The sequence below is a fragment of the Caenimonas sedimenti genome, assembly GCF_007833165.1.
Lineage (GTDB): Bacteria > Pseudomonadota > Gammaproteobacteria > Burkholderiales > Burkholderiaceae_C > Ramlibacter > Ramlibacter sedimenti.
In genome coordinates this window covers 281,830-339,500 of the sequence record NZ_VOBQ01000008.1, presented here as the reverse complement: position 1 = coordinate 339,500, position 57,671 = coordinate 281,830, and the positions used below count along the sequence as shown (strand labels likewise).

The following is a 57,671-nucleotide window of genomic DNA, read 5'->3' as shown; positions in this document are numbered from 1 at the left end:
TTGTGCGACGGATCGACGTCCGGGAGCAGGGCTGCCCACAACACCGGGGACCTCGACTCTGTTGAAAAATCGGCTGGGCTTGCGCAGCCTCGGCGTAAGTACCGCTGCCAAGCCACCGGGAATGGACGGCAATTGCAGCTGCGCCGCCGCCGGACCGCGGCGCTTGAAGATCTCCACCTGCAGCTCCCAGTCCAGGCCGTAGGTGGCATGCATGCGTAGCGGTGCCGCGGACGCCTCATGGCGCGCTGCTTCGGGTCGGCACAGGAACACGGGTGCCCGGCAAGCCTGTGCGCAGACCTGCAGGCGACGGATCTGTTCCGACCGGACCTGTGGCAGCCAAGCGACTACCAGGCCGGCGGCGTCGGACTTCACTAACTGCTCGGTCACCCACAGCCGCTCCGCCGGCGTTTCGGCCTGGATCCATATCAGCTGGCTGGCTTTGCCACCCTCATGGAGCAGGCCGGGCAGGTGCGGCTGCTTGGGCGGGCCCACCAGGACAACCTGGCCGCCGACAGAGGCGACGTGGCGCAGGACGCCGCCGAGAAGGCGCCATTCCACGATGGCCGGCTGCGGCGTCAAGATTTCGCTGATCGAGTGGCAGGGCCAACCACCTCCGGGGAGTTCGGCATCAAGCTGATCCCAGCCAGTGGGCAAGGTGGCCACGACCTGCGAGCCCAGCTCGTCGGCGCGCCAGACGCCCGCCGGCACCTCGCCAGGGGACACCGGCGCGCGCAGCCGCCGCGCTGGCGCTGCGAGCGCCTCTTCGGCGTCGTTTTCCCATTCCTGAACTGATGATGCGGCGGCCATTTGAAAGACTGTATGTATCTACAGTATCATTCGGCGTAGGAATAGGGAAGCTTTCGGCGGCAGGTTTTACCTTTAAGCCTGCCTCACTGGACCTTTACGCAACTGCTCGTCCGTGACATGCCCGGAAGGCGTTGCCGCGTCTGGTGCTCCCGCCGACCCAGGATCCGTCGGCTAAAGTCTGCCGTCAGGAGCCTGTTCAATCTGCTGGTGTCATCCGAGCCTTCCTGAACAAGAGTCCGCGAGGTGCCAATTTGAGCCAGCACGACAACGCCAAAGGCGAAGAGCTGCCAGACGAGTCCAGCCCCTTCATGGCGGCCGCGCGCGAACTGGCGCGCAACCCCGATAGCCCCGCGTCGCTTCGGATCATGTCCGAGATGAAGCGCGTGCTCGCTCCTAGCCAGCGCGTCGTTGAGGAACTGGTGCAGGCCCTCTGCGAGAGCATCGAAAACCCCGGACTGACCACCAATGCGCAGGTAGCGGCCGCGAAGGCGCGGTGGGAGCAAGTAACAGGCGCTCAGCTGGACGCCGGGTTGATGCGCAAATTCGAGGAGGACGCACACACCGAGCTGGAGGACCGCATGCGGCGCCCACCCCCGCTCGAGCAGGTCCTCGAGCAGTTCGATCCGGCGGCGCGAACTCCTGACTGCGGATACAAGCTGGGGGCTGATCTCGAAGGCCTGCAGGGCACTTGGCACCGCCTGTGGGCACTGCTGCGGCTGCAGGCTTCCAGCAAGATGGACATGACCGATGGCATCGAGATGGTGCGGGCTCAGTTCGAGACGTTGCTGGGCCGGGGATTGCAGGACGTCGAGTTGGCCAGGCTGACACGCCACGCCGCCGCCTTGGCGCCGCAGATGCGCTCGCAGTTTGAGGCGCTCGCCGCCAAGGCGAACAAGCGCGAGCCCGAACCTCCCGGTTGATGCTGAGTGCTGGCGGTCGGGCCGCCTTCGAGGCACGCCCCTCCGTTCGAGTCCGATCACAGCATTCGGCCGAGTCTTCCTGTGACCCGAAAACGGACCTTCGGTGGCGCGGTCGTAGCTTGCCGCGCTCGTGGTCGCCATCGGTTGCACGACCGGCGCGGGTGGCATAGATTCGAAGCGTTCGGTTCATCCGACAGCGGGCGACATTCGCCCTGCATTCACCTCCACCCCAATGGGAATTCACGTTCCCGCTGGGGGATTGTGGGTTCCCTCAACCGGAATCCTCCATGGACAAGATTCACATCAAGCAGATCGAGGCCAACGGCCTCATCAGCGTGACGCTGGACGTTCACCTCTGGTCCGGACGCAAGCGCCTTCGCAAGGAAGCGCTGTTGCAGAAGAACCCGGAGTTCAAGAACCTCCCCCCGGAGTCGCTCGCGACGCTGGGCTCGATCAAGATCGCCGACCCGGATGACCTCGCTCCCTTCGTGCGCCTCAAGCGCGAAGCCGAGAAGGTCCTTTTGGGCAACGGCCTGCCCTTCATCGGCCGCATCGGCATCCCCGAAGCGAAGCTGGAGAAGGTCTACGCCAAGCTCACGGATCTGCAGAACAAGTTCGACGCGCTGCGCACGCAGCTGCATCGCGACTTCGAGACGCGGATCCAGGAATGGCGCGACAAGGACGACAACCAGGACTGGGCCCACCTGATCAACGACATTCCGACCCCGGAGTACGTTGCCGGCAGGCTCGCGTTCGGCTTCCATCTCTCGCGCGTCTCGGCGCCGAGCCAGAAGGAGGGCAGCCCCATCAACGAGAACTATGGCCGCCAGGTCACGGGCCTCAAGGGCGAGCTGTTCGCCGACGCGGCGCGCGAAGCGCGCTTGCTGATGGATCGCTACCTCACCGGCAACAAGGACGGCGTCGTGAAGCCGCGCGACCAGATCAAGCAGAAGACGCTGGGTCCGTTGCGCCGCATCGCGGAGAAGCTGCGCAGTTTCAGCTTTCTCGACCCGACCGTGGAACCGATGGCCGAAGTCGTCGAGCACTGCCTCTCCCTTCTGCCGAAGGAAGGCCCGATCGATGGTGTGCACCTGGTGCACATCTGGTCGCTCGCACGCACGTTGGCCAACGAGAAGGCGGCCGAGGAAGCCGCGGCGATCGCGTTTCACCTGTCGTCGCCGGGCCAGGCCTTCGAGAAAGTGCTCAGCAAGGCGAGCGACACCGTGACGGCACCCGCCGTGGCGGTCGCACCGTCGCCGGCACCCGCTCCTGTGCACCACGCGCAGGGCGCCGCGGACGCGGTGATGGATCCTGTGGACGGCAACGACGAGTTCCGCCCCAGCCTCACCAGCGCCATGTTCTAACGAACGCCGGGTTCAGCCATGTGCTGGGCCCGGCACTGGAGCAATCACATGAACCAGCAAGTATCGGGCGCCATGCGCCTGATCGAGGCCTTCATCGCCCTGATGATGGGCAAACGGGTGCCGATCCGCTGGCGCCCCGGCTCTGCAAGCATCAACACCAGCGGAGAGATCAACCTGCCACCGCCCGTCACGGGCGATGCCGCGGAAGTGGCCTTGCTCACGCGCCTCGCGGTGCACGAGAGTGGCCACCTGAAGCACACCGAGACCGGCTGGACGGAACGCCTGCAAGCGCAGGCTGTTCCGATCTTCAACGCCCTTGAAGACCCGCGCATGGAGGCGTCGCAAGCGCGCATCTATCCCGGTGCAGGCGTTGTCCTCGCCCGAGGTCTCGACGAGCTGCTGCCTTCGATCATGGAGGCTCTGCCGGCGAAGTTGGCAGACCCGATGGCTGCGGTGCAACTGAACCTGCTGCTCAAGGGCTTCCTTGCGCATGCACCCAACCCGGCGACACGCAGGCACGTTCCTGGCCTGCTCGCCGCGATCGCGCCGGCCTTGACGGCTATCCAGCACGACGTGTGCGACGAGGCGGTGCGCCAACTGGGCGACGCGAAATGCAGCCGCGACGCCGAGGCCATCGCGGCCACGGTGATCGAGCGCCTTCGCGAACTCCCGCCACCGCCGCCATCGACGGAGCCGCAGTCGCAGGAAGACCAGAAGTCCGAACCGGACAATGGCCAGTCGCAGGAAGCGGGCGCCAAGGCGGAAGCCGAGGAACACGCGAATGAGAGCCAACAAGGCGGCCAGGACAACGAGCCGGATGGCGCCAACAGCGCCGATGGTGAAGAGGACGGCAAGCCGGGAGATCAACAGCCCGGCGGTGCCGCGTCCGAGACGGACAACGCCGAGGGCGGAGAAGGCAGTGGCGATGCGGCACAGGGCAATCCTGGCGACGCGCCGCAACAGGGCGAGCAGCCCGAGGGCGCATCTGACTCCGCCTCGTGCGACAGCACCGGAACGGAGCCGGACGGCGGTGCGTCCGTTGGCGGATCATCTTCCGCAAGCCAACCCGGGGCGGGCGCAACCGCAGACGTGGATGGCGCCCAAGCCCCCATGGCGCAACAGGCTGGCTCGCAGGCGGCCGAAAGCAGCGAAGGAGCGACCGATCTTGAGGCGGAGAACAGCAGTGACGGCATCGACCTGGGCACGCTTCTGCGCGAAGTCCTGGTCCAGAAGTACGGCCAGGCTGAAAGTTCGGAGGCGCCCGCGGAACCTCTGAGCGACCCGGACATGCAGCGACTGCATGCTGTGCTGCTCGGCGCCAACGACGGCGATTCCGTCGAAGAACTGCTGGAGCAGGCGCTGGTTTCGTTGCACACCAACGATGCAGGCGAGGGGCCTCCCGGAGCAGGTGCCGGAATGGCACTTGCCCCGCAGGCGAACTCGGCACTGGCTGCCCACAACTCGCGGTTGCAAGGTGTGCAGTCGCGCCTCGTGACCGTGCTGCGTCGTGAGCTGCAGGACAAGCGGCGCCGACCAGTGCGCGCTGTACCAGCAGGCGGCCGGGTGAACCCGCGTCGTCTTTGGCGGCTGCGCAAGCTCGGCGATCCGCGCGTCTTCGTCCGCACCGATGCGGCTGCGGGGATCGAGGCGGCGGCGACGGTGCTGGTGGACTCGTCCCTCAGCATGGACCAACGTCTGCACGTTGCCGTGGATGCTGCGCTTGCCTTCAGCCTGGCACTTCAGCGTCTGGGCGTGAGGACGAAAGTTGCGAGGTTCCCCGGAACCCAGGTCGTGACCGAAACGCTGCAAGCCTTTGGCGAAAACCCCAGGTCCTGCAGCAATCGCTGCGCTGGCCTGATCGCCGGAGGTGGCACCCCTCTCGGCACCGCGTGCCTGGTGGAGCTGCCTCTCCTTCTGCGGCAGAAGCGCATGAAGAACCTGCTGGTCATCCTCACGGATGGCCAGCCCGGTGATCCGGAACAACTCGCGAAAGCGTTGCAGCTCGCAAGGGACGAAGACGTGACCGTGGTTGGGGTGGGCATCGGCTGCGTGATCGAGCACTGCATTCCGACTTCGGTCGCAATTCAGTCCGCGGACCAGTTGCCGGACGCTCTGACCGAGTTGTTCCGCTCGCACCTGGCAACCGTGCTGGCCGCCTAGAGCGGTTCGGCAATTTCCTCCCGCCTTGTGCGGGGGGTTTCTTCAGGGGCTGCTCTACGCAGCCAAGGGCACGCGGCTCCTGAAGAAACCCGCTGGCCACGGGTCGTGGTCGGCATCGGTGGACGTTAGCTGGAGGCCCGACGAGAATGAAGAGGAATTCGCATCTGCGAGCTCGCAGCCCCTGTGGCTGCATCAACAACCCGAAGGGGCGCACGCTCCTTTGGGAGCGTCGTCGCCTCACCCCGAAAGGAGAGGTATGAACGACACGCAAGTTGGAGGCGAGTCGAAACCCAAGGCGGAAGACCTCGCTTACGACAATTGGCCCGACATCCTGACCCGCGCGGGGATGGACTCGGCATTCTTCAGTGGCCGCAAGGGGCCGTGCCCCTTCTGCGGTGGCCGCGATCGGTACCGCTGGAAGAAGGACTATGGCGGCGTCTGGGTCTGCAACGGCTGCGGCGACGGCAAATTTCAAACCGGCTTTGCCATGCTCATGCAGCTGCGGGGATACCGGCACTTCTGGGAAGCGGCCGACCACGTTCGCGAACACTTCGGCGGGTTCGCTCCCGATCCCGTGGTGTTGGCCGCCCGCCGCGAGGCGGCACCGTCACGGGAAGAGCAGCACAAGCGAAACATGCGCCGGATGGTGGAAATCTGGGAGGCAAGCCGCCCGGTCATAGACAACGATCCGGTGCACCGCTACCTGCAGCATCGGGTGCCGGGCCTGACGATCGCGCCGCGAATGATCCGGCTGCACCCCGCGCTTGACTACTGGGCTCCGCCGGATGACCCGAACGAAAAGCCGGTCCTGCTGGGAAAGTTCCCCGCGATGATCGCCAAGGCGTTCGATCCGGGCGGCGCATTCGTGCAGCTGCACAAGACCTACCTCACCGCGGAGGGCCGCAAGGCGGACGTTCCGATGGTGAAGAAGAACGAGAAGGGCATCGGCATCAACGGCTTTGCGGTGCCCATCATGGAAGTCACAGGCGACACGCTGGGGTTTGCCGAAGGCATCGAATCCGCTCTCGCGGCGGCGATGCTTCGCCAGGTGCCGGTGTGGCCATGCCTGAACGGGCCGTCCATGGCGGCGTTCGACTTGCCCACCAAGCTGATTGGCAAGGTCAAGCGCGCCATGATCTTCGAGGACCACGATGAACTGAAGCAGGTGGCGCAGGGTAGAGATGCCCCACCGCGTTACCGACGCGCCGGCAGCCACTATGCCGCGCAGCTGGCGACGCGTCTGCGCGCCCATGGCGTGCGCGTCATGCTGGTCAAAGCGGCGAAAGCGGGCTTCGACATGGCCGACTACTGGGAGCAACGGCACAAGCGCGACCTCACACCCGCTTGACGTGGGACATCACTCAACTGCAAAGGCCCGCCCCGATCACTTCGGTGGCGGGCCTTCTGCTTTCGGCGTGGTGTACGGGCAAGCCGCGCAGTCTGGAAAGCAAAACGCTTTCTGAACCTATAGGGTCTTGCCGTCCAGGAGAATCGCGACGATGAGGCTGAAGGGCTTGGCCGGCGAGCCGGCTGGTCCAGACGTGGGAACGATGAGGGGGATGTCGGCCGGTTGCTCCGTCACAAAGGTCGCGCGACCCGAGTCGCAGGCCCTGCAGCGGCGCACGTCGAAACCCTCATCGGTCGAGAAAAGATAGAGCCGCCCGGGCTCCGCGACCACCGTGGGGGTGGGAGCGAGGGCGATCAAAAAGGCCCCGGCAGGGATGGCGAAACCCATGGGGTTGCGCGTGCGGTGGTAGACGAGGCCGTGACGCACGTGGCGCGGCGATGAAACGTCGGAGGGCAGGCGCAAGGCGAGCTCTTCCCCTGCGCCTAGCGGTTTGACAACGCGCGTTCCTGGGGGAACATCAGCTAGATGCTCGTCCAAGAAGTAGCCCGGTTCCCGCTGCAGCGCTTCGCAAATGCGAAGGAGCAGGTCGTAGTCGGGCATCTGCCCACCCCGAAGGAGCTGGTATCCGAGAGATGCGCGGTCATGTTCGGCGATGCCGAGAAGCGCTTCGAGCTTCTTGGCCCGATCCGGAAGGAGCGTGGGGTAGGCCAGGGCGTCCAGCAGCGTGACGAGTCGCAGGCTGAATCGCTGGCGCAGCCGTTCCAACGGTGAATCGTGTGTGTCTGCCAAGCGCGTCGCCCTATTGTTCTTGTACCGAGTCATCGGTGTCCCTCGGGCGCTTGGCGCCGGGGACGGTGTTGCATGGGTGCTGCGGGTGGTGGGCCGCCGCGGTCAACGCGTCATCGTACAAGGTCGAGCGTCCCCTGGAGAGAAGCAGCGGCACGGAAACGCCAAGGTAGACGTTTCGGTGTCGCGCAAATGCAAAAGTTTGTTTTCTACTGTTAGTTATGACAGGTCCGTGTTTCGCGGAATGCCACACCTGCTGTTAGAAATTCAGTGTAGTTCGTTGTCCAAGTGCTGCCGAAACAATTCGACAGACACAATTCAAATTCGCAAACCATTGTCAATCGAAGTAGACCCAAGTGGAAGCCCTCAACAATCACGTCGAGAAGATTCGCCACCTTTCGACGCCTGACCGGTCGGTTCAACTCGAGAACCGATCCGCACTCATCCGGCGCTGGCGGCTGGTGAAGAAGGGCCTGCTCGACGATCCGCGGCTCATCAACCGATGGTTCCCTGGGCAGCGAGAGCTGCTGGAACTGCTCGATGTGCTCGATCAGGAAGAGGTCGAGCTCGCTGCGGATTGCAAGACTCCCCTCTTCGGCCTCAACGTGCGCTGCACGGAATTCAACCTGGATGCCTGCGCGAACTATTCGATTTCCGATGAGTTGGAGTCAGCGTCGGTGCAGGAATCGGCGCTCTCACTTGGCGCGCGGCTCGACATGGTGCGCACTTCAGTGCAGCAGGCGTGCCAGGTCTTCGACTTGAGTTTCGCGGAAGCCAACTGGTTGCAGCGCTTCTGCCCCTACGAGATCAATCTCTTGGCGCGAGACCCCTCCATGGTGGTGGCTTGCATGGTGCGCGAGGAGTACTTCGTCGCCGCAACCACTCGCTCGCTCAGCACGGTCGACCGCACGGTCCTAGCGCGGTTGACCAGGCGCGCACCCGCCAAGACATTCTTGAATTAACAGAAGACCAGGGAGTAGTCCGAAGTGACCGCGAAACTCATGAAAGAACTTGGCCGTGCGCGCGCGTCTGTGCGCAACCGGGTGGCGCTGTTCGAAGACCCGGCCTGGGATGACCGCTTCGACGCGCTGATCCGGTTGACCCAGCGGACGAACCTGATCCTGGATCTCATTGGCGCCAAGGACATTTCCGCGCGCCGTCTCAAGCAGCACATCGACCGGCGCCTCGAAGAATTCGGCCTGCAACCGGCACGGCCAAGAGGGGTGGGCCAAAGCTACAAGAGCACGCTGTTCCTGGAGACCAAGTTCGATCGCTTCGATGCAGCCTATCTCCTGGCGTTGCATTTCGGGACGCGCGGGCCAGGCGAATTCAGCGAACCAGAGCCGAGCCTTGGCCGCGCGCTCGACAAGATGCTGGAGTCGTACCTGCGGTACCGCTCGGACCTCTATCCGGGCAACACGCAAGCAGCCCGTGTCGAATTCGAGACCTACTGGATCCTCCTGCAGGGCATCCGCAAGGGCGACATCGAGCTGGTCACCTGCAAGGACTGTGGCTCGAGGCACCCCGTGCTGGCCGACAGCGTCTCGGCGCACGCTTGCCCGGCCTGCGGCGTGCTCGATCTGCGGATGAAGGAAGCGCGGGCGACGTTCGACAAGCGCCTGCGTGAGCACCGCGACAAGCGCGAGCGGATGCGGGAAGAATTGCGCCACGGATAGTTTCGTGGTGCTACGCACCGAATGTGGTGCGTAGAGCGGGGTCGCAGGTGAGGGGGCGCGCCTAAGAATTCCCGGTATGACTCTCCAGTGGTTGCGCAAGCTCGTCGGGCTGACACCTGCGCAACACCCGCCATCCAGCCCGCAGCGCGTCGCGCCCCCGATCCAGGCGGCTATTCCAGCGACGGCCCTGCGGTACCCGCCGGCCGACCCCGGCCTGAAGATTCTCGATCCGGACGCGATCCTCGTCGCCAATGAGGACTTGGTGCGCCGATTGCGCTTGCACGCGGCCGCCGCGGAGCACGACTTCGAGCAGCGCTTCATCGAGCCCCTCAAGCGCCTGGCGGTCCACATCAACGCGCTGCCGGCCACCTCCACGAGCTTGTTCTCGGGCGAGATGGGTCTGTTCCGCGCGGCGTTGGAGTGCGCCTTCTTCGCGTTCCAGTCTTCCGACGGCCGGATCTTCACCGGCAGCGAGGGCGTCGAGCGCCGCCATGAGCTGGAGTCGCGCTGGCGCTACCTGTGCTTCCTGGTCGGGATGTTCTACCCCCTCGGCAAGCCGCTTGAGCGGCTGGTGGTGACTTCGGAGGCTGGCGCGTCCTGGCCACGCCACTTCAAAGGCCTGACCCAGTGGGCCTCGGACGGCGGCTTGGATCGAGTCTTCGTGTCCTGGGCGACTGTGGACGACACTGAGCAGATCGGGCCGGGTACGGCCGGCCTTGCGCTCCTACCCAACATCGTCGGGAGCGTGAATCTCCAGCACCTCGAGAACGGCGCTGCTGATCTGGTCGCCTCGCTCTACGACCTCGCATCGGGCGCCCCGGGGCGCTCGCTGATCGCTCAGCAGGTCGTTGTGGGCTGCTGGACCAAGATCATGGTTCGCGAGCACGCCCGGCGCCCGCAGGCGTTCGGCCGCGTCGTCGCCGGCACGCACCAAGGGCCCTATCTCGCGGGGGCGCTCCGTGCGCTGGTCGAGGCGCGCACCTGGGTGCCGGATCGCTCCCCGCTATTCGTGGATCAGAACGGGGTCTACCTGCGCTGGCCGGAGGCTGCCGCGGATCTCATTCGATACGGTCAGGACCGTGACTACGCCGGATGGCCGACCGAAGCAGCGACGGTCGCGAAGCTGCTTCGCGCTGCCGAGCTTGTCACGGGGTCGGGCAGCGACGTCGGCATTGTGGAAGTGGTCTCCGATGATGGCGAGATCTGGTCCGCGCTGAAAGTGGTCAACCCGCTGGCGGTGCTGGAGGACTTCGACTCCGCGGACTATCGGCGTGAGACCGGCCGGACGCTCGAAGCCGTGATCGCCGCAGACCCGCTCGCGGCCGCCGCTCAAGCGCCGGCGCCGCCTGCCCCTCGCCCGTCTTCGACAGCGCCCGCGGCCCGCGAGCCCAAATCGCGCGCTGCTGCACAGGTGCGAGAGCCCGTCGAACCGATACAGGTCGATGACGAAGCCCCCGCGCCGGCGGAGCCGCCGAAGACGGGCGAGGTGTCATCCCCGGTGACGGTGCCGGAGCCTACGCGCCCGCTGCGAGAAGCCCCCGACATTCGCTACGCAGACCTGGTGCCGGAGGATGTCCAGAACACCCTTGGCAATTCTCTGCATGTCGAGCTGTTGGGCAAGGTCGTGAAAGCGTGGCGGGAGCGCGGCGAACACAGCAAGACCATGCGGCGCGTCGACGAAGGCGCGGCGATCTCGTTCGACTTCCTGACGTCGAACATCCGCGACGTCCCAACATGGGTCGAGGCGATGGGGCGCGCCGGGTTTATCAACACCCCGGCCCAGACCCCCGGGCTGAAGGTCCAGAAGGTGTCCATCCCCGAGGGTGGCAGCAAGGTGCAGGCAGTGGTTCTATCCAACCTGGCGTGCAAGCGCCTGCAGCTCTGATGACCGAGCGCAAACGATTCGAGCAGCTCCTGCGGCCCGCGTACGAGGCCCGTGCTGCCGTCGCTTGGGCGGTGGCCGGCGTGTGGATGCTCGGTATCACGATCGGCTTCAGCGCAGCCAAGACTGCGCTGCTCGCGTGCGCGCTTCTCGCCATCGGCATGTGCGCCTGGCGTGCACACAGCGCCAGTCGCTTGCTGCGTTACAAGTTGGCGCTCGCCGGGCAGCCCACCCAGGTGATGAACGCGTCGCGCCTGCGCGAAGCACTGCCCCGCATGGAGAAGAATCTCTGGCTCGGCTGGGGCTTCCAGTGGGAGCCGCGACACACCCAACGCGCCTACGAGGTGATGAAGCGGGATCTTGACGAGGTCTATCCGCCCGAGTGGTGGCTCAAATTGGCTGGCCACTCGGAGGATCCGCGCCGCTCGAAGGGACTGCCGTGGATTCACGGCCTGGACATGGCGGAGGGCGACGTCTTGCTGCCCTTCGAATCGCTCAAGGGGCACTGCGCCATCGTCGCAACGACCGGTGCGATCAAGACCCGCCTTGCAGCGCTCGTGATCTTCCAGCTGGCGATGCGCGGTGACTGCGTGATCGTCATCGACCCCAAGGGCGACAAGGACCTGCGCGAGATCTGCAGGCAGGCGGCGGCCTTGGCGGGGCACCCGGACCGCTTCCTGATGGTCCACCCGGCGTTCGCCTCGCAGTCCGTCCGGCTGGACCTGATCAAGAACTGGGATCGGGTGTCGCAAGTCGCCTCCCGCATCACGATGGTGCTGGACAGCCAGGAGAGTGACAACTTCAAAGAGTTCTGCTGGATGGCCGTGCATCGCATCACGAACGCGATGAAGTACATCGGGCGTCGCGTCTCGATCTATACGCTGAAGACCGCGATGGAGTCCCGATCGGCGGTGGAGAACCTCACGCAGCAGGCGCTACGCCGGTTCTACACCGAGGAGTGCCCTCAGCTGAACGAGCAGCTGGAGCAGCAGATCAACGCGCTGCGGGCGAACTCCAGGATGCCGCCCAAAGGCATTGTCGAGACGGGCTCGGTCGAGCTCACGGCCATGATCAAGGTGTTCCAGGAACAAGTTCCGGAAACAGAGGATGAGGCGCGGCGCCAGGGCCTGCCCGTCAAGCCCGAAGAGTTGCGCGGACTTGTTGCCATCCTCGAAGCGAATCGAGAGTGGTTCGGCAAGATGATCGTGTCGATCACGCCGATGCTGACCAAGCTCACCACAGACGACTTGAAGGGGCTCCTGTCGCCGGACTACGACGACATCAACGACGAGCGTCCCATCATGGACATGAAGCGAATCGTGGAAGGCAACCACATCCTCTACATCGGCACCGACACGCTCGCCGATGAATCTGTCGGCCGCGCCATCGCTGCTATGGCGTTGGCTGACGCGGCGGCTGTGGCCGCCGAGATCTACAACCATGGAACGGCGTCCGACCGTGGCGAGGAGCCGCGCCGCATCCACGCGGTGATCGACGAGGCCGGCGATGCAATCGGTGCGCCCGCGATCCAGCTTGCGAACAAGGGCCGCGGCGCCGGTGTCTTCCTGTGGGTGTTCTTCCAGACTTTCAGCGACTTGGTGGACAAGTTCAGCGGCAACGTTGCGCGGGCCAAGAAGCTGGTGGGCAACATGAACAACCTCATCGTCGGCGCGACGCAGGATGCGGACACGATGGATCTCGTCACGGACAAGCTGGGCGAGACGGCCATCATCGTGCGCGGGCAGTCCACGGGCATCGGCTCCAAGACCGAGGACGTGGGCCTGGAGTTCTCGGCGAACTCCAGTACCTCCATCTCCGAGCGGGACAAAGAGATCTTCCCTCGATCTCTGCTGCCCCGCCTGCCCGACCTTCATTACGTCGGTTTCTTCAATCGCGGCGAGCTGGTAAAGGGGCGCATTCCGGTCCTCGTCGCGGACGATCAACGAGCAGCAGGCAAATGACCTCCACCGTACTACCCTTCAAGCCCACCATCGCCAAGCACGTCGAAGCCTCGCCCGCCGACGACATCCACGAAGTGATCTGGTCCGTCCGGGACCTGCCGGGCGAAAACCAGTGCAGCGCGTGGCTGGACAAGGTGATCGAAGGCACGCCGCTTGAGAACACCGCAGCGTCCCTGTGGACGCATCACGAAAACCTGCGCGAGGCGACGGAAAAGCTGGCCAACTTCATCACTCCCAAGTGGCCGAGCCCGTGCCACGGCTCGCTGCTGCAGCTGGCGGTCGAAGAGGCCGTCAAGCGCGCGCACAACGCGGTGACGCACGGTGAATCGTTCGAAGGCCGGCTGGTGGGCGTTTACATGTACGGTTTGGTGAGCGTATCGGCCGACGTCGCCCGGCTGGTGGTCCGTGGGCGCGCCCGTGGTGGCCACCTGGTGCGTTGGGCTCACTTCTCCGAGCCCCTGCTGCAGTGGGCCGGGCGCAACGGCATCGAGGACCTGATCGTCCGGCATTCCGACCAGCCGACGTCGGACGTGGTCCTGACGGGCGTGCGGCAGCACATGGTGGCCGCGATCTGCACGTCCCGCGACGCCGGCTACCTGGCCAAGTACGCGCCGCAGGGCTGATCCGTGAAGAATTCGCAGCACCTCGGGTTCTGGCTCCTGCTGGCGATCCTCGGATTCTTCGCGGCGCCCCTCCTAAGAGCAGGGGACAAGATGGAGGTCTATCTGGCGGCCGAGATCGCCGAGACGCGATCTGCCATGGGACCGACCATTGGCGGGTGGGTTGTCGGCTTCGCAGACAGCATGTTCGCGCATTCCCCGATCGCGGTCGCTGCCAGCGGCATCGCCCAGGCGAAGCACACGAAGGAAGAACAGCGCCTGAGCGCACGGGTGGGCGGCGCCGGCGGCGAGATCATGTCCAAGCTGTACAACTCGTACCTGCAGGGACTGATCATGCAGGCCTACGTCCTCACCATGCGACTGGCCATCGTGCTGTTCTGGCTTGCGGCGCTCATCCCGGTTTTCGTCGCGTCCGTGTACGACGGGCTCATGCAGCGCAGCGTCAAGCAGGCGGAGTTCGGGTCGCTCCGGCCGGCGACGTTCACGCTGGCCGGGATGCTCGTGATCCCCGTGCTCTCGCTACCCGCCCTGTACCTGACCCTGCCGTTCAGCCTCTCGCCACTGCTGGCGCCGGTTTGGGCGGTGATCGTGGCCATCCCCCTGTCCGTCCTGGTGTCCAACAGCCAGCCGCTCTTCGGCCGGTAGGCGTTCTCCCGCTCAACGCACGTAGTTCGGTGCGTTGGAAGGGGGGGACCCCGCCACCTCCGACACCAGAATTTCTCCAATGACCTCCTCCATGGCAATCACGCCCAGCGCCCTTCCGACGGCGCAGCGAATCGGCTTCAAGCAGCAAGTCCTGGCGCAGCTGAAGGACACGCTGCATGCCCTGCGGCCCATGCTGGAGGACGAGGACGTTAACGAGATCATGGTGAACGCGCCTAACGAGGTGTTCATCTCGAAGGCGGGGCGCGAGTTCCGGGTCGCCGTCAAGCTCAATGCCGGCGAGATCTCGGCGGCGATCACGCTGATCGCGACCCTCGTGGCGCGTGAGGTCGGTGAGAAGTCGGGCCAGCGCACGTTGAGCGGGCGCCTGCCCGGATTTCGCGTCGAGGCGATCCTTCCCCCAGTGGCGGTCAACGGGCCGTCAATGTGCATCCGGCGTCATGCGTCGCGCATCCTGACTCTGGACGAATACATCGGCAAGGGCGTCATCTCGGAACGCCACGCCCAGGAATTCGCCGACACCATGTCGGGTACCAAGAATTTCCTGATCGTCGGCGGCACCGGTTCGGGCAAGACCACGTTGATGAACACCGCGCTGGCCTTGATGCCGCGTGAGGACCGCCTGTTCGTGATCGAGACCGTCCACGAGCTGCAGCTGCAGAACGAGAACCACGTGGTCGTGGAGTGCGACGAGGACTACGGGGTCTCGCCGCGGCGGGCGGTCCGCACTGCCATGCGTTACGCGCCCAAGCGAATCATCGTCGGTGAGCTGCGTGGGCCCGAGGCCTACGACTGGAAGGACGCGGCGAACACCGGCCATCCGGGCTCTGGCGCAACGATCCATGCCAATAGCGCGAAGCAAGCGCTGCCCCGGCTCGAGAACCTGCTGCTGATGGCGGACATGGGCGTCCCATATGACCCGCTGCGTGCCTCCATTGCGGAGACGGTCCAGGTCATGTTCTTCATCGAGCGCCAGGGCGCCCAGCGCACCGTCTCGCAAGTCTCCCGCCTGCATGGCTATGACCGCCAGCGCGGCACCTACGAAATCGAGGCGGTGTAGTCACCGCCGACCGGTCCCAACCTGTTCAACCCGAAGGAGAGTCCCAAAGTGAACTTCAATCCCCTGCCTTCCGCGCCGCAACGCAACAACGCCCGGATGGGCATGGCGCTCATCCTGTGTATCGCGCTCGCAATGCTGCTGATGCCGGCCTCCGCGCGCGCCCAGTCTTTCGATGTCCCCTTCATCACCGAGTTCGGCTGCCAGGTCGTGGCGTGGCTCAAAGGCCCGCTGGCAGTCCTGATCTTCATCATCGTCGTGATCATCACCCTGGTGGTCGGCATGATCATGAAGATGGACTGGGGACGCGTGGTTTCGGTGACGATCATCTTCGGCATCATCACCGCCATTGGCGGCATCCTGGCCAACTCCCAGTACATCCAGAAGGTGGCCGGCCTGAGCGCCTGCCTGCAGTAGGCCACGATGGCTTCGAGGTTCAGCCACTTCCACACGTCCTTGCATCGGCCCAAGCTGATCATGGGCATCGAGAAGGGCATGTTCGCCGGGCTGATGATGCTCGTCACGATGGGCATGGGCCTTCGCGCTTACTGGTTCATTCCCCTCGCGTTCCTGCTCTTCCTCGTCGGCCGCTGGCTCTCCAAGCGTGATGACCAGTATGTGGCGAACCTCGCCGCATACCTGCGCGAGGAACACATCTACGACGCCACACCGCGCCCCAAGGACGACGTATGGATGCGCCCGAAGGGGTGGGGTCGGGGCCTGCCTCGCTGAAAGCACCATGAAATGCTGACGTTCCAAGACCTTTTCACCAAGCCGCGTCGCGCGGCTTCAAGTTTTTCCGAGCTGCTTCCCTGGTTCGGGCTGATCACACCAGGACTCGTCTTGTGCATGGACGGGTCGCTCCTGGCAGCCTTCGAGTACCACGGCGATGACGTTGAAGGCCGGGAAGACGTCATGGTCGACCAGCGCATCAATGTCCTGCAGACGGCGCTGAAGACGCTGAACGACCGGTGCACGCTCTGGAGCGTCCAGGAGAGGCGCTACACCTCCGGTTACCTCAAGAACGACTTCACGAGTCCGGTGGCTCGCGTGATCGACAAGCAGTGGGCGAAGGTGTGCGAAGAGCGGAAGAACGCGACGTTGCGGCAAACGCTGTACATCTCGTACAACTTTCCCAACCAGTCCGAAGCGTTCTTCGAGTCGGTGCGCAATGCCTTTGCCGAGAACGATGGAAACGTGTTCAAGGCGCTGGGCGGCCTGGCGCGGCGCCGCTTCTCCGAACGGGGCGAGATCGCCCGCATTCGCGGCCAGCTGGCGGACATCGCCCAGGAGTTCGAGAAGGTCCTCACGGCATTCACCGGCGTCGTGCAAACCAGCATGGGGTTCCAGCGGCTGCACGACGGGGATTTCCTCGGCGAGCTCTACGCCCGGGCGAATCTCGCCTCGATCAGAGGGCCGGTCCATCCCCCCAAGCACCTCGCGTACCTCAACACGATGCTGGCGGCGGACACCCTCGTGCGGCAACACGACAAGTTCATGGTCCGCGGGCCGTCAAAGACCTGTCACTTCGCCGCGCTTTCTATGAAGGGAACGCCCCCCGAGGGGCACAGCCATCACATCGACAGGCTCATGGGCCTGAACTGCGAGTACGTGCTCGTGCAGTGCTACCGCGTTCTCGATCAACAGCCGGCGGCCAATGCGATCCAAGAGCACGAGATGTTCTATCGCTCCGAGGTCAAATCCGTCGTCACGCGCGTTGCGGAGCGCCTCTTCGACATGACCAGCGAAAAGGTCAACACCGGGAACCTGCACTTGGCCGAGGATGCGCAGCAGGCCCTCGCTGAGCTGACGGCGGGCGACGTCTCCTACGGCTACTACAACATGACGCTGCTGGCCCTGGGCGACACGCCGCGGCAGGCTGAGGATGCGGTTGACATGCTGGGCGCTTCGCTGCGGTCCAGCGGATATACCGTGATCCGCGAGGTGCACGGGTTGCTGTCGGCGTTCCAAACGACGATGCCCGGCGGGGCGAACAGGACTCTGCGCTGGAAGCTGGCTTCTACGGCCAATCTCGCGGATCTGGCGCCGATTCGCACGGTGTCCCGCGGCGAACCCAACCACCCGCTGTTCTCGAAGTTCCTGGGCCACGAGGTGCCCGCGTGGTGCCGATTCCCGACGCCCTACGGCGTGATGTACGACTTTAACGTCCACGAGGGTGATCTCGGGCACACGGCGATCATCGGTGGATCCGGCGCCGGCAAGACCTCGTTGATGCTGTCGCTGATCGCGATGTTCGGAAAATACAGACCGGCCCAGACCTTCATCTTCGACATGGGCTATTCGCTCATGATGGGGACGGTTCTTTTGGGCGGCAAGCACATCGACATGAAGCAGGCGCCGAAGCTGAACCCGGTGCTCGTCATGCTCAGGAACGGGGACGACGAGCGGTTGCGCCAGTGGGTCGAGGTGTTGATCGGCGCCGACGGTCACAACGTGTCGGGGCAGGAAAGCACGATGATCAACACGGCCATCCAGCAGCTGCGTCGCTCGGGGCAGTCCAACTGGAAACTTTCCGGGCTGTATGCGCTCCTGGTCGGTCAGGACCAGCACCTGGCCAGTAAGTTGACCGCCTACGTTGACCAGAGCGATCCGGAGTCGGGCTACGGCGCGGTGGGCTCGCGCGCGAAGTACTTCGACAACGACGAGGACCACTTCACGCTCACGCACCTGGTGGGCGTGGAGTGCGGAAGCCTGCTGATCGACCCCAAGGTGGCCAGCCCGTTGATGGACTACGCCTTCTACGTCATCGAGCGCAGTCTCGACGGGTCGACGCCGACCATGATCTACGTGGAGGAGGCGTGGTACATGCTCTCGAACCCGGCGTTCGCGAGCAAGATGGAGGAATGGCTGCGGACCTTCCGCAAGAAGCTCGCCTTCGTGGTGTTCGCGACCCAGAACCTCGAAGAGATCGCCAAGCTCCCGACACTCGGGAGCTTCGTGACGAACATCGCGACGCAGATCTTCCTGCCTTCGGTCAAGCAGAGCGCCTATCAGCAGGCCAAGCTTTTCAATGAAGTCTGGGGAACGACGGACGCGCAGATCGAACTGCTGGCGAACGCGATCCCGAAGCAGGACTATCTGCTGATTCGCCCGTCCGTCACCCGGCTTGTCAACATGCCGATGCCCCCCGTGATCCTGGCGATCAACGAAGCGACGGCGCAGGACGCCAAGCGGCAAAAGCTACTCGAGTACGCGGCCGAGGGTGGCCCCGGCTGGGAGCTCAGGTTCCTTCAGGAGGTTCTCCATGTCCAGATCTAAGAAGCTTGCCAGTCTCGTCCTCGCCATGGCGCTCGCCGTCCCGATGGCCCCGGCTCAGGCTGGTGGCAGCGTGGCGGGTGCAACGGAGCCCACCCAGCTGATGAACAACCTGGAGCTGCTCAAGATCGCCATCGACCAGGCGCTCTCCGCCAAGAAGCTGATCCAGAAATATGCGCTGCAGATGGAGCAGTTCGGCCTGGAACAGCTGAACATCCAGTCCCTGGCCGGGCTGCCTGCCGGCCTTGCGCCCGACGCCCTGAAGGCCTTCAACGACGTGATGCAATACAAGCAGGCACTGGAGAACCTGCAGGGTAGCCTCACCGTGCAGTCGCGAGCCATTGAGCAGCGAATGACCGAGGCGCGGCTGCTGGGCAAGGGCTGGAAGGGGTACCTGGTCGACGTCGCGGCGGAAGCCTCCCGCCGCGAGAAGCGGGCGATCGAGCGCCTGCGGTACGAGGAGACAGTGATCAAGCAGGTGCAGTCTGACTATGCGTTCGCGCGGAACCTGCAGAACCAGATTCCGTCAACGGTGGGGCAGCACCAGTCAATCCAGATGCTCAATACCCAGATGAACCGCGTGATCACACAGAACGGCAAGCTGCTCGAGGTCGTGAGTGCCTCGGTCGGCCGGCAAGCCGACGAGGACGCCGACAAGGCCGAATCCATGACGCGAGCGGCCGCTGAACGCGAGCAGATGCGGCAGCGTCAGGAAGCCATCGAGACTCGTCAGCGCGCTTTCGGGGGCTTCTCGCAGTGAAGCAGGAAGCAGTCAGCCCCGCCGTCCTCGCCTTCGCGAACTTTCTCGGCGCACTGGCCGAGCACGCCGTCCGCTACGCCATCGTGATCCGCAGCCGGATGGGCGAGCGAAAATACTTCGTTCGGGCCGTACTGCTTGCGCTTTGCATCGGGTGCACCTTCGCCTTTGGCCAGGCCGGGCCGATCACGCCGCCGCCTACGACGACGCCCAGCACCTACGCGTTCTCTGCGAGCAGCCTGATGGCCGAGATCGGCGCCGCCGTCACAGCGAAGCTCACCGAGCTGGAGAACAACTCCAGCCTGCAGGGGTTCGGGAAGCTGGTCACGGGGTTTTTTCTGATCCTCACGATGATCTGGGCCGCCCTGCGCATGATGGCCGGCGGGCGAGGAATCGGCGAACTGATTGGCGAGTGGGTCCCGATCTTCGTGTGCTTCGGGATCGTCACCATGTTCCTTGACCGTGGAGCGGCGAATCTCATCGTCGCGACCATGGATGGAATCGGGAGCGCGATCGGCGGCGCCAACATGTCCACGCTGGATGGTGCGATCAACGCGGGGGCGGCGCCGATCTTCAAAGCGATTGCCGCGGTCGTGGATCAGCCGCGCGTGACGGAGGCTTCGGGAAGTCCCACGGACATTCTGGGGCGGCTGGGTACGATTGCGGCCGGCCTGGGCTCCATGCTGATGATGGCGATCGCGAAGATCCTCACTGCGTTCATCCTGGTGATCGCGGGCGTGATCATGGTTGCGAACGTGATCCTGGGGTTCATCTCGGTGCGGTTGGTGCTGGCGCTGGCGCCTGTAATGGTCCCCTTTCTCATGTTCAGGCCGCTGGGCTGGCTGTTCGACGCCTGGCTAAAATTCCTTCTGGGCGCGTGCATGCTGAAAATCGTGACTGCGTTCCTGCTGAACGTGGCCGCTGGCCTGCTCACGACGATGAGTTCCTTGGCGCTCAAGCACTACACCGAGGCCAAAGGCGCTGCGCCGATGGAGACCCTCTACGCGGACGTGGTCCTGTTCGGGATGATGTTGGTTTTCGCGATCCTCGCTTCACTGCTGGTGGCACAAGCGCCGTCGATTGCAACTGGCCTGCTTTCGGGAAGTGCCGGCGGGATCGGGTTTGCGGGGATCAAAGGTCTGACGCAGTCGGTGGGTGGGCGCGTCAGTTCGGGGACTGTCAGCGGGGTGTCCGCTGGTGCCGGAGCGGCCGCTGCACAAGGGGCCCGAAATGGCCTGTCCTATCGCGCCGGACGAAAGGACGCGCAGGCCGGCCGTCAAGCGAGCTTGGCATATCGGGACCCGCGGGCAAAAGCCGCATATGCAACTGCCTACCGGAAGTTTTCCCCGCCGAAGCCACCTTCGCCGCCGACCAGTGGCCCTCCGCCTTCGCCCTAGCACGGACCGCCCGTTGACAGAGGGCAATCCTGCGGTATCTTCACCGTAGGAGATATCGAATGGTCAATTGGTTTCGGGAGAAGATGGTCATCGTGACCGTGCTGATCGTGCACGCGATGTTCTATTGGTGGGTCGCCGTCGTCGGCTACAAGGCGCTGAACAAGATTCCCTTGCTCTATCACTACTACCCGGTCATGAGCGCTGAGGCCACGCCGGTGATTGTGATCATCGCCCTGTCTTTGCTGAGCATGGTTGCCGGCCTTGTGGTGAAGGCTGTTCGGCGAGGCGCCGGGGACGGTGCGTTCGTCTTGGAATACTACGGACCGTGGTTCTTCGGATTCAGCGCGCTTGTGCTGTTCTTGTGGTGGCAGATCGGCCCCGTGGCGAACGCGAGCTACGTTCCGCTCGTGGGACTCTTCGTGGTCAGTGGAGTCGGCACGTGGGCCGTGCATTGGGGGTTCTTAAAGAGCGAGCGTTCGGATCGCGAGCGGGCGAAGCAGGCCATTCCCGACGCTGGCGAGCCGCCCGAAGAACCGGCTCGGGTCAGCCACCCGACGACGACCTTTGCGTCGATCTACGGCAACGAGGCAATCAAGCAGCGCCTGAAGGATGCTTCGACGGCAATCGTCAATCGGAAGAAGGACACCAAGCCGCGCAATGGCATTCTCCTGCATGGGCTGCCTGGCAATGGCAAGACGGTCTTTGCAGAGGCGCTTGCGGGTGAGCTGAAGCTTCCCTTCCTTCAGTTGTCGGCCGCCGACGTCGCCTCCAAATGGGTGGGCGAACGGACCTCGTTAGTGCGGGGTGCCTTTGCCCAGGCGCGGAGGATGCAGCCGTGCGTCCTGTTCGTTGACGAAGTGGATAGCTTCCTTGAGTCGAGGGACGGCGGTGCCAATTCGACGAAGGAGGACCGCGATGTCGTGAACGCACTCCTCACGTTGATGGTCGACATCCGTGAAGCGCGCGTGATCTTGATTGCCGCGACCAACCACATCGACCGGCTTGACGGCGCCGGCGTTCGCGAAGGAAGGTTTGACTACAAGGTGGAGATCACGCCGCCCGACGAGCCGGCCCGCATCGGCTTGCTGCGCAAGGGCCTCAAGAGCAATGCGCCGAGCGTACGCGTGGACGAAGCCGTGCTCGTGTCGGTCGCGAAGCGCTGGAACGGCTTTTCGTCGAAGCGGATATTGGCGGTGACGGAGGAGTTGTCCGACTACCTGCGTGGGCAGGGCGGCAGCAGCGAGGCTGGCTTTGAGGACTTCATGGGTGCCCTGCGGCAGCTGCAGGGGCAGCGTGGATCGGTTCCAGAGAACGTCCGGCCTCTGGAAGACCTGGTGTTCAGCCCCCGGACGCGGGACATGCTGGACCAGGTCGTGGGCCGCATGGCCGATCCGGAACATACAGAGAAGCACGGCGGCACGCTTCCGACCGGGGTGCTGTTTTACGGCCCTCCTGGCACCGGCAAGACCGCTGCCTGCAAGGCACTAGCCAGGAAGGTCGGCTGGGCGTTCCTGCCCGCGACCGGCGCCGATCTCGCGCGCGATCCGAAACGCCTGGAGGCGCTGTACGCGAAGGCGCAGGATCTGCGCCCAACGGTGATCTTCATCGATGAGGCCGACGAGCTGCTGCGGAGCCGCGAGTTCTCGCCGGCGACTGAGGCGACGAACAAACTGCTGACCCTCATGGATGGCGTCGGCGATCGCGTGGCGGATGTCGTGTGGATCGCGGCCACCAACAATCCCGAACAGATCGATCCGGCGCTGCTGCGTGGCGGGCGCTTCACTGAGAAAGTCCGCTTCGATCTTCCGAGTGCGGAAGACTTGGCGCGGCATCTTGTGGCGTGGTTCGCCAAGCGCAGTGTGCAACTCGAGCCTGGCATCGGGTCTGGCGAGGTGGCCGCGATGCTGGTGGATCAGAGCATTGCCAATGCCGAGGCGGTGGCCCAGCATGCGCTCAATCGTGCGATCGCACGACGAGAGGAGAAGGTGATCGTGCGCCGCGACGACATCACGAGTGCGCTGGATTCTGTGATCGGCGGGTAGTGCGCCCGATGCAGTCTAGGAGCTGGTCGAACGAGCAAATCGCCGCATGCACTCATGGCGCAGCATGCCTTTTCGCTGGGTGCACCTACGGGTTCATCGCTGGCCTCGTGCTTCTGGGAGCCAACAACGATACCGTCCGACGGGTCGCGACCGTTGTGCTGTGGTGCATGGACCTGCAAGCGCCGTCCGCGGCTACCGGTGCCCTGGTACTTGTTGTAGCTGCGCTGGTGGGCTCCACGGCTTGGCTGCTTCTCGACTACATGCCGCCAAGCCTACCCACAATTCTCCAGAATTGACGATGTTCCAAGGGTAGGGCAAAGTGCTCGCCGGGAGGTACATCGTGGTCCGACTTGCGCTCTTCCTCGTGGCACTACTGGCTCCATTCGGGACTGCTCTTGCGCAGCTGCACTGCAACGGCCCAAGTGAGACGACATACAGATCTTGTTCGTGTTCGCGTGGGACACCAACGAAGACGCAGCTGACTTGCACACAGCCGATGACCACGACTGGCCAGCGATGCGGCTCGATCACTTGCGAGCCATGTACCTGCTCGGGCGCGACTGGCCCAGGGCAGTTCCCAGATGTCTCGAGGCCGGCCCGGCCAGACCCGCCGGAGTCCCCGCCTCCTTCGTGCAAGGAGGAAGAGTGGCGCGAAGTCCGGCACCTTAGCTGCCGCCAAAAGAGCTGCTCTGAGCTGGAATGCGCGTTGTGGGCCAATCAGCCAGGCAATTACCGGGTCGTGATCTATTCACACGCCTATGGGAATGGCGGCAGGTCCACCATGAACACGCGTATGGAGGTTGACGGGCGCCCGGAACTCAGCCGCGATTGTCGACGGCCCGATATCCGCATTCCGCGAGACAGGACGGCGACCCAAGAGGTGGATTGCTGGATCCGGTCAGACAGCCAGCAGTTCATCAAGTTGGGGGCAATTCAGAGCAACGAAGGTGCGGACGCCAAAGGCTTCACCTTCGACGTCTTCTACGTCCCATTTGGTGAGGAGAGACGCAGTCGGCGTGGCGAAGGCCTCAAGCCAATCGAGTGATCCGTCAAATGCCGGGTGAGCGCGTCCCAGAGCGGTGGCGCCTCGCTCAACGCACCACCAACCGCCCTTTGAGCGCGTTGGGGCTCCTGGCCCTGTGAGGGAATATGGGGTACTCCGCGCGAGTCCTTCGCGGAGGCGCCTCGATTGCAGAGAAACCCTTGGCGCATTCGAATTGAACTCACTGCCCTAGGAACCATGATGCGACGTCTTCTCGCTGTTCTTTTCCTCACCCTCAATTTTGCGGCGGCTCACGCAGAGTCTGCGTACGCGGTCAACGGAAACGTCGAGACACACTGGTACACCGCACGCCTTTTCCGAGGTCCACAGAGTGTCGAGTGGAAAGTGAGCATGAGCGCTGTCGCCGGCAGCACGAGCCCAGCCGCGTCCACCAAGGAGGCGTCCTATATCTCTTCGCTGAAGCGAGGAACCGACGGCAGGATCATGGTTGGCACAGGCACGATCGATCTGGGCCAGGTCCTGCGGATCACCCCCGAGCCAACAACGCGGGACGGTCCTCACCGGGCACGGGTGGAATTCACGGCGACCGATCTCGTGACGATGGGGGAGACTGCATCGGAACTTGGCGTGGTGCAAATGCCGGTACTGCAGCGCGCAAGTGCGTCCCAGGAGGTGGCACTTCACCTTGGCGTGCCAACCGTTGTGGCGCTACTGAGCACCTCGGACAACGAACTGCGACTGGAGTTGACGCTCGAACGCGTTGACCGGATTCGCTAGACCTCGTCTGCCGGATACCGAGCGTCCAGGCGGCGCTGAAGCCGCATTGCTTCCTTGTCGATCGCCTGGATCTCCTTCGCCACACGGATGGGCACTGAGATCTCGCCGTGCTGGTCGGAGCGCGCTCCAGCGTTCAGGATCTCGAACCGGCGTCGAAAGAGGAACAAGAACCGCGACCAACCGTCCGTCGAGAGCGACCTACTCGTTGGCCGCCACGAACCGTCGCACCAACTCCCGCTGCTGGGCAAGCAACTCCCGGAATGGATTTCCGCTGGCCGCTGGGCCGTACAGGTTGATAGTTGTCGGTACTGCTCGGGTGGTGGTGGCGCCCGTTACGCCCACAAATCGGACAGGCTTTCCGTCGTAGTTGAAGGTTCCGCCCACGCCCATGTAAGCCGCCCGCTCATCGCGATCGATGAGGCCAAGGTTCACGTTGCCTTGCAACTCTGGCGACGGGACGCTGGACTTCGCGATTTTCTCTTTCAGGCGCTCGCTGATGTCCTGGTTGTTCGCGCCACCCGACTTCAGCTCGTGGTCTAAGTAGATTTTGACAATATCGGCCCGGGTGGCGGTGACCGGAAGAAGGCGCTCCTGACCCTGAGTGAGCTGAAAGAGGTAGTTACCGTGGTGGTTCAGAAGCAGGGCGGGATTGGCCTTACGCTGAGCCCATTCGGCGCAATCAGCAAAGAGGATGGCCACTTGATTTCGGCCCTGATTGCCATCTTCTTGCAGCTTATAGTGCAGGGCCCCCAGCTGATCCTCGCGCGGAATGACGCAGTGGCCCTTGGGAATCACCAGGTTCACAGTCGCGCCTGCGAATTTGGCGGCGACAGTGTTCTGCGCCAACGCGGCAGCCGCGCCGGCGGCGACGGTAAGACCTGCCAGGATCTGGATGTAGATCTTCGACATGGAGCCCTCCTGTGTTAGCCCGAGTCTACCGAGAGGTGCCGCCTTGATCCATCAGCCATACACACTTTGCCTTCCGCCACGCACCACTCCAGTCGTACCGTGATGCGATGGGCTACTTCCCGGTCCGCCTTGATCGATCGGTGATGTACGCCCAGTTGCTGCAAAATCGGGCCAATGGGCATCCTGCAGCAGATCTTCGGGCGCGGACCAGCACGGGACGAAACGCCCGCGCCTAGGCCGCAAGAGATGGTATTGCAACCGGGTGAGCCTCTGGCCGGCCACTACGTTGTGCGCAAGCTTCTCGGGCGCGGCGGCATGGGTGAGGTGTACCTGTCCGAAGACATGGCGACTGGCGAGGTGCGTGCGGCGAAGGTTATGCGCGCAAGCGCGCAAGCCAGCGTCGGTGACCTGCTGGCCTTCCGTCGCGAGGCCATGGCAATGCTGGACCTCGGAAGCCACCCCTTCGTGGTGCGCTTGCACGAACTGCACGAGCGTGGGCGAGACACGGTTCTCATCCTGCAATACGTCGCCCCCGAGAACGGGTGCACTTCGCTGGAAGACTACATCCGTCGCACGAACGACTACACCGACAACATCCTGGGAATGTGGGCGGTTCAGTTTTGCGTGGGAATGGAACATGCCCTGTCGCATGGCATTCACGCTCACCGGGACATCAAGCCATCCAACTTGCTCGTCGGAGCCTCCCCGTTCCTGAAGATATCGGACTTCGGCTTGGTACTCGCCGCTGCCGGCCATGTTTCCTCCTCCGGACGACCGTCTGCGGACGTGCTCAAGTTGCAGGAACTGCACTCGGCCGACGGCCGGGCAACGTGTGGCACACCCGGCTACATCGCGCCTGAGCTCGCGACCGGTGAGAAGGCCGGACCCAAAAGCGACATGTTCAGCTTCGGAGTGACGCTGTGGCAACTCGCTGCTCGGTCGCTCGAGCTGCCGTTCGAAGTGAAATTTAGCGGCAACGTGCAGGCCTACCAGGAACAAGCTTGGCGCGAGGCGTTCGCACGCCGCATTCGTCGCATCGATTCCCCCTATTTCGACATCATCTGCCGCTGTCTTGCGGCGGACCCAGCGCGTCGCTATCCGAACTTCTCCGCCCTGCGCGAAGACCTCAAAGCCGTGGCCAAGCACCAGGGCTTTCGCGCGATGGACTTCATCGTTGCTCCAGGGTTTCGAGGTACGGTGGAGGATCACGTCTCCCGCGCGCGTGCCTTTGCTGCGCTTGGGCGCCGTGGCAGGGCGCTCAAGATCCTAAACAAAGCCGTCGAGTTCCAGGCCGACTCGGCTGCCGCGCTCATTGCGCGCGGCGACACCCATCTGGAAATGAGCGACACAGTCCGTGGCTTGCGCGATTTTCAGGCAGCCCATGAACTTGATCCGACGGCAGACGCGCCCGCGATTGGCATGGCCAAGGCGATGCTGCACATGGAGCGCGTGGAGGCCGCCGAAAAGCTTCTATACGACGTCCTGGGTCGTCACCCGCGTAACACCGAGGCGCGTATTCAGCTCGCGTCGGCTCTCAGTCGCAGCGGGCGCCACGATGAGGCGCTGTCTATGCTCGATGCGGTGCTCAAGGAAGTCCCCGACCACGCCGGCGCGCATGAGTTTCGGGCTCGCACGCTATGGTCCACAAAAGACACGACCGCCGCGCTCGAAGCCCTGAAGTCAGCGATCGCACTGGACCCGATGCGCGTCTCGGCGGGTCTGATGTTTGCATCTCTTGCCCACGAGCTCGGGGATTCCGCGGCGGAATGTTCGGCCTACGCTCGGCTCCTGCATCTCTATCGAGGAGAGGTGGAGATTCTCAATGAAGTAGCCATTTACATAAGTGAACACGGACCCGCCCACAAGGCGCTGGGGATTTTCGACACCGCCGCCGAGCGTGAGCCAAGCGCCGAGGGTAAGGCAGTCGCGCTGGTGAACAAAGGTAATGCGCTGCTGAACTTGAAGGACCTCGAAGGCTCACGCCTTCACTTCGAGAAGGCAGTGAGCCTAGACCCGCGAAGCGCCCTCGCGCATCGCAGGCTCGGTGACTGGCACAACGAGTTTGGAGACCCGCAGCGCGCCTGTGGGCTTTATGCACAAGCCTGCAAGCTCGATCCCGACGATGCGTTCAGCCACCGCTGCGCTGGGACTGCTTACTTGCGCAGTGGCGACTTCGCACGCGCGCAGGAGCATCTTTCGCGTTCGCTCGAGTTGATCCCCTCGCAGCCCCATATCCGCTACAACCTTGCCGCCGCCTTCGTTCAGCAAGGGATGGGGGAAGAAGCCGTCGCCGAACTCGCGCGCGCTGTGGCCCATGATCCTGAGTACGCCCGAGCGTGGTACCTGAAAGCGCAAATTGAGCACCGCATGCAGCGCACTTCGGACGCGAAGCTATCCGTGCAGCACGCCTTGCGACATCCCTCCGCGCTCAGCGCAGACGAGCTCGACGGAGCGCGCCAGCTCGCAGGTCAACTCCTGTGAGGTGATCGGGCCAGGAAGAGGATTCAGCGAAACGAGATGTACTTCTTGAACCGGGCCCGCATGCCTTCCTCCAGCCGGGCATACTCCGCACCGCAACGCTCGGCCCGCTCCACCGGCAGACCGACGAACCGCGCGGCCGACTGCCCCCGGCCGGGTTCGGCGCCGAGCGCCCAGCACGCCAGGTTGTAGATTCGCTGGCCATCCAGGCTGTGCTCGTCAGCCAACTGGCGCTGCAGGTTCCCCTCTCCTCTGCGCTTCTCAAGGTTGCGGAAGAACCACGCCGCCGGCACCACCACGGGCACGCCGCGCGGCTCGAGGTACTTCGCCGAGAAGAACAGCGCGAACTGGTCGGCGACGTCCTCCTCGCGACCCGTGATCGGGATTCTGTTGATGTCGATCATCGCGTGCGCCAACTCGTGCAGGAAGATCGCCCAGACGGCGCCGTCGATCAGTTGCGAAAACCGATTGCGATCGAGCTTCATGGCGAAGTCGGTGTCCTCGCGCGCAAAAGACTGCCATCTGCTCGATTAGCTCGTAGCAGATCGTCAGCCGCGAGCTCGCCGGCTGGTAGTTCGCGTTGGGGCTCCCACAGGATGCGAATCCCACTGACAAGTTGGTGCGCCATCGGATGCCGTGCGCGAGCTGTGCCATGCGTTCCGCCAGGTTCGAGCGGCGCACCGCCTGTTCAATCTGAGCCTGGAATCCGCCACCACTGGCCGGTTCATAGAAGGGCAGCGCTCGTCCGGTGTAGAGCAGCTCCTCGAACGGAAGTGCCTTCTTCTGAGCATGCGCGGGCAGGGTGAAACAGCCGCCGAGCGCAATCGCGGCCGCCCAGCCGCACACACGTGCGCCCATCGTCTTCATTGCCGCCATCGCCCGTCCTCCCTCCGCACTCGGCGGAGCGGTGACACTGTACCCGGCCGCCAGGTGCGGAACAACCGTACCGCCCGGTCATCCCTGAGAGTCCGGCGCGTCCAAACAGCAGGATGCTGTCCGCGAAACAAGGCCGTAAACTGGCGCCGCCGCCGCGCGCATTTCCTCCGAGGAGGAGTACCCGTGGAATAGGCGCCAAGTATGGGGGCGTAGCGTTGAACCAACCGGAAACGAATCCTGATGCGCCGCTTCCGCGGCCCAGCACCTTCCCTGATGGCCTGCGCGTACAGGTCCAGGGGTTCGATGATCAGCAGGCCGCCGATGGATTGGGCGAACAGCTGACTGCGCTCTTCGTGCAAATGGGTCGCTACTTTGATATCCAGCGGCTTGATGGTGTCACGATAGCCATTGACTACGAAGAGGCGCTTCGCTCCCTCGATCGAGGCTGCGCAACGCGTGAACTTGCTCCGAGCCGAGGGAGGACGGTCGGTGTGGCGATGACACCCAGTGTCTTGCGTGATGGGGTCCTCAAGAGCCATGTGTTTGTGGATGCCGCGGTCTTCTTTGGCATGCTCAAGGAGGATCGCTACGAGCGCGCGATGCAGTTGCTCGCCCACGAGTGCGCCCACGTTGAAGTCAACGCGCACTACGACCGATGCTTCCCGGACACGTTGCTGCGAACCAAGTATATGAACGCCCAGCAGGGCGCGCGCTCCGAGGTCATCCTGGCTTCTTGGGACGAGTACGCAGCCTGCGCCTTGTCAGCGAAGCGAGGCGAGAATCCTGAGGCCGACTACCGCGAGACGTTTCTCAATGACCTGGCGGACGCGCGAGAGCGTGGCAATGAGTGCATCAAGGCCTATCGGTTGCATTCTCAAGTCGGCCAGATCGTCAGGGAGATCCGCGAGATCTACGGCGGGCTGATGAAGCACGCCGCGTACTACCTGGGCAACGCAGCCGGATTCGGAAAGAGTTGGCGAGATGATCCGGCTGTTGCCGAAGCCTTGACAGAACACTGGTTCCTCCCGTTCTTCGAGAGGCTTGAGACCGCACTGGCGGCGCTCTACGCGGAGCTCGGCGTCTGGCCGAACCACGATGGCTTCGAAGTGATCGGGGACATCGGTGAAGACTTGATGTGCGAAGGCGGCATGTACTTCTACGACAGCCCGGATCACCCAGGAGAAGTCGGCGTCCAACTGCCGCTCACACCCGATACGGTGCCGTACTGAGTGGGACGGGACTCCCGAGCGCGTGCCTCGGGCAAGCGCCCTGCCAGCCGTCAGCTCTGTGAGCCATTGAAGTGGTTGGGACTTCGCGTCGCCAATTTCGCACGCGGCATCGCCTGGCTTTCACAACGTCCGCCCGCGTGACCACCTCGTAGATCTCTAGCTCGCCGTCGGCGTGCCCTGTCGGCGTTTGCCGCACCTGGCATCGGCCACCGCAATCGGCCTCCCGGTCGTCACGACCAACGCCTAAGGCGCCGACCTGGACCGCCAGGTGTTTTCATCTCAGCGAACAGTGAACCTGGCCGGGTCGAATCCCGGATTAGAGATCTGCACCTGGTCGCCTGATGCAAAAGCCCAGCCTTCAAGGTGACCAATTTCGATTTTGCGACCCGGGGCCAACTGGAGGTCCCGAGTGAAGGACTGCGCTCCTCGACGCACTTCCAAGCGAACAGTGATTGGCTGCCTTGTTTCAAGCACCATGACCTGCCCCTTGCCGATTGCCGACTGTCTCGCATTCACGGAGATTGGCAGCCTCCGCGCTTGCCGCTCCATAGTGTTGGCAAGCTGCTCTTTCTGCTGGCGTTCGTGATCTGCCGCAGCGCGAGCTTGCTCCGTTGCTGCCTGCGCAGCTGCCAGCTCCGCATCCTTCTGGGCGATCCGCTTTGCATCGTCCAGGCGGGCAAGCAGCGCCAACTGTGCTCGTCGAGTCTCTGCAAACCATTGCTCCGCCGCTTGAGGCAACACTGCCCCGGCTGGGAGGGTTGCGGATGGCAGCCCGTCCAACTTCAAAGGTACATCCTCTTGAAACTGGGAGGTGATCCACTTGTCAACGACCTTCTTGGCCTTGAATGATCCGTACCAGTCCATTCCGGTCTGAGCGGGTGTGGCGACCAGGAAGAACTGAGGCCTTGAAGTGGCCCGCTCAATGTCTGCCTGCAATGGCTCCTTGGCCACGGCGGTTAAAGTCTTGAGGGCCTCCTCAAGCCGCGCCACCGCCTCCAGATCCGCCCCTGCTGCTTTGGCGGCCTGCGCCATGTCAGCGGGCATGTATAGCGGCTCCCGCGTGCTCACCCGGGCCTTAAACTTCACCACAAGGTCATCGCCCATGCCAGAGCTCTCGCTCTGAACTTGGTCGACCTGCAGGACAGTCTTGTGCTTCTCTGGGAGGTGAGCGACCAAAGCTTGCTGGATTTCCGCGTCGCTTGGCTTTGTGGTGCAACCGGCCGCCAGCACGGCGAACGTCAGGATAAAGAGCTGAGCAAGTTTCAATTTGGCCCCTCAGGTTCGGACGCCCAAGGGTTTCCCCGGGCCGGTTTTGTAATTTGTGTAATGCTACTCCGCCAGAATGGAAGTCACGTCGGCCCAACTTCGGAGAATCCATGATCAAACGGCTATCCCTGTGCTGCCTCGTTCTGCTTGCCACAAGCGGACACGCTCAAGAGGTGCTGATCACCCCGAGTTTTGTTGTCACCATCATCGGGTGCGGGGAAGGTGTCATTTCCTGTGTCGATGCCAAATATGTAGGGGTGAGCCGAAAGACGGGCAGCGCATTGACCCTCACAGGAAAGACCTTACACACCATGGCGGCCGACGGAGTGACGCCCAACAGATTTCTTGGCTATGAGTTCCGCAACAGCGGCACCGTCTACCGCGTGATGCAGGAGGGGCACCTTGAGGTGAAACAAGGACAGAAAGTCCTGGTCAGTGAACAGGGTAAGTGGGCGCCCTGATTCGCCGGGCCTCTGCGAACACGCCGGCAAGCGCACCTCCGGAACCACCCTAAGGGCTGTCATATGCCGCAGGCCGCTGTCTCCGACCTTCTGATTGCCGAACACCTCGGCTCCATCGATGAAGTCAAGGTCTCGGCTTACAACCGCCGACCGAAGACTCGGGCTGAGTTCAAACTCCACCCCGAGATGGGACCGAGTGCTTACGAAGGCAACATCGATGATGCGGCTGTTGTTCTGTTGCTGTCGAATCCTGGATTCGACAAGACTTCATCTTCGGAAGATCACGGCTTCAAACGCAACGGGTGGCCCCTAAGCGGCCTGCATCCTGAAGCTCCCGCCGGCCTCAACAAGTGGTGGTCTGACCGTCTGAGATGGCTCATTGAGGAGTTCGGGGTCGAGCGAATCTCAAATAGCATTGCCTGCCTTCAGCTCACTCCTTGGGCGAGCGAGAAATTTGACAGCTCATTGCGCCTGCCAAGCCGTGCCTTGCTCCTAGAGGCAGCTAGCCTGTGCGCGGCTCGGGGGGCTGTAATGGTCGTCATGCGTTCCGAACGACTGTGGCTTGAAGCGCAATCCTTAGCGTCCAGCCCCCTCCGCTTCAGGGTGAGGAACCGGCGCGCCTCCTACGTTTCGCCGGGGAATCTGGCACCCGACGCATGGGCGGCCCTCACTGCCGCCATCCGCGCCGCCTAGATTGCCAGCCGACTCGATCATCTTTGGTGCGGTTCGACGTCCCTGTGGCCCACGGAGGAGGTTGCCGTGCCCGCCCTCATCGACGGAACCCCTTTGCTCCCACCACCCGCAGAGTGTGAAACTCTGGATTGAGTGGCCCCGTCTCCGCCGCGAACGGCGAAGACATTGCGCGAGGCTGCGCGGCTGCTGCCACCTCGAAGAATCGGGGAGCGGCAGCGTTGAAGGGATTCTTCTCTTCCTGGGGGACGGCTTCCACTGTGATGTGTGTGATGACGGTGTCCGGCGTCTGATTGAAATACTTGCCCGCCAAGTAGCCGTCCCGCAGCGAAGCAGACAGCAGTACGTTCGGCAGTTCGGCCATTGTCAATTCACGGTGCTGCGTCGTGCTGGTGTTCGTCGCGGGGTTCCACATGTATGGCAACGCCCCAAGCACGGCCCCGAGTATCCCTAGGGCAAGGCCGATGGCACTGAGCCATGCGGCCACGCGGACCACTGTTTGAGGGTGATCGACGCAAGCCTGAAACCGCCCCCACCATCCTCCGCTGGATTTGATGGCTATTGGCACATCTTCCTTGGTCGGCAGGTCCCCGAGAAGTGCGCGGTGCCATCCTCCAATGACCAAGGAGTTGGCTGGGTCGGTGATCTTCGCCCGACCAGGTTGGTTGTATGCGTTTAGAAAGTTCTCCTCGAACTTCAACGCCTCCACGTGGATGGATTTCTTGTTGCTGGTGTTGGTGATCTTCACTACCTCGCGCGATGCCATGCCGGGACGTGTCAGCCACACGACACCCTGATGAACATCTTCGCGAAGCACGGGAAAAACTCTCATCGTTCGTGCTCCTCATTTGCTTGCATTGTTCATGTTTTCGCGAAATCTGGCACCGGCAAAATTGCCCGCGCTGTGGTGCGTCGGTGTATACAATTTCGCTCACATCACCGAGGATCACCATGCGGCGTCTGGCGGCCATTGTCTTGTTGACCTGTTTTGCGATGGCGTCTTGGGCGGAGATGGTCCCAGGTGACAGAGTTGGCAACGACCTTGAGAAAGAAAAGTTGTGCTTGTCACGGGCCAAGGGCAAGGCTGCTGCCTTCGAGATCGATTCGAAATACGTTGCTGCAGCTAGAGCCAGGCATCCGGATGTGACCTTCGTCGCCATTGATGGCATGAGCCCGCAGTTGGTCGAGTGCTATTTGCGAGAGGGCACAGGCCGATACGAGCCGGCCTCGTCCAGTCCCGCGCAGGCCTTTTGGCGACTGCAAAATTCGCCTAAGTCGTCAGCTATCAACACACCCAAGGGCAACGCCGACGCTGCCAAGGTTTGCTTGACTGCCGCACCGGTGAAGATCAATCGCGAGGGCTTCGACCATGCCGTATACAGCAGCGTGGTGGAGATCGCGTCGGGGAGTCCGAAATACCGCCCGGGGCTCGTCATTGGGGGACGGAAGGCCGAACTGTACGACATCGCAGTCGGTGGTGCTGCTTTTTACAAAGCGACGGGCCCCGACTTGAAGGCCGTGAATTTCACATGCCTGCTCTCTCCCTCGCTTGACGTTCTCGCGATTCAACTGAACTGATAGTGCGTCCAACAAGCACGCGGCAGTATTGAGCGCGAGAGCTCCTGTGACCGCACGACGCTCAGATTGTGGTTGACGGGCCGGAGGCGGCGACTGGGGCAGGCCCCGTGCTGTTGCAGTGGTTGACCCGTGGTGGTCAGCTCTTCCAGTTTCTGCCCTCGTTCCAGCCCTTGCGCTTGATCTTCAACCAATCGCGCGACTTGATGCCGGGGAGGTACAGGCTGTTCAACTTTTTCGCGACGAAACCTTCCAGCTTGAAGCCTTCAACGAGCGTGGCGAAATGCTGGACGTTGGCAGGAAGGTAGGTGACGACCAGGACGCCCGGCACGTCGACGAGCAGTTTCGACAGGAGCTCTTTGCGCTTTGTGTACGGCAAGCCCATGACGTCGCGCCCTTTGTGGATGAGGATGTCGAAGGCGCAAAAGACGACGAGGTCATCGCCGGGCGCGTAGCCGCGGCGCGCCGCCCGCCGGTGTGTCTTGTTGAAATCCGACTGGCCGTCGACCAGGACCGCAGCCTCACCGTCCACGACGTGAGGCCCACCTGGGACCTTCTGGAGCGCGCCGACGATCTCTGGCCACCAGTGACTACAGGTCACACCGTTCTTGGTCCGCAGCTCGACCTCACCCTTGACGATACCTGCCATGGTTCGATACCCGTCGTACTTGATCTCCACCGCCCAGTTCGCTTCGTCCGTGAAAGGACGGCCGCCGTCGGTTGCGTGCATCGGAGCAGGGATCGTGATCGGGAACGGCGTTTTGGGCTTCACGGCGGCCGGGGCTGGTGGGTCCATCGCCATTGTGAAGCGAGACGAGCCGCGTCGGTGTAGCTCGGAGTGCTGCTGAGTAAGATGCTGGCCATGTGCGCGAACTACATCCCGGTCACCGCGGGCGATCGCATGCTGACATGGTTTGGCATCGAACGCGACTTCAAGACGGAGCTTCCTCCGGAAGCTTGGCCGACAGGGGTCGCGCCTTTCATTCGCCTGAACGAGAAGGGCAAGCTCGAAGCGTTCAAGGGCCACTTCGGGCTCCTACCCCATTGGTGCAAGGAAGTGGCCTATGGCCGCCGAACGTACAACGCACGCAGCGAGACAGTCCACAGCCTGCCCAGCTTTCGCGATGCGTGGCGCAGGGGCCAGCGATGCATCGTCCCGTCCGAGGTGATCTTCGAGCCGAACTACGAAAGCGGCGTGCCCGTCCGGTGGGAGATCAAGCAGGAATCGGGCGCGCCCATGGGCATCGCAGGCGTCTACAGCAAGTCGCGTGATGCGGAGGGCAATACGCGAGAGAGCTTCGCGCTAGTCACGGTGAACGCGGACGATCACCCGCTGATGAAGCGATTCCACAAGCCAGGTGACGAGAAGCGGATGGTGGTCGTGCTCGCCCCGGCAGACTACGACGCTTGGCTGACATGCGCGGTGGAAGAAGCGCCGAGGTACTTCCGGCAGTGGATGGGACCGCTTGCTGCGGCGCCGAGGCCGCTGCCACCGCGCGCAAGCAAGGGAAAAGTCGCGGTCCCGCGGCCCGACATCGACGGTGTGCCCGCGTCGCCTCTCGAGCCGCCTGGTAAGGACGTCAAGCCGCAGTCCGGCGATCTCTTCTAGAGGTGGGCCACGGTGCCGGAATGAGAACTGCGGGCCATCAGTTCAGCCCTCGTCGAGCCGAACCCTGCCCCAAAATCGCGAGACAAACGTCACCGGTCGGTCATCAATCGTCGTGGTGAACGCTTTAAGCGTGCGGGCACTGTCGATTTCGATATACCGGCGGACAACGCAGAAGTGACAAGGCTCCTCAAATTGGACACCCGGCCCCTACCCGCCCATAATCGAAATTGGAGGCCGTGAGGGGGACCTATGACTACGCGACTTTGGAGCAGGTTGCAGTACATGGTTTGGGCTACCGCAATGGCGTTGGCCGTATCTGGTTGCGGCACGGTGAAATTCGCAGCTCCGCAGCCACCCGCAGGCATGGCTCCACCTGCGCCGCCGCCACCCGTGTCTGTGGTGCAAGTCAGCATCAATGTTGCGGCGCCCTTGCTGGAAAAGGCACTGAACGAGGCCCTCCCCTCGTCGATGGGCGAGCAGGAATACAACTTCTCCGTCGATGGCGGCGCGGACCAGAAGGGCGGGATCAGTCTTGGCTATAACGTGACGCGCGACAAGGCGACAGTCACGCCGAAGGGAACTCGCGTCGCGATCGACACGCGCCTCTCCTATTGGATCGGAGCGCGCGGAAGAGAATGGGTCACCCCACCGGCCATACCGTGCCCGGTCGTCGACGGGCACATTTGCACGCCCTTCTTTCCTGTCTGCTTGCCTCGCCTACGCATCAGCGCATGTCAATTGCCTCCGATCCACACGCCTCTTGTCTATGGCAGCTGCGGCAAGAACGGCGAGTCGCTACGACGGATCGACATGACCCTGTCGACTGGCTTGGCGCTCACGCCCGAGTGGTCAGTTTCTCTCACTCCGACCATCGACCGGCTCGACCCGCTGGACCGCTGCCAAGTGGTGATTCCCTTTGTGGAAAAGTTCAATGCGACCGGCAGGGTGCGCGACGCCTTCAAGGATGCTCTCACCAAAGAATTCGGCAGCATCAACGCGAAAGTATCTGAGGAACTACTTATTGAGGCCCGCGTCCGGCAGGCTTGGAAGGACGCCTCGATGCCAATTCAGCTTGGGGAATCCCAATGGCTGACGATTAATCCCACGCGCGTAGCATCGTCAACGCCGACATTCACGGATCGCGGCATGGATGTGTCGCTCACCTTGGAAGCACTGCCCATGGTGACCCTGGGCAGCGAACCGAAGGCCGCGACGTCGACGCTCCCGAAGCTGGAGGCCGCGCTTCCCGGGAACATGTTCTACGTTCCACTACCGGTCTTCGCGGACCATGCCTACATCGACACACAGGTGCAGGGTCAAATCGGTGACGGATTGACGGTGCCCCTTGGGGACGGCAATTCCATCCGCGTCACTTCGGTCACGGTGTCGTCGGTGGACACCCGTGCCGTGGTGAGTGTGAAGATCCGCGGGAGGTACAGCTTGCTGCGAGACTTCGAGCTGACCGGTTTTCTCGTTGGTACACCGCACGTCGACGCCGTGCAGCAGACGGTAACGATGCCCGACTTGGACTTCACCATCGAAACGCACAATCTGCTCGTCAAGCTGGCGAACCTGTTCGCACACGACACGATTCGCGATGAACTGCGGCGTCGACTGGTCGTCGACGTCGCGCCGCTGTCCGAGAAGGCACGTGGCAACCTGCGTGAGGGGCTGAACAGACAGGCCGGCGTCGTGCGCCTTACTGGAACCGTGAACGACTTGCGCCTCATCGGATTAACAGTCGTCCATCCGTCCCGGCAGATCCGGGCCGACATCATCGCCCAGGGATCACTCGCCGCATCGGTACAGGAGATTTCTCCGGAAAAAAGGGCAGAGCCGTCGCCCGCGGCCGAATCCCAGGATGCGCGCAACGCGAGGTTGTGTGCGAGCGGCGTCCTTCGGGCTACATCCGTGGCCTGCAGGCGTCCTCCGCAGGAATTTCCTTAGCCTGCACCAGTCGTCGGGACCGGCGCTCAGTTCGGTGGGCGGGCTGCTTCGCTAAGGGACTGGAGCTCCGATCGCCCAGGACCAAGCATCGGGAGCCCCTTTTGATGCTGCAGCAGTAGAAGCCTTCGGCGGCGATCGCGAGAAACCGCATGTCCGAGTGCTGTGTCGCATCCTGGAGGCCGCCACTGCCGCGTCGCCCAATCACACTTGCGCGAGTGCAGGATCGGCAGGAACTCTCCGATCCAATAGGCGCCGCGTGAATCGGGCCCGAAAGACAGGACAAGTCGCTCGGCACCCCATGCGACCTCGCCCAGTAAGGCCACATGGTCATAGAACCCGCGTCCAACACGCAGGACCGTTCCTGGCGGCACCGGGTAGAGGTTGGAAAGGGGTGCGATGCGGCCCATAATGCCCCTTGGCGTCTGATTAGCAGCCTCGCACGCCCATCGTCGTCAAAGCGCGAGCACATGGACCCAGAAGAACCACAGCCTGGCGTTTCGCCCACGCAGTTCATGCGCCAACTGCGGCCGGAGTACTACTCCGACACCACGTCCAGGGCGCACTATGAATTGACAGGCGACGAGCTCGAGTATCGGCTGTCGACCATCACGGCGCGCAATGAGCACCACGCGTTCGAAGTGTTTTGCAGGAAGCTGTGCGAGCGAGCCGTCTGCCCCAACCTGCGGCCTGCAACCGGTCCCGAGGGCGGAGGGGATGGGAAGGCAGATTCCGAGACGTTCCCTGTGGCCGAGGAAATCTCCACCTTGTGGTACGTCGGATCCCCTCAGGCGGGTCAGCAGCGGTGGGCCTTCGCGTTCAGCGCGAAGGAGGGATGGCGCCAGAAGGTGCGTGACGACGTGATCGCTTTGGTGGGAACCAAGCGGCCGTACGTGCAGATCATCTGCGTGACCTCGCAGTTCGCTCGCTCCAAGGACCGTGCGGAAGTGCAGGACGAGATGCGCGAGGCCCATAAGGTGGAAGTGACCATCCATGACCGTGCCTGGATCGTCGAGCAGATCATCGAGAACGACTGGCGCGACCTGGCGGTCAATTACCTGGGCGCGGGGCGGGTGTCCAAGGCAGCGCGTTTGGGGCCGACGGACTACGTGCGCGAGCAGCAACTGGAGGAGATCGAAAACCTGATCGCGGATCCTGATCACTTTGCCGGCAGAAAGATGCAGCTGGCGACGGAGGCATTGGTCGCCGCCAAGATGTCCCGCGGCCTGGAGCGGCCTCGCGTGGAGACTGACGGGCGTTTTGCCCGCGCCATTCGACTCGCCAATTCGCACGGTACGCATCGGCAGCACTTGGAGGCTCTCTACGAGTCCATCTGGACCGCCTTCTGGTGGTACGACGACTTCGACCTCGTGATCGACCAGTACACGGAACTGGAACGCTTGGGCATCGACTCGCCCTACGCCCTGAATCTCGAATTCCTCGCCAATATCGCGCAGCTGTTCTTCAACATGGTGATCCATGGCCTTCGGAATGCCGAACAGATCCAGCTGGACGACCGCATCCCGCGCCTGTTCGGACGCCTCGAGGCTGTTGCCGCCAATGGAGCGCTGCCGAACAACGCTTTGGAAGCCAGGGTCTCCCTGCTGATGCTGCAGGGCGCCCAAGCCAAGATGCAGGGCGATGACGAGGCCTTCGAGGCCTTGTGGCCCAAGTTCTCCGAGGTGATCGATCAAGCGCGAGGCCTCGGGGAATTCTCCGGCGGCAGGTTGTCAGAGCTGATCAGCGTGATGGGAGCGGTTGCCGGAGGTGACGCTGGCTATTCCGCCTTGGTCGACAAGACTGCTGCCTTTGTTGCTGAGCGCACGGGGGAAGCCAATGGCGCAGTGATGTTGCTCAAGCGGTCGCGCCAACTAGACGAACCGATGGAGATCATTCGCATTCTCGGGCGCGCGGCACGCCAGCTGACCAAGAAGGAATATCGGCAGGAGCAGCGCGAGGCCCTGATGCGTCTGGCACAGGCCTATCAAGAAATTGGGCTGATCTGGGCCGCGCGAGCCAACGTCCTCGTCGCGATCGCAACCATGTTCATTGAGGCCGAGGAGGATGCCGAGCCACCTACTGCCCAAGTAGTCCCTGCTCTCTTGTATCTCGTCGCAATTGACTTGGAGTTGCGCTACTTCCCAGAAGCGCTGGAAGTGATGATCCTGGCGCGCGGCGCGGCGCAGCTTCTCGACAACGAGTCCAAGCCGCGGTTTGTCCAGGAGCTGGATCGCCTGGATCATGTCCTGGCTTGCCAGTTCACATGCCTGCAGCGGGCGAATCTACAAGCAATGGCCCGACTTCCCGATGTCGTAGCCCAGCTCGAGATGCCGACGAGTCGGTACGCCCTTCTCTACGTGTTGGGCTACGAAGAGCTCCTGCTTGAGGAAGGGTGGGCACCGAAGGACTACACCCCTGAGCGCATTGCACAGGTCTTCAGCTTGATGGCCGCCCAGCCCTGCGCGCCCGGCGAGGTGGATGTTCTGAACTGCCAAGGGGAGCAGCAAACCCTACTCACGCGTGTCCTCGGTATCCGGCTCGAAGTGCTGCACGGCGGCTCCGATTTGGAAGCGCAGGTGGCCGAATCCGTGGTGGGGACAGTCGAAGCGCTCTTCGCCACAGCGCTGCAGGCGAAGGTGTGTGCCCATACCGAAGCCTTTGCCGTCACCATCAGCCTCTCTTCGACAGTGGCGAATCCAGAATACGAACTCGACGAGTTTGCCTATGCCGCGAAGCTGCAGTGGCCCGCCGGTCTGGCTCTGACCGAAGTGAGCCGGCAGAAAGACATCCAGCCGAAGCTGCTCGGCCTGGCGTACACGATCCTGGCAGTGACGTGCCGCTCGGCCGGCAAGCTCACCGAGGCAATCGGCGAGCTGGAGAAGAACGAGTCGTTCTTGGACCGCTTCGCAATGATCGTGTTCTCGGCGAACAGCCGAGAGCGCATGCTCAAGTCGGGCGTGGCCCGCATCGAGCGTTTCGATCACCTGGTGACTCGCGACTACCCCCCGAAGGAACGTCGGCTCACCATCACCCCCGCGGAGCTTGGGCCGGACCCGGAATCGGCCGATGACGATGCAGCAATCAGTGACCATCGCGAGGTTCGCGTCCATTCAGTCATTGACGAGCATCGCTGGGCGAAAGCCCGGTGGCGCGGGGCGAGTCTTTCTCTGTTGGGACCGGGTGAGCCACCGATCCTGGGCCTGATCTTCGAAGACGAGGATGCCGCCCGGGGAATATTTCTGCGCTGGCAAGAGAGGTTCGGGACGGACCAAGGCAAAGACATCTACGTGGCCATCGTCCGCAACGTGGCGCCGACCGAGCCACACCACTACACCATCTTGGTCACCTCGAATCTCCCCGGGGATGGAAAGGCTGCGGGCGTTGTCAGTCGGATCATGCGGGTGCCAGCCAAGACTGCGGTGCATCTGGACGCCTTTGCGCAGGCCTACGAAGAGGCTCAGGAGTGCTTTCTGGCTCCCGTGGTGCTTCGTGATGGCCAACCCCATCTCTTGATGGATGTGGCCATTCTTAAACGCGGGCTGAGTATTAGGAACGCAGACGACGTGGGCGATCACGACGTTGAGTTCATGGCCGTCGGAGCCGATCGCAGGCGCGGGGCGACCTCCTAGGCTTTCTGACACGGAACAGTGCATGTCGACGAATCGAGCAGGGCAAATTGGCAACCAAGAAGCTTGAAGATGACCCCGGAGACAATCCGTCGCTGGACGGGGTGGTTCCACCAATGCGACGTATCCGTCTGGGCGGCTCTGTCGTTGGTTGTCGTCAAGCGTGTTGCGAACTCTTTGATCTTGGAGCCCGCATCACAGGAGGATCTCGAAGCAGACCTCGCATCTTCGCGAGTGACTTCCACGGTGCCAGTCGGCGACCCGGAGATGCACCAGACGAAGAAGGGAAACCAGTGTCACTTCGGCATGAAGGCGCAATCGGTGTGGATGCCGGCAGCGGCCTGGTGCAACGGTCACGACCACCGCTGCCAATGAGGCCGCTGTGGAGCAAGTGGCCGATTTGCTGCACGGCAAAGAGAAGCAAGTCTGGGCCGACTCGGGCTACCGAGGCGCGCAAACCCGCGCCTCGAAAACTCACTCAAAGAGGCTCCGGACTATAAAAATCATCAACCCCTGCAACGTTCGCGCGATCAGGTTGAGGGCGTTTGCGAGTTGATCAGACCGTCCCTAGAAGCGTGACTCTTCCGACAGACGGTTCGCGGAGCGCAAATCCCCACCCAATGGCACTAACGGCCGACGACACCCGTTCCGGCGCTTTCCAAGCGCCGTGCAGAGTGCCGCAGCTTGCGTAAGATGGACGGCCAACACCTGATCACGGAGACAGTCGATGGGCGAGCCGGTCACCAGGGACATTCGAGATCTCGTCCAGCTGGTATTGGATGAGGGAGCAGTCGTGTGTGATGAGCATGTCATCGACAACCTGTTGGCCATCATCGAGCATTCAGCTGCGCATCGGCGCACCTACGATGCGCTTTGCGAAAAGCACGGCGCGACGGTGACCAACCAGATGACTGCGAAGTGGACCAAGTCGATCCTCGGATGGGACACGGTGGCAGAGGTCGAGGCGCGGAAGAACACGCTGACCCAGTTCTACAGCATCCTCACGCCTTTGTCTCGGAAGCTGACCCTGGAGGAGCAGCGATCACGGGCCGGGAATGACGTCCTCGCGTTCTATCGACGTTACAAGGATTCGTTGGATCGAAACTTGGTCTTGCCGCTGCGCGACGAGCTCGAAAGCCAGGTGCTGGCCGGCATGCCGGTAGAAGAGGCCTATTTGAGCGTGATGCAGGAGCGCGGCATTGAGCTCTCGGCCCTGCGGTCGGCCCTAGGTTCGCAGCCTGGGACGCTCTAGCCCGCCACCCGCTCCTGCGCTTCGCGCTTACTGAGGCCGCGGATCGAAGCGAGGGAGCGCAGCTGCGCGGCACGGGGACGCACACTTCCTTGCTCCCACTTGTAAATTGACTGGCCACTCACGCCCACTAGGCTGCCGTATGCGGCCGCGGACAGGCCCAGCTTTGCGCGATGGGCGGCGAGCCTCGTGGCGCTGAAACGTGGGAGGGGCTGGTCCTCGTCTTCGGCATCGGCCGAGGGCCGAGCATCGTTCCCCTTCGCCAGGCGCTTCACTTCTCGACGAAGGGCCTCGATCTCGCGTTTGAGTGAGGCGATGCTCGCGCGATGGCGCGTGGACTGCTTGCGCAACCCGTCCGCATCGGCTTTGAGGACCTTGCGGGCGATGCGCTCCATCTCGGACTTGAACGTGGCAGCAATGTTGGTCATTTAGCGATTCTGCCGCACGCGCCGATAGCCGACCGAAAGTATCTATTTCGGGAGTGGTAGTGCCTCGACGCGCTGCACGGTGACGGACAGTTGGTACTCGTACAGCTCCACATCCGGAATGCTCGCACAGGCAAGGCGCAAGTCCTCGGTCATGTTCCTGCAGATGATAATGCCGCGCACGCGCTGTCCCGGCGCCGCGAGTTCGCGGCGAACATAGTTGACATAGCGAAGCAGCTGGCCGACCACGCGGTCGTAGCCTTTGGAAACTTTCAGTTCGATCACCACCAGGGCGCCGGTCTTGTCCACAGCCAGGAGGTCGATAAAGCGGCCGCCAGCATCGAACTCAATGCCTTTGAGGTTGTCTTCCTCGTACAGGCGGAGGCCCGGCTCCAGAATCTCCAGATTCCGGCTGAGGTACTGCTGGAGATCCTTCTCCCAAAGGAACTGGGAGGACCCGGGCCGCGCCTCTGCGTCCTCGGTTCCCTGTTCGGGCTCGGTGGCTTCCTGCTGAGCCACATCACCCGCGAATTTCTCCCGAATCGGCGCCGGGTCTTTGCCCGGCTCGTAGAGACGGAACTGCGACGGCCCGACCTTGAAGAAGAGGTCGTCGGCTTCGCTTGGCGAGTGGTGCAATCGGCTCTGGTCATTCGTCGCCGCCTGCACCAGGTGCGCCCGGATGCTCCCGGGCCTGAGCTTCGGATACTTGCCAGCGAACCAATCAATCGCACGGCCGGAAGTGAAAACCTCGCCCGGCTTCAAGCTCCAGGCGGCGATCATGTCGTTCAGCAGCAAGCGGGTTGGCTTGTCGTAGATCGTTCGCGCCACGTGGGATCCTCCTGCCAGCGAGCATAGCGCAGGGCGTCAACCAGCCCTGCTGGGCTGGGGATGGCAGGCCGACACCCCGTTCTACGGCCGCCCGACAAGCCGTTGAGCGGGTCCGCTTGCCATCGAGTCCCCGTGAAGATTCCGGGGCAAGGCAAGCATGAACATCCGCCCCTCCTACTTGTCCCCCAGCAGGCGCGCATGGGCGCTGGCCGCGTTGGCATGCGCCGGCGGGGCATGGGCGCAGCCGACCGACCTGTCTTCGGTGCCCGCCAACTTGGACGCGCACGCCCCGTGTGTGGCGGCCGCAGCGCGCTACCACGTGGTCAACCCCTGGATCCTGCGTGCCATCCTGAGCGTTGAAAGCGGCTTCAATCCGGCCGCATTCAACCGGAACGCGAACGGGTCGATCGACGTTGGCATGGCACAAATCAACTCCATCCACTTCGGCCGGCTTGCTGCACACAACGTCACGCCCGCGGACTTGATGGATGGTTGCAAGGCGACCTACGTGGCGGCTTGGCATCTTGCGCAGCAGCTGCGCGCGCACGGCAATACCTGGTACGGCATCGGCACCTACCACAGCGCCTCACCCTGCCACAACCAGCGGTACGCGGGCCTGATCTGGAATCGTCTGGTCGGATGGCGTGTGGTCCCGGGCCCCACATTGGCAGTCAAGTCCCAAGCGCAGTGCGGCTATGTCGCTCCCCGTGCTGCCGGTCGCCGCTCGGTCGCCGCCGGCGCCAGCACTACGTCCACCTCCGTCGCCTTCGACGCGCCGCAATGAACCCCACCGACCCGCCCACCTACACCAACGTTCTCGAGCAGGCAGTCCAACTCGGTGCAGGCGAGCGGCGCCGGCTGGCCAAGATTCTGGCGCGTGAAGGCGACGAATCCCAAACGCCTGAGTCCGCGGAAGACATCGCGGATTGGTTGGTCAGGATTGAGAGGGAAGAGCCTCGCGTCCGCCTTGCACTGATCGACGACGCGTTGGATCACGTCGAACCAGAGTCGGTGGACCAGGAAACCCTCCTGTCCGCACGCGGCGCTCTGCTTGACCGTCATCCGCCGTTGGCCGTGCGTCGCTCGGTCACTGACTTGGCCTCTGCCCATCCCGTCGCCACGTCAATGGGACTCGTCGGGCTCGTCCTTGCGTTGGTGGGAGTCGGGCGCTCGGTCATCGAGCGCCTCTTCTGAGGCGGGCCGGCGCAGGTCGCACAAAGACCTGATGACCGCGCTCAACGCACCGGTTCACGTGCGTTGAACAAGGGGGTCCTCATACATGCCGCTCCTACGATCACCTCAGAGGTAGCCGATGGGACTTTCAAAACTTTTCTCCCGCACACCACAGGCGCAACCTGAGCGCGTCGCACAAAGCGACTACCTCAAGAACGCGCCCAACACCCCGTACTCGCTCTATGACGATGCGGCGGGCAAGTTCGCCGAGATCTGGGGCTCGTCCAAGGTCAACGAGGCGCGGTTCTTCATGATCGCGCTGGCGGCCGTGGTGCTGGCGCTCGCGTGCGTCGGAACCGTCGCGAGTGTCATGCCGCTCAAGGAAATTCGCCCATGGTTCGTGGAAGTGAACCCGATCACGGGCGTGGTGAACAAACCGGTTGAGATCCAGCGGGTTGATCCGAATCTCGCGGTGGTCAAAGCGGAGCTCGCGCGCTGGGCGGAAGCCGTCTACGCGATCGATCCGATTCGCAGCCGCGACAGCCTGCGCTGGGCCAACTTGCGAACCGCGGAAAAGGCTGTGGGCCAGTTCGCGGAATTCCGAACCCGCGAGCGCATCTTCGAACGAATCCAGCGCGAGCCCGATCTGGTCCGCGAGGTTCGCGTCACCGCCGTGGACGTCTCCCAGCGCGGGACCGCATTCATCTTCCTTCAGACCGCCGAACGCGTCGGGCCGACCAGCCCGACGCCGGACAAGGTGAAGCGCTTCCGGGTCACCCTGAACTACAGCCTCGTCCCGGCCAAGCAGGAGCTGGATCTGCTGTCGAACCCGTTGGGCCTCTTCGTCACGTTCTTTGCCGATACGGAGGAGCGCGCACCGTGATATGCAACCGGAATTTCCGCGCGCGGCGCTTCCTCCGGCGAGGCCTTCTCGCTGCCGCTCTCGTGTTCGCGAGCATCGCCCCAGCGGGCGCGGAGCTAGTGGCGACACCCTTGCGGGGGGACTCGCGACTCGTCGAGTTCGCCTACGACGCTGACAACACATTCCTGTTGCTGGCCAAGCCACTTGCGGTGACTCATGTCCAGTTCGCGGCCGACGAGCAAATCCAGACCGTCGTCGCCGGTGACAACGCCAATTGGGAGCTGAGTCCTGCGAAGAACAGGAAGCACCTGTTCGTCAAGCCGAAGTACGACGGTCAGGAAACGTCGATGACGGTGATCACGGATCGCCGCAGCTACCAGTTCGTCTTACGCTCCACGGGCGACGGCAAGAAGTGGTATCAGCGTGTCAGCTGGGTCTATCCTAGCGAGCTCGTCGTCGACTACGAGGTGCGCGAACCGAGTTCTCCCCGAACGGAGTCCACACCGCAGCAGCAGGGGGCTCTCGGCGCGGGGGCACTGGGGTCCGTCAACGGTCTGCCGGGATTGCGGCCTGAGGCGCTGCGCTTCAACTACGAGGTTCACGGCGACGCACCGTTTCGCCCACTGGTTGTGTTCGATGACGGCCAGTTCACTTACATGAAGCTGCCGGCCAGCATTCAGGAGCTGCCTGCGCTCCTCGCGGTCACGGACGAGAAGGAATACGGTCTCGTGAACTTCGAGGTGAAAGGCGACTACCTGGTGGCCCATCGACTGCTGCCGGTTGCAGTTCTCAAGCTGGGGCGCGCCGAAGTCCGGGTGCAGCAGGTTGCGCCCAAGCGCAATTTCCTGGGCTTCACGGTTCAGAACTGACCCATGGCCATCTCCGACAAGCCAATCGTCGAGCCGGATGCGCCGAAGCCGGGAATTCCGCTGCGCCGCTCGACGCTCATCGCACTCGGCTTGGGCGCGCTCGTCGTAGCCTTGTTGGGCTCGCTTGCTCTGTCTCCGAGCCAAGCACCCCCGCAGCCGGGTACGCCAGGAAAAGGGCAGAGCGACGTGCGGCAAGTCGGCACGGCGCAGGCGCTCAAGGACGAAGAAGCGCAGGCGGCACGTACAGCAGCGCGCGCGGCGAGTGCGCCGGCGGCTCCTGCCTCAGCGGGCCAATTGCCTCCGATTCCCCAGGGTGTCCGCAGAGACGACAACACGGCCGCTCTGTACGACAAGCGGCTGCGCGGTGCAGCGGCGACCACACGGGCCGTGCCAACCGTTGGCGAGCGCGACGTGGAAATGGAGGCGACCGCGCGCATGGCGAAAGCCGTGGTCCAGGACTTCGACGACGCGAAGTCGCCCGAGGCTGGACGCGACGCAGTACCGGCCTTGCGCACCGTGGCGGCCCGAGCCGGCGAGGGAGCAGGCGGGAGCGAGCCGCCCAGTGCGTCCGTCAATCCGCAAGTCGAAGCGATCCGCAAGCAGATCATGCAGCAAGTTGGCGCGGCCGCACCGAAGGCCGAAGGGGCCTGGATCAAGGAGTACGAGCAGGACACGAGCGCAGCCCGGAGGAAGGTGATCCGGGGCTCGCATGGCCCGCAGGGCTTGGTGCTCCGGCAGGGAAAGATGATTCCGGCCGTCCTTGGGCGGGAGATCAATTCGGATTTGCCTGGGCGCGTCACGGCGCATGTGGCATCAAACGTCTATGACACGGATGGACGACTCCTCATCCCGATGGGTAGCGCGCTGATCGGTCGCTACGACTCCGGGGTCAAGGTGGGTCAGAGCAGGCTGCTGTTCGCTTTCGAACGCCTGATCCTTCCCAACGGCTATTCGTTCGATCTTCCCGCTGCGGGCGGAACTGATCTGGCTGGTACCTCCGGGATGACCGGCGACGTCAACAACCACTTTCTGAAGATGTTCGGGACGAGCTTCTTGATCGCCATCCTTGCTGATCACACGAAGCAGCCTCAGGGCGTGGTGCAAATCGGTGCGACGGGACCGGCAACGGCGGCAGGCCAGGTCCTGAATGACGTCAGCAAGTCGATCCTCGAGCGCAATCGCGTCATCCCTCCAACTATCACCATCCAGCAGGGCACTCGAATCAACGTCGAGGTCGTTGCGGACATGGTGTTTCCCGAGTCCTACCGGGTGAACTGACATGGCAACTACCCAACACCCTCACGGGGAATTTCAAAGCGCGCAGGGCTCCGCGAGCCACGGGATGCGGCGCTTTGTCAGCTGGACGCTCGTGCTGGCATTCCTTGCCGGTGTGCCCGTGCTCGGTGCCGACTCCGCGCGAGTAGGCAGCTACGACTTCAACTATGTTGCCGAAGGGGACAGCCGAGCGCGGCCCGTACAGGTTTTCGACGACGGGCGCTCGACTTTCTTCCAGTTCCGTGCCGGAGAGCCGGTGCCCGCGATCTTCAGCCACCGCACTGGAACGCCGCAGCTGCAGATGCCTGTGCTCGAAGGACCCTACGTGCGCGTGCCGGAGCTGCACGGCCGATTCGTCCTGCAGGTCGGCCGCTCGCAATCCAGCGTGGTTCATGTTGGTGGCGGCCGCAGCGACGCGCCGCAGCTGACCGCCGTGGCAGCAGGCGGCGCCACTGCGCCCTACAACGGCGGGGCCCTTCCCGATGGCGCGCGCCTTGTCGCTTCACTGGCTCCAGTGTCGATGGGCACTGACGACGCCCTGAACCGGAACAGCTATGCAACGCCGCGCAAGGGGGACGCCGTTCACTGGGTGGATGCTGAGCCGCGGCGCGACGAAGCGGCCGTCCTGTTTGCGCGCGGCCAGGCCACGATCACCGCTGATGCGCGCAAGGCAGTTCTGGCGTTAGTCAAGGGAATCGGCCCCAGGGCGCGCGTGACAGTGATCGGACGTGACGATGACACGCTGAAGGAAGGGCTGGATCGCGCCCGCGCGGATGCACTCACGGCCGCCCTGGTCCGCGCGGGGGTCGACGCTGGGCGCATCACGGCGCGCATCGGCGTCGCCGGCGTGGCCAAGGGGCAGCTCTGGCCGTCAAACGTCGTCGTCGAGACGGACAAGCCGCTGGTCATGGCCGTGCGGACCGAACGGCCCGCGCCTGCAGGCGGCGCGGCGGCTGAGTCTCCCGCAGAGATCGTGCGACGTCTGCGCGCGGGAGAGATCAGTCCTTCGGCGGCGGTGGAAATGCTGGACCGCGCTCGCCAGGCGCCACAGGCGCCATCCGCCCCGGCGGCGCCAAGCGCGCCCATCGGCGCTTGGGCAATGAGCAAGAGCGACGAAACCATCCAGCGGATGTTGGACCGGTGGGCGAAGGCCTCGGGCTGGCGTCTTGTCTGGGAAGGCGGCCCGAATGTCCCCATCACCGGCGACGCGGTGGTGGAACGCTCGGACTTCCTGCAGGCGGCCGAAGTCGTCGTCCGTCAACTCAAGGGCGCTGGCTATCGCATTCGCGCTACGGCTCACTCGAACAACGTGCTTCAGATCACTGGGGAATAGTTGACATCCTCTCGGACCTAAAGGGCCGCGATTCCCACAACTGGAGGGCCATGCCCGGCCCCGGCAGAACGACCATGCAGACCGCCCACCTCATTCACCGCAGCTTCAACGGCTCTCGCCTCCCCTGCGGCGGCAAACTGCTCCTCGAGGATCGCCACTCCTCGGGCCAGGATGTTCCGTGCGGCATTGACGTCGCGGTCGTGCGCGACCCGGCACACGTCGCAAGTCCACTGCCTCACGTCCAAGCCCTCGACGCCTTGTGGGCCGCTGGCCGCGCCGCAGGCGCAACACATCCTGCTGGTGCCCGCTTCGGGCACCTCAACGAACCATGCGCCTGCGTCAGCGCATTTGTACCGAAGCATGGTTCTCATCGTGCTCCAGCCCGCATCCAGCACGCTCTTGGCGTGCCGGCCGCGGGCCAAAGCCTTCGCATTCACATCACCCACGCACACCACGTGATGGCTGCGCGCCATCGTCGTGGTCAGCTTGTGCAGAAAGTCCTTCCTGCGATTCCCAATCTTGGCGTGAAGCGCTTTCACGCGTTGCTTCTTACCCGAACGCTGGGCGGAGGCCAGAGCGGGTTCGATGTTGCGATAGAAGCGCTGTGCGGCAACCGTCGTGCCGTCGCTGCAGGTGGCCAACTCCTTCAGGCCCAGGTCGATGCCAATGGCATCGGCCTGGGCCGGCAAACGTGGAAGCAATTCCGGGGCCCCACGCCTCACGTCCACCGTAACGGTGACGTTCAGATACCAGCGCCCGCGCGCATCCTCGCTGAAGTTGCCCGCGCGCAGCTCATGGCCTCCCAGGCCCCAGCTGTCCCACAGGGACAGCCAGCGGCCCGCGAAGTACACCTGACCGTGGGCATGACGGATCGTGCGCACCTTGAAGGGCACCCAGCCGAGCGAGCGACGAGCGCCACCGCTCTTGCGCCAGGCCAGCCGTACCTTGGAGTGCTGCTTGCGACTTCTGGCGAACTGCTCGGCTGTCTCCTGTACCGCCTGCACGGGCAGCAGCAGCGCGGCGTCGCCGCGGGTGCTGCCCTTCAGGTAAGGCCAAAAGTCAAAGCCCGAAAGGAGCTTGCGCTCGCGTTCGAAGACGCGAATCTGCAAGTCATTGCAGTAGTTCCAGACCAAGTTCACTTCGCGCGCGAGCGAAGACAGCCACACCTTGTGCCGATCCTTCACGCGCACGCGCAGCACGCGCGTCGCGGTTGTCGGTCTCGGCGTGGCCAGCCTGTACATAAAGACAGTATACCTAAGATGGCACAGCAACGAAAGGAATGTGAGAACAGGGCTGCGCTTGCGCGCGGCGTGCCATCCCTTCCCGCCCTAGAGGGCAGGGTTTCTCGCTTTGGACTGATGAAACGCACAACCTTGATTGCGATAGCTGTGTTGTCTGCCTTCGCCACTTCAATCGCGCCAGCTCAGAGCGGCATCACTGTGACGTCGCAGCCCTACCAGGATGGCTCGCCGCTCCCTTTCGCGCCGCCGGCGCGGCCGGGCGCGAGTGCGCCGGCACCGGACTATTCGCTTAAGACCGGCCAGCCGATTCATCTGGGGTTGAAGGCCTGGGCCGACAAAGACGGCTGGATGCTCGTGTGGCAGCCCACGCTCTCCTGGAAGACGCTACGCGATGCGAGATTCGAGGCGGCGGACGCGTCCGTGGCGATCTCGGAAGTCATCGACATTCTTCGCGACGAAGGCAAGCCCGTCGCGCTGCGGATCAGCAACGGAAATAAGGTCATGGAAGTCGTGACAACGGAAGTGCGCAATGACTAAATTTCATCGGATTACCGCAGCGGCCTTGGCCGCGGCGATGGCGCTCGGCGGCTGCACCACCATGGTGGAGGCGCCCAAGCGCATCGAGCAGGCGCAACAGAAGGCGGAGTCACTGCGCGACCAGGCAGTGGCGTCGGCCACCAAGGCTTCGGTCAGCCAAACTGCGCGGCCCCGGCTTGCCGGCGAAGAAATCGTTCTGCGCGCCCAAGGCTCGCTGCCCGAAATCTTTGCGAAACAGGTGACCTTTACCACGCAGGGCGCCCAATCGCTGCCTGAAGCCTTGGATGCGATCGCCACGGTTGCCGGGGTCTCCATCCGCGGCGTCGAACAAGTGAATGAGGGGCCGCAGCAGGGCGCCTCCTCGTCCGGGCAAGGCCAGATCAGCGGCAAGGTCTCGATGGAGTTCAACGGCACGCTGCGGTCACTGCTGGACGATCTCGCCGCCCGCGCCAATGCGAGTTGGCGCTACAACCACGCGACCAAGACCGTCGAGGTCTTCCGGTTCGAAACCAAGACGTTGTCGCTCTACCTGCCGCCGGGCAACAAGAAGGTCGACGCGTCGATCTCGCTAAGCGGCGTCGGCGGAAACACCGGCGGCGGCGGCGGTGGCGGCTCGAGCGGGGCAGGGCAGGTCGCAGTGACCCAGAACCTGACGATCGATCCCTGGACCTCGGTGATGAACGGGATCCAGAGCATCCTGAACGAGAGCAGCTCGCAAACGAATCAGCAGAGCGGGAATCGGACGGGCGGAGCAGGCCAGTCAACTACGACGGCGAGCGGAAGCGCGGGCCGCGCCGCCGCGAATCCCGAACTGGGCCTCATCACGGTCACGGCCCGCCCGCATGCGATCCAACGCGTCGAGGCTTACGTTACCTCCGTCAATGCGCGCTTTGCCCGCAACGTGATGGTGGACGTGAAGATCTACAACCTCACGATGTCGCAAGACGCATCAGCCGGGTTCAGCATGGACCTGCTGTACCGCAAGATGGGCGGGTTGGGCATGGCCGTGGTGGGAGCGGCGCCCATCCAGCCTGCCGGGTTGATCCCTGGCCAACTCACGATCTCCCAAAACGGCACGAGCCGCTTCAGCGGGAGCGAGCTGCTTGTCCAGGCGCTGAGCCAGTTCGGCAATGTTTCGCTCCAGACGCAAGGCCAGGTCCTCGCGATCAACGGGCAGCCCTCGCCCATCCAGGTGGCCAATGAAGTGAGCTACCTCGCGCAGCAGGCCACGACCGTGACCGCGAATGTCGGCACCACGACGACGATGACGCCTGGTACACGGGTTGTCGGCTTCACGGGCAACTTCATCCCGACCATTCTGGGCGACAACCGCATCCTGCTGCAGTACCAGTTGCAGATCTCGGCGCTCACGGCGCTGAACCAGGTCGGCAGCGGCGCCAACATCATCCAGACTCCGCAGATCAGTTCGCAGTCGCTGCAGCAGCAGGCCTTCTTGCGTGACGGCGAGAGCATCGTGTTGTTCGGATTCGACCAGTCGCGGGACACAACCGACCGCGCGCTGTCGCTCGGTGGCGCGTCCGGGACAGCTCGGATCAACCGCGAGATGCTCGTCATCGTGATGCAAGTTGCGGGGGGCCACCGAAATGTCTAAGTGGTCCTTCCGCCTCTCCACCGTCGCACTTTCGCTCTTCCTCGGGGCACCCGTTCTCGCCCAGAAGGGCTATGACGACCGGCGCGCGGAAATGGATGCGCAGATCGATCTGCTGCGCAAGGAAAAGGAACTGAACGATGCCTTGCGCGCGGTGGCGGGCTCTGGTGCCGCCGCAATGCCCTCCGTCGTTTCCATCATGGGCATCGAAGGCAGATTCACGGCGCGCCTCATGCAACCGAGCGGCGTCGTGGGCAACTATTCTGAGGGTGACACTGTCCGCCCAGGTCTCGTCGTTGCATCCATCACACCCCGGGCCGTCGCCGTGAAGGTCGGAGAAGGCAAGCGCGCGCGGACGGTGCCCCTCGAATTCATGGCCGGCGCCGCGACCACCGGGCCGGCGGGCCCCGGGATGCCAGGACTGCCGCCCGGGGCTCCCGGTGGCGGTGGGGTGCTTCCTCCCGAGTTGTTGCCCGCGCCGCCTTCGGTGTTGCCCGCGCCGCGCGCGCCAGGGCAGAGCACCCCGGCCGCAACGCCGGCGCCCGCCCCGGCCAGCACCCCACCTGGCCTTGCGCCTGTGGCGGGGGCGCCTATTACCGCCGGCCAAGCAGCTGCCGCACCCGCCGCGCGATAGGCCATGCAAGCAGAAATCGGTCACTACAAGCTTGCAGTGGGACTCGAATGGGTCTACACGGAGTCCAAGGTTGGCATTCGCGACCAACTCAAGGAGATCAGCAAGTCGAAAGCCCGTGCGGTGGTCCTCACCAGAGAGGACACCGGCGAGACCTGGCTGGGCTGGGAGGCGGGTGGAGGCCGGCAGAGAGTCCACGCCGGCGCGACGCTCGTGGGCTTGGTCACACCGGACGCCCTGATCCAGCACAACCTGCCGGACGGTCGCGTATGGATCTGCGTGCTGCAGGACGGACACCCGGTTCCTGGCTATGGAGACCAGGTGCTGAGTGCGGAGGACGCCAAGACGGCATTTGCCGAGGCGTTCAGCATGTTCAACAGCTTGCAGCCGTACGGTGATGTCCCGGGTAGTCGCGGCTCGGTCGCCGAGCTCCTCGAGAAGGTCGACGAATCGCTCAAGTCCAAGGGTCTAAAGAAGTCGCACGTCGAATCGATGCTGCTGCGTACGCCAGGAATGGACCCACGCGTCGCAGCGATGGTCGTCATGGCGCTATGTGTTCCTGCGATCGGCTGGTTCGGCTGGAAGGAATTCCAGAAGTACGACACGGCAAGGAAGGCGGCGGCAATGGACGCCAAGCTCTCCGCTCAGAAGCGCATGACCGCCGAACAGCTCGAAGCTGAACGCCGCCGCCTGCGTGATGAGTTCGCCAAACGCGTCGCAGCCAAGAAGGCCGAAGTCGCCGGCGACTTTGTGCACGGACAGCCTGCAGCAGCCTGGGAGTCGTGGAACGCGGTTCGCACGCAGACTCCCATCTCCAAGGGCGGCTATGTGCCGGGCGGGATTGATTGCGACCTCACGCAATGCACGACGGCCTGGGCGGGGTCCGGCAGGTTCGCCCTCATTGCGGACAAGGCGGAGCTCGGCGCCGACGGAACGGATCCGGGCAAAGACGTCACGACTCGCACGGCTCTATCGATTGCGCCAGAGCGGACGCCAGCCATTGCGTGGGCAAGCGCGGCACACGTCCGTGCAGCGATTCTTGACCGCTTGACGACCGTTCAGGGCTTGGCCGTCGAGGCCGCGCAAGCCCAGGTGGAGAGCCCGCCGCCTGATCTTGGCCTTGCCCCAATCACTGTTGGATTCAAAGGCGCGGTGAAAGTACAGGTCTCCGGACCGTTCGCATTGGTGCAGGCCGGAGACCTGGTTCGGACGCTGTCCGGCTTTCCTGTGAAGTTGTCGACGGCCAAATTCGTTGGTCTTGGCAAACACGTCACCGTAGTTCTTGAGGGCACATATGTCGTGCCCGCGGCTCAGTAAAGGAGATCGACATGGACTTCTCTGGCTTCTTCACCAGCCGCCGCAGGCCGACAGAAAGCGAGGTGGACCGTGTGCGCGCGAAGACTGCCCGGCTCGCCCCCGCTCCGGCACTGCGGATCGAAGGGGGCGGCCTGCACGGCGAGTTCGCCGACACGGTTACGGGCACGGTGGATGAGGAAATCATCGACATGCGTGACCTCCCGTCCGGCAAGTTCGTGACCATGGCCGAGATGGGATTGGATTCCATGTGGCAGTCGAAGCTGGCGATCATCCAGACCAGCGAGGTTGCGTTCCTTCTCGTGACGCCAGCCGCCTATTCGCGCCCGGCCATGTTCGAGACGATGAAACGCTTGAAGGCCTCCAATCGGGCAGTAAACGTCAAGCGAATCTCCAAACAGCTACTGGAGGCGGTTGTCGAGCGACACGTGAAGGACTCACGGGCCACCGCCGGTCCCGACACCGAGGTCGAAGTTGACGCGAAGGACCTGATCCGCAGGGCGCTGGAGTTGCGCACGAGCGATGTGCACATCGAGGCCCGCTCGGAATATGCAGAGGTGAAGTTTCGCATCGCCGGGAAACTGATCGATCAACCGCAGATTTCGCAGAACGCTGCCCACAACCTATGCAGCGTGCTCTACAACAACCACGCTGACTCCGGCAGCAAAGGCGTTTCATGGACCCACGAAACAGTCCTGGACACCTCCATTGACTGGAAATTGGAGGTCCAAGGTCAGATGAAGTCCGTGCAGATCCGGTTTTCGTCGGGCCCGATTCATCCTCAGGGCAATTTTCACGCGGTCATGCGACTCCTGACCATGGAAGCCGCCGAGGTGCCGCTCAAGGACGTCGGGTACACCCCGGGGCAATACCGGGCCATCGAGCGCGGCCTGATCGGCGCTCAGGGCCTTGTGCTGCTGGTGGGTCCGACCAACAGCGGAAAGTCCACGTCGATGCAAGCCATGCTGAGTCGCACTCGGGAGCGGCGCGGCAACATCAAGACCATCACCATCGAAAAGCCGGTGGAGTACCTCATCCCTGGCGCTTGCCAGATGCCCGTGGCCGATGACCGCGACGGGATCGCGAAGAAGGGCGACGGCAGCATCTACAACGCGTTCATCAAGGGCACCCTCCGGCAGGACCCCGACGTCGTAATGGTTGGAGAAATTCGCGACCACGAAGAGGCCGCTTCGGTCAAGAACCTGGTGATCGCCGGCCGCAAGCTGTTCACGACATTGCATGTTTTCAAGGCCACCGCGGTCTTTGAGCGGTTGCGCCAGCTCGGCGTGCCAGAGGACGTGCTGTACATGGAAGGGTTCATCAGCGTTGTGATCTTCCAGCGCCTGGTGCCTAACCTGTGCGATTGCGCGCTCCCTTGGGACGAGGCGGTTGCCAACGGCTACATCGATGACGAGGACCTCATTGAGCGAGTGCATCGCATCAGCGAGCCACACCACAACGTGCGCTATCGCAACCCAGCCGGTTGCGCGCACTGTCGAGGGACGGGCACCAAGGGCCGCAGCATCTGCGCCGAAGTGCTCGTGCCTGATGAGGATTTCCTGGGGTATCTGCGAGCTGGCAACCGACTCGCCGCGCTTGCGCACTGGTTCCAGGACCAGGAATTGTCGATCGACGGCCTTGGCCCGACGGCCATCTGCCATGCCATTTCCAAGATTCGCAACGGAATTCACGACCCGCGTGACGTCGAGGAACAGGTAACCGAACTGGCAATCCCGCGCGTCCAGGCGTCGTCGCCTGCGGCCGCCAGTGAGCAGCGCCCGTTCCGCATGGGCCGGTCCAACTGAGGGAAACATGGCACAGGCTGGATCTCTGACCCTTCTCGAACGGCTTTCCATTGGAGGCGATGACCGTGTCGACTTCTACAAGGCCATGGCGAAGTCAGCAGACGATGGGCTGCCGCAGGTCGAAGTGTTGAAGCGGATCGTGGTGGAGCATCGCAAGACCAAGCATGTGCTTACGCCAGTAATCGCGGAACTCCTTCGGCGCCTGGGTGGAGGTCCGCGCCCAGGCGCGCCCGACTACCGCACCTTCGGCACGGAGCTGGAAGGTCTTGTTCCGCCCTCCGAGGCGCTCTTGGTGCAGGCCGGGGAGAGCAGTGGCCAGCTCGCCGAAGGATTTCGGAACGCCGCGGGCTTCGTGGAAAGCAACGGGAAGCTGCTGAAGGTGGTGATGGCGGAGCTGTCCAAACCCCTGCTCTACCTCTCCGCGCTGATCGTCCTTCTCATCTACTTCTCGGTCAAAGTTCTGCCTAAATTCGAGGCGAGCCGACCGCGGGTGAACTGGCCAAGCCATGCACAGATGTTGGGGACGGTCGCGGACAACATCGGGCTTATTGCGTTCGCCACAGCTGCCTTCGTTGCGGGCATTGCGGCTGCGCTCGCATGGGCGACCCCAAATTGGATCGGCGACCGCAGAGAGTTCTGCGACCGCAGAGTATTTCCTTTCACGCTCATCGCATCGATTCAAGGTGCGTCGCTGCTCGTGGCGCTTTCGGGCTACATCGGAGCTGGCATCCCCTTCGCGGACGCCATCAAGAATATCTCCTCCGGCGGTTCGAGGTACATGCGATTCCAGTGCAACCGCGTGACAGTGGCGCTCAAGCACGGGAAGACGCCTTCCGAGGCCTTGACGCTGCTGTCAATCATCCAGGCGCGGTACCACTGGATCTTCAGTGTGTATGGCCTCTCGCGGGACGCGAAGCTGGCCTACAAGACGATCGCCGAACAGATGGTTGAGCGCACGCAAGCCTTCATCAAGGTCGTGTTCGGACGCTATGTCAACAACGTGATGCTGATCGTCCTCGGCGCGGCGATCGGTTGGATTTATCTCAGCGTTCTGGGTATCGCGGCTCCCGCCAACGTGCCTGGCGCCTGAATTCGAAAAGAGAGGAGGCATGCAGCACATGCGAAGTCCCACACGCGGCTGATGCCTCAGATGAGGCGTCCCAACACCAAGTTTTCTCAACGGCTTTTCTTCAACGGGTTTTCTTTCAAGGAGCATTTCATGCAAAACGTTTCCCTCAAGGGCAAGAAGCTGCAGCGCGGCCTGACGCTGATCGAAATGATGATCGGCTTGGCGATCGTCGGGCTGATCCTGAGCGCGGTCCTCTACTACCAGACCCGCGCCGAGTACATGCAGAAGTCCA

The 57,671-nt window shown here is 63.4% G+C and carries 51 protein-coding genes and 2 pseudogenes (2 of these 53 only partly in view); 42 read left to right on the top strand and 11 right to left on the bottom strand.

The features are described from left to right. A protein-coding gene (gene imuA / locus FN976_RS11210) for a translesion DNA synthesis-associated protein ImuA (protein ID WP_145893087.1) crosses the window boundary here: on the bottom strand, positions 1-807 show its 5' portion. 15 nt of this gene lie to the left of the window's left edge; 807 of the gene's 822 nt are visible here — the first part of the coding sequence; its start codon is at positions 805-807; the stop codon falls past the left edge of the window. 251 nt (positions 808-1,058) lie between these two features. Here imuA and FN976_RS11205 point away from each other — a divergent pair, with 251 nt between their 5' ends. The 4 genes from FN976_RS11205 to FN976_RS11190 all read left to right on the top strand — a co-directional run bounded on the left by FN976_RS11205 (position 1,059) and on the right by FN976_RS11190 (position 6,599). Further along, positions 1,059-1,727 (top strand): hypothetical protein, encoded by a 669-nt coding sequence (locus FN976_RS11205; protein WP_145893086.1) that lies wholly within the window; start codon positions 1,059-1,061, stop codon positions 1,725-1,727. A gap of 287 nt (positions 1,728-2,014) precedes the next feature. Further along, positions 2,015-3,091, top strand: coding sequence for a DUF3150 domain-containing protein (locus FN976_RS11200; protein WP_145893085.1), 1,077 nt, complete (start codon positions 2,015-2,017; stop codon positions 3,089-3,091). 48 nt (positions 3,092-3,139) lie between these two features. Continuing rightward, on the top strand, positions 3,140-5,251 hold the full coding sequence (locus FN976_RS11195; protein WP_186510835.1) for a VWA domain-containing protein: 2,112 nt from the start codon (positions 3,140-3,142) through the stop codon (positions 5,249-5,251). Between the two features lie 118 nt (positions 5,252-5,369). Beyond that, positions 5,370-6,599 carry a DUF7146 domain-containing protein gene (locus tag FN976_RS11190; protein WP_255440318.1) on the top strand — a complete coding sequence of 410 codons (1,230 nt, stop codon included), beginning with the start codon at positions 5,370-5,372 and terminating at the stop codon, positions 6,597-6,599. Between the two features lie 117 nt (positions 6,600-6,716). On the opposite strand, the gene FN976_RS11185 is transcribed toward FN976_RS11190, so the two are convergent. Next, a complete protein-coding gene (locus tag FN976_RS11185) occupies positions 6,717-7,364 on the bottom strand; it encodes a hypothetical protein (RefSeq protein ID WP_145893083.1) in 648 nt (215 codons plus the stop codon). A 377-nt stretch (positions 7,365-7,741) separates the two neighbouring features. Here FN976_RS11185 and FN976_RS11180 point away from each other — a divergent pair, with 377 nt between their 5' ends. The 15 genes from FN976_RS11180 (at position 7,742) to FN976_RS11110 (ending at position 24,496) form a co-directional block, all read left to right on the top strand. Further along, positions 7,742-8,347 (top strand): hypothetical protein, encoded by a 606-nt coding sequence (locus tag FN976_RS11180; protein WP_145893082.1) that lies wholly within the window; start codon positions 7,742-7,744, stop codon positions 8,345-8,347. 24 nt (positions 8,348-8,371) lie between these two features. Next, positions 8,372-9,061 (top strand): hypothetical protein, encoded by a 690-nt coding sequence (locus FN976_RS11175; protein ID WP_145893081.1) that lies wholly within the window; start codon positions 8,372-8,374, stop codon positions 9,059-9,061. A gap of 76 nt (positions 9,062-9,137) precedes the next feature. Then, a complete protein-coding gene (locus tag FN976_RS11170) occupies positions 9,138-10,946 on the top strand; it encodes a TraI domain-containing protein (protein WP_145893080.1) in 1,809 nt (602 codons plus the stop codon). After that, positions 10,946-12,904: a conjugative transfer system coupling protein TraD gene (gene traD / locus FN976_RS11165; protein ID WP_145893079.1), complete on the top strand. Its 1,959-nt coding sequence runs from the start codon at positions 10,946-10,948 to the stop codon at positions 12,902-12,904. The genes FN976_RS11170 and traD overlap by 1 nt, the downstream gene beginning before the upstream one ends. Beyond that, positions 12,901-13,527, top strand: coding sequence for a hypothetical protein (locus FN976_RS11160; protein ID WP_145893078.1), 627 nt, complete (start codon positions 12,901-12,903; stop codon positions 13,525-13,527). The genes traD and FN976_RS11160 overlap by 4 nt, the downstream gene beginning before the upstream one ends. Before the next feature lie 3 nt (positions 13,528-13,530). Next, complete coding sequence (locus FN976_RS11155; protein WP_145893077.1) at positions 13,531-14,169, top strand: IncC plasmid conjugative DNA transfer DtrJ family protein; 639 nt, start codon at positions 13,531-13,533, stop codon at positions 14,167-14,169. 91 nt (positions 14,170-14,260) lie between these two features. Continuing rightward, complete coding sequence (locus tag FN976_RS11150; RefSeq protein ID WP_255440316.1) at positions 14,261-15,247, top strand: TadA family conjugal transfer-associated ATPase; 987 nt, start codon at positions 14,261-14,263, stop codon at positions 15,245-15,247. A gap of 48 nt (positions 15,248-15,295) precedes the next feature. Beyond that, positions 15,296-15,661 (top strand): TrbC/VirB2 family protein, encoded by a 366-nt coding sequence (locus tag FN976_RS11145; protein ID WP_145893075.1) that lies wholly within the window; start codon positions 15,296-15,298, stop codon positions 15,659-15,661. Positions 15,662-15,667: 6 nt separating this feature from the next. Further along, the gene (locus FN976_RS11140; protein WP_145893074.1) at positions 15,668-15,976 is read left to right on the top strand and encodes a VirB3 family type IV secretion system protein; all 309 of its coding nucleotides are present in this window, start codon (positions 15,668-15,670) and stop codon (positions 15,974-15,976) included. Positions 15,977-15,988: 12 nt separating this feature from the next. After that, complete coding sequence (locus FN976_RS11135) at positions 15,989-18,523, top strand: VirB4 family type IV secretion system protein (RefSeq protein WP_145893073.1); 2,535 nt, start codon at positions 15,989-15,991, stop codon at positions 18,521-18,523. A 25-nt stretch (positions 18,524-18,548) separates the two neighbouring features. Beyond that, the gene (locus tag FN976_RS11130; protein ID WP_186510834.1) at positions 18,549-19,280 is read left to right on the top strand and encodes a TrbJ/VirB5 family protein; all 732 of its coding nucleotides are present in this window, start codon (positions 18,549-18,551) and stop codon (positions 19,278-19,280) included. Further along, on the top strand, positions 19,277-20,674 hold the full coding sequence (locus tag FN976_RS11125; protein ID WP_145893071.1) for a type IV secretion system protein: 1,398 nt from the start codon (positions 19,277-19,279) through the stop codon (positions 20,672-20,674). Before FN976_RS11130 ends, FN976_RS11125 begins: the two co-directional genes overlap by 4 nt. 59 nt (positions 20,675-20,733) lie before the next feature. Beyond that, positions 20,734-22,716: an ATP-binding protein gene (locus FN976_RS11120; RefSeq protein ID WP_145893070.1), complete on the top strand. Its 1,983-nt coding sequence runs from the start codon at positions 20,734-20,736 to the stop codon at positions 22,714-22,716. Positions 22,717-23,497: 781 nt separating this feature from the next. Further along, positions 23,498-23,761, top strand: coding sequence for a hypothetical protein (locus FN976_RS11115; protein ID WP_145893069.1), 264 nt, complete (start codon positions 23,498-23,500; stop codon positions 23,759-23,761). A 348-nt stretch (positions 23,762-24,109) separates the two neighbouring features. After that, positions 24,110-24,496, top strand: coding sequence for a hypothetical protein (locus FN976_RS11110; RefSeq protein ID WP_145893068.1), 387 nt, complete (start codon positions 24,110-24,112; stop codon positions 24,494-24,496). Positions 24,497-24,694: 198 nt separating this feature from the next. On the opposite strand, the gene FN976_RS11105 is transcribed toward FN976_RS11110, so the two are convergent. After that, positions 24,695-25,405 (bottom strand): hypothetical protein, encoded by a 711-nt coding sequence (locus FN976_RS11105; protein ID WP_145893067.1) that lies wholly within the window; start codon positions 25,403-25,405, stop codon positions 24,695-24,697. A 174-nt stretch (positions 25,406-25,579) separates the two neighbouring features. On the opposite strand from FN976_RS11105, the gene FN976_RS11100 reads away from it, so the two are divergent. Next, on the top strand, positions 25,580-27,886 hold the full coding sequence (locus FN976_RS11100) for a protein kinase domain-containing protein (RefSeq protein WP_145893066.1): 2,307 nt from the start codon (positions 25,580-25,582) through the stop codon (positions 27,884-27,886). Between the two features lie 23 nt (positions 27,887-27,909). On the opposite strand, the gene FN976_RS29435 is transcribed toward FN976_RS11100, so the two are convergent. Both FN976_RS29435 and FN976_RS29780 read right to left on the bottom strand, forming a co-directional pair. Continuing rightward, on the bottom strand, positions 27,910-28,368 hold the full coding sequence (locus tag FN976_RS29435) for a DUF4344 domain-containing metallopeptidase (protein ID WP_255440313.1): 459 nt from the start codon (positions 28,366-28,368) through the stop codon (positions 27,910-27,912). Positions 28,369-28,423: 55 nt separating this feature from the next. Further along, positions 28,424-28,537, bottom strand: a pseudogene (locus FN976_RS29780) (hypothetical protein); the annotation flags it as partial. A gap of 437 nt (positions 28,538-28,974) precedes the next feature. On the opposite strand from FN976_RS29780, the gene FN976_RS11085 reads away from it, so the two are divergent. Then, entirely contained in the window at positions 28,975-29,988 is a 1,014-nt protein-coding gene (locus FN976_RS11085) for a hypothetical protein (RefSeq protein WP_145893063.1), read from the top strand. 279 nt (positions 29,989-30,267) lie between these two features. Here FN976_RS11085 and FN976_RS11080 read toward each other — a convergent pair whose 3' ends face one another. Then, the gene (locus FN976_RS11080) at positions 30,268-31,254 is read right to left on the bottom strand and encodes a hypothetical protein (RefSeq protein ID WP_145893062.1); all 987 of its coding nucleotides are present in this window, start codon (positions 31,252-31,254) and stop codon (positions 30,268-30,270) included. A gap of 110 nt (positions 31,255-31,364) precedes the next feature. Here FN976_RS11080 and FN976_RS11075 point away from each other — a divergent pair, with 110 nt between their 5' ends. Both FN976_RS11075 and FN976_RS11070 read left to right on the top strand, forming a co-directional pair. After that, positions 31,365-31,715 (top strand): hypothetical protein, encoded by a 351-nt coding sequence (locus FN976_RS11075; RefSeq protein ID WP_145893061.1) that lies wholly within the window; start codon positions 31,365-31,367, stop codon positions 31,713-31,715. Between the two features lie 63 nt (positions 31,716-31,778). Beyond that, positions 31,779-32,408 (top strand): hypothetical protein, encoded by a 630-nt coding sequence (locus tag FN976_RS11070; RefSeq protein ID WP_145893060.1) that lies wholly within the window; start codon positions 31,779-31,781, stop codon positions 32,406-32,408. Positions 32,409-32,484: 76 nt separating this feature from the next. On the opposite strand, the gene FN976_RS11065 is transcribed toward FN976_RS11070, so the two are convergent. Continuing rightward, entirely contained in the window at positions 32,485-33,237 is a 753-nt protein-coding gene (locus FN976_RS11065) for a hypothetical protein (protein ID WP_145893059.1), read from the bottom strand. Between the two features lie 119 nt (positions 33,238-33,356). On the opposite strand from FN976_RS11065, the gene FN976_RS11060 reads away from it, so the two are divergent. Then, positions 33,357-33,983, top strand: a complete 627-nt coding sequence (locus FN976_RS11060; protein WP_145893058.1) for a hypothetical protein — start codon at positions 33,357-33,359, stop codon at positions 33,981-33,983. 136 nt (positions 33,984-34,119) lie between these two features. Here the strand turns inward: FN976_RS11060 and FN976_RS11055 are convergent, their stop codons facing one another. After that, on the bottom strand, positions 34,120-34,710 hold the full coding sequence (locus FN976_RS11055) for an ATP-dependent DNA ligase (RefSeq protein WP_222432800.1): 591 nt from the start codon (positions 34,708-34,710) through the stop codon (positions 34,120-34,122). A gap of 132 nt (positions 34,711-34,842) precedes the next feature. Here FN976_RS11055 and FN976_RS11050 point away from each other — a divergent pair, with 132 nt between their 5' ends. The 5 genes and pseudogenes from FN976_RS11050 (at position 34,843) to FN976_RS11030 (ending at position 42,411) form a co-directional block, all read left to right on the top strand. Continuing rightward, positions 34,843-35,589, top strand: coding sequence for an SOS response-associated peptidase (locus FN976_RS11050; protein WP_186510832.1), 747 nt, complete (start codon positions 34,843-34,845; stop codon positions 35,587-35,589). A 399-nt stretch (positions 35,590-35,988) separates the two neighbouring features. Next, the gene (locus FN976_RS11045) at positions 35,989-37,536 is read left to right on the top strand and encodes a DUF4403 family protein (RefSeq protein ID WP_186510831.1); all 1,548 of its coding nucleotides are present in this window, start codon (positions 35,989-35,991) and stop codon (positions 37,534-37,536) included. A gap of 467 nt (positions 37,537-38,003) precedes the next feature. Next, positions 38,004-41,162, top strand: a complete 3,159-nt coding sequence (locus FN976_RS11040) for a hypothetical protein (RefSeq protein ID WP_222432799.1) — start codon at positions 38,004-38,006, stop codon at positions 41,160-41,162. A 255-nt stretch (positions 41,163-41,417) separates the two neighbouring features. Continuing rightward, positions 41,418-41,622 (top strand): annotated as a pseudogene (locus FN976_RS11035) (transposase); the annotation flags it as partial. Between the two features lie 264 nt (positions 41,623-41,886). Further along, positions 41,887-42,411: a hypothetical protein gene (locus FN976_RS11030; protein WP_145893054.1), complete on the top strand. Its 525-nt coding sequence runs from the start codon at positions 41,887-41,889 to the stop codon at positions 42,409-42,411. Here FN976_RS11030 and FN976_RS11025 read toward each other — a convergent pair. Then, the gene (locus FN976_RS11025; RefSeq protein ID WP_145893053.1) at positions 42,408-42,836 is read right to left on the bottom strand and encodes a helix-turn-helix domain-containing protein; all 429 of its coding nucleotides are present in this window, start codon (positions 42,834-42,836) and stop codon (positions 42,408-42,410) included. The two genes, FN976_RS11030 and FN976_RS11025, sit on opposite strands and share 4 nt — an antisense overlap. A 42-nt stretch (positions 42,837-42,878) precedes the next feature. Next, positions 42,879-43,661 (bottom strand): endonuclease NucS domain-containing protein, encoded by a 783-nt coding sequence (locus tag FN976_RS11020; RefSeq protein ID WP_145893052.1) that lies wholly within the window; start codon positions 43,659-43,661, stop codon positions 42,879-42,881. Between the two features lie 157 nt (positions 43,662-43,818). Here FN976_RS11020 and FN976_RS11015 point away from each other — a divergent pair, with 157 nt between their 5' ends. The 6 genes from FN976_RS11015 to FN976_RS10990 all read left to right on the top strand — a co-directional run bounded on the left by FN976_RS11015 (position 43,819) and on the right by FN976_RS10990 (position 49,173). Next, on the top strand, positions 43,819-44,445 hold the full coding sequence (locus tag FN976_RS11015) for a lytic transglycosylase domain-containing protein (RefSeq protein ID WP_145893051.1): 627 nt from the start codon (positions 43,819-43,821) through the stop codon (positions 44,443-44,445). Beyond that, complete coding sequence (locus FN976_RS11010) at positions 44,442-44,855, top strand: hypothetical protein (RefSeq protein WP_145893050.1); 414 nt, start codon at positions 44,442-44,444, stop codon at positions 44,853-44,855. The genes FN976_RS11015 and FN976_RS11010 overlap by 4 nt, the downstream gene beginning before the upstream one ends. Before the next feature lie 118 nt (positions 44,856-44,973). Then, positions 44,974-45,717, top strand: coding sequence for a VirB8 family type IV secretion system protein (locus FN976_RS11005; protein ID WP_145893049.1), 744 nt, complete (start codon positions 44,974-44,976; stop codon positions 45,715-45,717). A 62-nt stretch (positions 45,718-45,779) separates the two neighbouring features. Continuing rightward, on the top strand, positions 45,780-46,565 hold the full coding sequence (locus FN976_RS11000) for a TrbG/VirB9 family P-type conjugative transfer protein (RefSeq protein ID WP_145893048.1): 786 nt from the start codon (positions 45,780-45,782) through the stop codon (positions 46,563-46,565). 3 nt (positions 46,566-46,568) lie between these two features. Further along, entirely contained in the window at positions 46,569-47,843 is a 1,275-nt protein-coding gene (locus FN976_RS10995) for a TraB/TrbI/VirB10 family type IV secretion system protein (RefSeq protein ID WP_145893047.1), read from the top strand. A gap of 64 nt (positions 47,844-47,907) precedes the next feature. After that, positions 47,908-49,173: a TcpQ domain-containing protein gene (locus FN976_RS10990; protein ID WP_186510830.1), complete on the top strand. Its 1,266-nt coding sequence runs from the start codon at positions 47,908-47,910 to the stop codon at positions 49,171-49,173. A gap of 17 nt (positions 49,174-49,190) precedes the next feature. Here the strand turns inward: FN976_RS10990 and FN976_RS10985 are convergent, their stop codons facing one another. Next, positions 49,191-50,414, bottom strand: coding sequence for an RNA-guided endonuclease InsQ/TnpB family protein (locus FN976_RS10985; protein WP_222432798.1), 1,224 nt, complete (start codon positions 50,412-50,414; stop codon positions 49,191-49,193). A gap of 117 nt (positions 50,415-50,531) precedes the next feature. On the opposite strand from FN976_RS10985, the gene FN976_RS10980 reads away from it, so the two are divergent. The 7 genes from FN976_RS10980 to FN976_RS10950 all read left to right on the top strand — a co-directional run. Next, positions 50,532-50,951, top strand: a complete 420-nt coding sequence (locus FN976_RS10980) for a TcpQ domain-containing protein (RefSeq protein ID WP_186510829.1) — start codon at positions 50,532-50,534, stop codon at positions 50,949-50,951. Positions 50,952-50,976: 25 nt separating this feature from the next. Then, a complete protein-coding gene (locus FN976_RS10975; protein WP_186510828.1) occupies positions 50,977-52,563 on the top strand; it encodes a Type II secretory pathway component PulD-like protein in 1,587 nt (528 codons plus the stop codon). Then, a complete protein-coding gene (locus FN976_RS10970; RefSeq protein ID WP_145893043.1) occupies positions 52,556-53,194 on the top strand; it encodes a hypothetical protein in 639 nt (212 codons plus the stop codon). The genes FN976_RS10975 and FN976_RS10970 overlap by 8 nt, the downstream gene beginning before the upstream one ends. Positions 53,195-53,197: 3 nt before the next feature. Continuing rightward, positions 53,198-54,508 carry a type IV pilus inner membrane component PilO gene (locus tag FN976_RS10965; protein WP_145893042.1) on the top strand — a complete coding sequence of 437 codons (1,311 nt, stop codon included), beginning with the start codon at positions 53,198-53,200 and terminating at the stop codon, positions 54,506-54,508. Between the two features lie 11 nt (positions 54,509-54,519). Further along, the gene (locus FN976_RS10960; protein ID WP_145893041.1) at positions 54,520-56,310 is read left to right on the top strand and encodes a GspE/PulE family protein; all 1,791 of its coding nucleotides are present in this window, start codon (positions 54,520-54,522) and stop codon (positions 56,308-56,310) included. Between the two features lie 7 nt (positions 56,311-56,317). Further along, the gene (locus FN976_RS10955) at positions 56,318-57,400 is read left to right on the top strand and encodes a type II secretion system F family protein (RefSeq protein WP_145893040.1); all 1,083 of its coding nucleotides are present in this window, start codon (positions 56,318-56,320) and stop codon (positions 57,398-57,400) included. A 129-nt stretch (positions 57,401-57,529) separates the two neighbouring features. Continuing rightward, positions 57,530-57,671, top strand: the 5' portion of a protein-coding gene (locus FN976_RS10950; RefSeq protein ID WP_186510845.1) for a type IV pilin protein. 434 nt of this gene lie beyond the right edge of the window; the window shows 142 of its 576 coding nt (coding positions 1-142); its start codon is at positions 57,530-57,532; the stop codon falls past the right edge of the window.

What these genes read in the sequence shown, in the direction of transcription:
- traD (WP_145893079.1), top strand. Translation starts at nt 10,946, where the DNA reads ATGACCGAGCGCAAACGATTCGAGCAGCTCCTGCGGCCCGCGTACGAG.
- FN976_RS11115 (WP_145893069.1), top strand. Translation starts at nt 23,498, where the DNA reads ATGAACACGCGTATGGAGGTTGACGGGCGCCCGGAACTCAGCCGCGAT.
- FN976_RS11100 (WP_145893066.1), top strand. Translation starts at nt 25,580, where the DNA reads ATGGGCATCCTGCAGCAGATCTTCGGGCGCGGACCAGCACGGGACGAA.
- FN976_RS11150 (WP_255440316.1), top strand. Translation starts at nt 14,261, where the DNA reads ATGGCAATCACGCCCAGCGCCCTTCCGACGGCGCAGCGAATCGGCTTC.
- FN976_RS29435 (WP_255440313.1), bottom strand. Translation starts at nt 28,368, where the DNA reads ATGAAGCTCGATCGCAATCGGTTTTCGCAACTGATCGACGGCGCCGTC.
- FN976_RS11010 (WP_145893050.1), top strand. Translation starts at nt 44,442, where the DNA reads ATGAACCCCACCGACCCGCCCACCTACACCAACGTTCTCGAGCAGGCA.
- FN976_RS10990 (WP_186510830.1), top strand. Translation starts at nt 47,908, where the DNA reads ATGCGGCGCTTTGTCAGCTGGACGCTCGTGCTGGCATTCCTTGCCGGT.
- FN976_RS11110 (WP_145893068.1), top strand. Translation starts at nt 24,110, where the DNA reads ATGAGCGCTGTCGCCGGCAGCACGAGCCCAGCCGCGTCCACCAAGGAG.
- FN976_RS11030 (WP_145893054.1), top strand. Translation starts at nt 41,887, where the DNA reads ATGGGCGAGCCGGTCACCAGGGACATTCGAGATCTCGTCCAGCTGGTA.
- FN976_RS11120 (WP_145893070.1), top strand. Translation starts at nt 20,734, where the DNA reads ATGGTCAATTGGTTTCGGGAGAAGATGGTCATCGTGACCGTGCTGATC.
- FN976_RS11070 (WP_145893060.1), top strand. Translation starts at nt 31,779, where the DNA reads ATGCCGCAGGCCGCTGTCTCCGACCTTCTGATTGCCGAACACCTCGGC.
- FN976_RS11015 (WP_145893051.1), top strand. Translation starts at nt 43,819, where the DNA reads ATGAACATCCGCCCCTCCTACTTGTCCCCCAGCAGGCGCGCATGGGCG.
- FN976_RS11005 (WP_145893049.1), top strand. Translation starts at nt 44,974, where the DNA reads ATGGGACTTTCAAAACTTTTCTCCCGCACACCACAGGCGCAACCTGAG.
- FN976_RS11140 (WP_145893074.1), top strand. Translation starts at nt 15,668, where the DNA reads ATGGCTTCGAGGTTCAGCCACTTCCACACGTCCTTGCATCGGCCCAAG.
- FN976_RS11195 (WP_186510835.1), top strand. Translation starts at nt 3,140, where the DNA reads ATGAACCAGCAAGTATCGGGCGCCATGCGCCTGATCGAGGCCTTCATC.
- FN976_RS10960 (WP_145893041.1), top strand. Translation starts at nt 54,520, where the DNA reads ATGGACTTCTCTGGCTTCTTCACCAGCCGCCGCAGGCCGACAGAAAGC.
- FN976_RS11060 (WP_145893058.1), top strand. Translation starts at nt 33,357, where the DNA reads ATGCGGCGTCTGGCGGCCATTGTCTTGTTGACCTGTTTTGCGATGGCG.
- FN976_RS10980 (WP_186510829.1), top strand. Translation starts at nt 50,532, where the DNA reads ATGAAACGCACAACCTTGATTGCGATAGCTGTGTTGTCTGCCTTCGCC.
- FN976_RS10970 (WP_145893043.1), top strand. Translation starts at nt 52,556, where the DNA reads ATGTCTAAGTGGTCCTTCCGCCTCTCCACCGTCGCACTTTCGCTCTTC.
- FN976_RS11055 (WP_222432800.1), bottom strand. Translation starts at nt 34,710, where the DNA reads ATGCACGCAACCGACGGCGGCCGTCCTTTCACGGACGAAGCGAACTGG.
- FN976_RS11105 (WP_145893067.1), bottom strand. Translation starts at nt 25,405, where the DNA reads ATGTCGAAGATCTACATCCAGATCCTGGCAGGTCTTACCGTCGCCGCC.
- FN976_RS10985 (WP_222432798.1), bottom strand. Translation starts at nt 50,414, where the DNA reads ATGTACAGGCTGGCCACGCCGAGACCGACAACCGCGACGCGCGTGCTG.
- FN976_RS11025 (WP_145893053.1), bottom strand. Translation starts at nt 42,836, where the DNA reads ATGACCAACATTGCTGCCACGTTCAAGTCCGAGATGGAGCGCATCGCC.
- FN976_RS11130 (WP_186510834.1), top strand. Translation starts at nt 18,549, where the DNA reads ATGGCGCTCGCCGTCCCGATGGCCCCGGCTCAGGCTGGTGGCAGCGTG.
- FN976_RS11160 (WP_145893078.1), top strand. Translation starts at nt 12,901, where the DNA reads ATGACCTCCACCGTACTACCCTTCAAGCCCACCATCGCCAAGCACGTC.
- FN976_RS11065 (WP_145893059.1), bottom strand. Translation starts at nt 33,237, where the DNA reads ATGAGAGTTTTTCCCGTGCTTCGCGAAGATGTTCATCAGGGTGTCGTG.
- FN976_RS10965 (WP_145893042.1), top strand. Translation starts at nt 53,198, where the DNA reads ATGCAAGCAGAAATCGGTCACTACAAGCTTGCAGTGGGACTCGAATGG.
- FN976_RS10955 (WP_145893040.1), top strand. Translation starts at nt 56,318, where the DNA reads ATGGCACAGGCTGGATCTCTGACCCTTCTCGAACGGCTTTCCATTGGA.
- FN976_RS11200 (WP_145893085.1), top strand. Translation starts at nt 2,015, where the DNA reads ATGGACAAGATTCACATCAAGCAGATCGAGGCCAACGGCCTCATCAGC.
- FN976_RS11170 (WP_145893080.1), top strand. Translation starts at nt 9,138, where the DNA reads ATGACTCTCCAGTGGTTGCGCAAGCTCGTCGGGCTGACACCTGCGCAA.
- FN976_RS11075 (WP_145893061.1), top strand. Translation starts at nt 31,365, where the DNA reads ATGATCAAACGGCTATCCCTGTGCTGCCTCGTTCTGCTTGCCACAAGC.
- FN976_RS10995 (WP_145893047.1), top strand. Translation starts at nt 46,569, where the DNA reads ATGGCCATCTCCGACAAGCCAATCGTCGAGCCGGATGCGCCGAAGCCG.
- FN976_RS11050 (WP_186510832.1), top strand. Translation starts at nt 34,843, where the DNA reads ATGTGCGCGAACTACATCCCGGTCACCGCGGGCGATCGCATGCTGACA.
- FN976_RS11040 (WP_222432799.1), top strand. Translation starts at nt 38,004, where the DNA reads ATGGACCCAGAAGAACCACAGCCTGGCGTTTCGCCCACGCAGTTCATG.
- FN976_RS11135 (WP_145893073.1), top strand. Translation starts at nt 15,989, where the DNA reads ATGCTGACGTTCCAAGACCTTTTCACCAAGCCGCGTCGCGCGGCTTCA.